This is a genomic window from Streptomyces sp. Tek67B01, assembly GCF_055231995.1.
On sequence record NZ_JBUYUY010000001.1, the window covers coordinates 5,291,368 to 5,348,010 of the forward strand.

Annotated in this window: 49 protein-coding genes, 1 tRNA gene and 1 pseudogene (2 of these 51 cut by a window edge); 23 read left to right on the forward strand and 28 right to left on the reverse strand. The window is 71.8% G+C overall.

What is annotated here, in order from left to right:
* Positions 1-120, forward strand: the 3' portion of a protein-coding gene (locus ACV7NM_RS23775) for a hypothetical protein (RefSeq protein ID WP_463412174.1). The gene continues 39 nt to the left of window position 1, outside the view; only the last 120 of its 159 coding nucleotides appear in the window; its start codon lies beyond the left edge, outside the window; it ends in the stop codon at positions 118-120.
* On the opposite strand, the gene ACV7NM_RS23780 is transcribed toward ACV7NM_RS23775, so the two are convergent.
* Together ACV7NM_RS23780 and ACV7NM_RS23785 are read right to left on the reverse strand one after the other, a co-directional pair.
* Positions 117-866: a helix-turn-helix domain-containing protein gene (locus ACV7NM_RS23780; RefSeq protein WP_463412175.1), complete on the reverse strand. Its 750-nt coding sequence runs from the start codon at positions 864-866 to the stop codon at positions 117-119. The genes ACV7NM_RS23775 and ACV7NM_RS23780 overlap by 4 nt on opposite strands.
* A 110-nt stretch (positions 867-976) precedes the next feature.
* A tRNA-Leu gene (locus tag ACV7NM_RS23785) sits at positions 977-1,051 on the reverse strand.
* A gap of 75 nt (positions 1,052-1,126) precedes the next feature.
* Here ACV7NM_RS23785 and ACV7NM_RS23790 point away from each other — a divergent pair.
* Positions 1,127-1,804, forward strand: a complete 678-nt coding sequence (locus tag ACV7NM_RS23790) for an ANTAR domain-containing response regulator (RefSeq protein WP_136217190.1) — start codon at positions 1,127-1,129, stop codon at positions 1,802-1,804.
* A gap of 73 nt (positions 1,805-1,877) precedes the next feature.
* Here the strand turns inward: ACV7NM_RS23790 and ACV7NM_RS23795 are convergent, their stop codons facing one another.
* The 9 genes from ACV7NM_RS23795 to ACV7NM_RS23835 form a co-directional block, all read right to left on the reverse strand.
* On the reverse strand, positions 1,878-2,594 hold the full coding sequence (locus ACV7NM_RS23795) for an ABC transporter ATP-binding protein (protein WP_329194392.1): 717 nt from the start codon (positions 2,592-2,594) through the stop codon (positions 1,878-1,880).
* Positions 2,591-3,631: an ABC transporter ATP-binding protein gene (locus ACV7NM_RS23800; RefSeq protein WP_463412176.1), complete on the reverse strand. Its 1,041-nt coding sequence runs from the start codon at positions 3,629-3,631 to the stop codon at positions 2,591-2,593. Before ACV7NM_RS23800 ends, ACV7NM_RS23795 begins: the two co-directional genes overlap by 4 nt.
* 3 nt (positions 3,632-3,634) lie before the next feature.
* The gene (locus tag ACV7NM_RS23805; protein WP_463412177.1) at positions 3,635-5,458 is read right to left on the reverse strand and encodes a branched-chain amino acid ABC transporter permease; all 1,824 of its coding nucleotides are present in this window, start codon (positions 5,456-5,458) and stop codon (positions 3,635-3,637) included.
* On the reverse strand, positions 5,455-6,384 hold the full coding sequence (locus tag ACV7NM_RS23810; RefSeq protein ID WP_401526303.1) for a branched-chain amino acid ABC transporter permease: 930 nt from the start codon (positions 6,382-6,384) through the stop codon (positions 5,455-5,457). Before ACV7NM_RS23810 ends, ACV7NM_RS23805 begins: the two co-directional genes overlap by 4 nt.
* Before the next feature lie 104 nt (positions 6,385-6,488).
* On the reverse strand, positions 6,489-7,721 hold the full coding sequence (locus ACV7NM_RS23815) for a branched-chain amino acid ABC transporter substrate-binding protein (RefSeq protein WP_463412178.1): 1,233 nt from the start codon (positions 7,719-7,721) through the stop codon (positions 6,489-6,491).
* Between the two features lie 300 nt (positions 7,722-8,021).
* The gene (locus tag ACV7NM_RS23820) at positions 8,022-8,702 is read right to left on the reverse strand and encodes a Tat pathway signal sequence domain protein (RefSeq protein ID WP_463412179.1); all 681 of its coding nucleotides are present in this window, start codon (positions 8,700-8,702) and stop codon (positions 8,022-8,024) included.
* A complete protein-coding gene (locus ACV7NM_RS23825) occupies positions 8,651-9,070 on the reverse strand; it encodes a hypothetical protein (RefSeq protein ID WP_463412180.1) in 420 nt (139 codons plus the stop codon). Before ACV7NM_RS23825 ends, ACV7NM_RS23820 begins: the two co-directional genes overlap by 52 nt.
* 57 nt (positions 9,071-9,127) lie before the next feature.
* Complete coding sequence (locus ACV7NM_RS23830; protein ID WP_463412181.1) at positions 9,128-9,586, reverse strand: PaaI family thioesterase; 459 nt, start codon at positions 9,584-9,586, stop codon at positions 9,128-9,130.
* Between the two features lie 58 nt (positions 9,587-9,644).
* Entirely contained in the window at positions 9,645-11,915 is a 2,271-nt protein-coding gene (locus tag ACV7NM_RS23835; protein ID WP_463412182.1) for an FdhF/YdeP family oxidoreductase, read from the reverse strand.
* 157 nt (positions 11,916-12,072) lie between these two features.
* On the opposite strand from ACV7NM_RS23835, the gene polA reads away from it, so the two are divergent.
* Positions 12,073-14,793, forward strand: a complete 2,721-nt coding sequence (gene polA / locus ACV7NM_RS23840; protein WP_463412183.1) for a DNA polymerase I — start codon at positions 12,073-12,075, stop codon at positions 14,791-14,793.
* A gap of 33 nt (positions 14,794-14,826) precedes the next feature.
* Here polA and ACV7NM_RS23845 read toward each other — a convergent pair whose 3' ends face one another.
* On the reverse strand, positions 14,827-15,753 hold the full coding sequence (locus ACV7NM_RS23845) for a DUF4184 family protein (RefSeq protein ID WP_463412184.1): 927 nt from the start codon (positions 15,751-15,753) through the stop codon (positions 14,827-14,829).
* A gap of 150 nt (positions 15,754-15,903) precedes the next feature.
* Between ACV7NM_RS23845 and ACV7NM_RS23850 the strand changes: the two genes are divergently transcribed.
* The 3 genes from ACV7NM_RS23850 to ACV7NM_RS23860 all read left to right on the forward strand — a co-directional run bounded on the left by ACV7NM_RS23850 (position 15,904) and on the right by ACV7NM_RS23860 (position 18,382).
* Positions 15,904-17,118 carry a lytic transglycosylase domain-containing protein gene (locus tag ACV7NM_RS23850; RefSeq protein ID WP_463412185.1) on the forward strand — a complete coding sequence of 405 codons (1,215 nt, stop codon included), beginning with the start codon at positions 15,904-15,906 and terminating at the stop codon, positions 17,116-17,118.
* Between the two features lie 77 nt (positions 17,119-17,195).
* Positions 17,196-17,336: an SPW_0924 family protein gene (locus ACV7NM_RS23855; RefSeq protein WP_463412186.1), complete on the forward strand. Its 141-nt coding sequence runs from the start codon at positions 17,196-17,198 to the stop codon at positions 17,334-17,336.
* A 14-nt stretch (positions 17,337-17,350) separates the two neighbouring features.
* Positions 17,351-18,382, forward strand: a complete 1,032-nt coding sequence (locus tag ACV7NM_RS23860) for a PorA family protein (protein ID WP_463412187.1) — start codon at positions 17,351-17,353, stop codon at positions 18,380-18,382.
* Positions 18,383-18,395: 13 nt separating this feature from the next.
* On the opposite strand, the gene hrpB is transcribed toward ACV7NM_RS23860, so the two are convergent.
* Entirely contained in the window at positions 18,396-21,053 is a 2,658-nt protein-coding gene (gene hrpB / locus ACV7NM_RS23865; RefSeq protein ID WP_463412188.1) for an ATP-dependent helicase HrpB, read from the reverse strand.
* Positions 20,957-21,841, reverse strand: coding sequence for a class I SAM-dependent methyltransferase (locus ACV7NM_RS23870; RefSeq protein WP_463412189.1), 885 nt, complete (start codon positions 21,839-21,841; stop codon positions 20,957-20,959). The genes hrpB and ACV7NM_RS23870 overlap by 97 nt, the downstream gene beginning before the upstream one ends.
* Before the next feature lie 343 nt (positions 21,842-22,184).
* Between ACV7NM_RS23870 and rpsA the strand changes: the two genes are divergently transcribed.
* The 4 genes from rpsA (at position 22,185) to ACV7NM_RS23890 (ending at position 26,056) form a co-directional block, all read left to right on the forward strand.
* Positions 22,185-23,702, forward strand: coding sequence for a 30S ribosomal protein S1 (rpsA, locus tag ACV7NM_RS23875; RefSeq protein WP_329194365.1), 1,518 nt, complete (start codon positions 22,185-22,187; stop codon positions 23,700-23,702).
* Between the two features lie 247 nt (positions 23,703-23,949).
* Entirely contained in the window at positions 23,950-24,888 is a 939-nt protein-coding gene (locus ACV7NM_RS23880) for a PAC2 family protein (RefSeq protein ID WP_136217145.1), read from the forward strand.
* A gap of 43 nt (positions 24,889-24,931) precedes the next feature.
* Positions 24,932-25,540: a dephospho-CoA kinase gene (gene coaE / locus ACV7NM_RS23885; RefSeq protein ID WP_463412190.1), complete on the forward strand. Its 609-nt coding sequence runs from the start codon at positions 24,932-24,934 to the stop codon at positions 25,538-25,540.
* A gap of 183 nt (positions 25,541-25,723) precedes the next feature.
* Positions 25,724-26,056, forward strand: coding sequence for a tetratricopeptide repeat protein (locus ACV7NM_RS23890; RefSeq protein WP_389663913.1), 333 nt, complete (start codon positions 25,724-25,726; stop codon positions 26,054-26,056).
* Positions 26,057-26,134: 78 nt separating this feature from the next.
* Here the strand turns inward: ACV7NM_RS23890 and ACV7NM_RS23895 are convergent, their stop codons facing one another.
* Both ACV7NM_RS23895 and ACV7NM_RS23900 read right to left on the reverse strand, forming a co-directional pair.
* Positions 26,135-26,395, reverse strand: a complete 261-nt coding sequence (locus ACV7NM_RS23895) for a DUF6343 family protein (RefSeq protein WP_463412191.1) — start codon at positions 26,393-26,395, stop codon at positions 26,135-26,137.
* A 93-nt stretch (positions 26,396-26,488) separates the two neighbouring features.
* A pseudogene (locus tag ACV7NM_RS23900) lies at positions 26,489-26,715 on the reverse strand (hypothetical protein); the annotation flags it as partial.
* A gap of 416 nt (positions 26,716-27,131) precedes the next feature.
* On the opposite strand from ACV7NM_RS23900, the gene ACV7NM_RS23905 reads away from it, so the two are divergent.
* From ACV7NM_RS23905 to ACV7NM_RS23915, 3 genes are all read left to right on the forward strand, one after another.
* The gene (locus ACV7NM_RS23905; protein WP_463414045.1) at positions 27,132-30,035 is read left to right on the forward strand and encodes a DEAD/DEAH box helicase; all 2,904 of its coding nucleotides are present in this window, start codon (positions 27,132-27,134) and stop codon (positions 30,033-30,035) included.
* Positions 30,032-31,237, forward strand: coding sequence for an SWIM zinc finger family protein (locus ACV7NM_RS23910; protein WP_463412192.1), 1,206 nt, complete (start codon positions 30,032-30,034; stop codon positions 31,235-31,237). Before ACV7NM_RS23905 ends, ACV7NM_RS23910 begins: the two co-directional genes overlap by 4 nt.
* A gap of 295 nt (positions 31,238-31,532) precedes the next feature.
* Positions 31,533-32,225, forward strand: coding sequence for a chaplin (locus tag ACV7NM_RS23915; protein ID WP_463412193.1), 693 nt, complete (start codon positions 31,533-31,535; stop codon positions 32,223-32,225).
* Positions 32,226-32,436: 211 nt separating this feature from the next.
* Here the strand turns inward: ACV7NM_RS23915 and ACV7NM_RS23920 are convergent, their stop codons facing one another.
* On the reverse strand, positions 32,437-33,129 hold the full coding sequence (locus ACV7NM_RS23920) for a DUF2293 domain-containing protein (RefSeq protein ID WP_463412194.1): 693 nt from the start codon (positions 33,127-33,129) through the stop codon (positions 32,437-32,439).
* Positions 33,130-33,268: 139 nt separating this feature from the next.
* Here ACV7NM_RS23920 and ACV7NM_RS23925 point away from each other — a divergent pair, with 139 nt between their 5' ends.
* Positions 33,269-33,637, forward strand: a complete 369-nt coding sequence (locus tag ACV7NM_RS23925; RefSeq protein ID WP_463412195.1) for a cupin domain-containing protein — start codon at positions 33,269-33,271, stop codon at positions 33,635-33,637.
* Between the two features lie 31 nt (positions 33,638-33,668).
* Here the strand turns inward: ACV7NM_RS23925 and ACV7NM_RS23930 are convergent, their stop codons facing one another.
* Positions 33,669-35,114, reverse strand: a complete 1,446-nt coding sequence (locus tag ACV7NM_RS23930) for a WGR domain-containing protein (protein WP_463412196.1) — start codon at positions 35,112-35,114, stop codon at positions 33,669-33,671.
* Positions 35,115-35,207: 93 nt separating this feature from the next.
* On the opposite strand from ACV7NM_RS23930, the gene ACV7NM_RS23935 reads away from it, so the two are divergent.
* Entirely contained in the window at positions 35,208-35,861 is a 654-nt protein-coding gene (locus tag ACV7NM_RS23935) for a nucleoside/nucleotide kinase family protein (RefSeq protein ID WP_463412197.1), read from the forward strand.
* Between the two features lie 422 nt (positions 35,862-36,283).
* Here the strand turns inward: ACV7NM_RS23935 and ACV7NM_RS23940 are convergent, their stop codons facing one another.
* The gene (locus ACV7NM_RS23940; RefSeq protein ID WP_463412198.1) at positions 36,284-37,240 is read right to left on the reverse strand and encodes a carbohydrate kinase family protein; all 957 of its coding nucleotides are present in this window, start codon (positions 37,238-37,240) and stop codon (positions 36,284-36,286) included.
* A complete protein-coding gene (locus ACV7NM_RS23945; RefSeq protein WP_463412199.1) occupies positions 37,237-38,181 on the reverse strand; it encodes a pseudouridine-5'-phosphate glycosidase in 945 nt (314 codons plus the stop codon). Before ACV7NM_RS23945 ends, ACV7NM_RS23940 begins: the two co-directional genes overlap by 4 nt.
* Before the next feature lie 148 nt (positions 38,182-38,329).
* On the opposite strand from ACV7NM_RS23945, the gene ACV7NM_RS23950 reads away from it, so the two are divergent.
* Positions 38,330-38,704 carry a cupin domain-containing protein gene (locus ACV7NM_RS23950; RefSeq protein ID WP_463412200.1) on the forward strand — a complete coding sequence of 125 codons (375 nt, stop codon included), beginning with the start codon at positions 38,330-38,332 and terminating at the stop codon, positions 38,702-38,704.
* A gap of 105 nt (positions 38,705-38,809) precedes the next feature.
* Here the strand turns inward: ACV7NM_RS23950 and ACV7NM_RS23955 are convergent, their stop codons facing one another.
* From ACV7NM_RS23955 to ACV7NM_RS23965, 3 genes are all read right to left on the reverse strand, one after another.
* Entirely contained in the window at positions 38,810-40,123 is a 1,314-nt protein-coding gene (locus ACV7NM_RS23955) for an MFS transporter (RefSeq protein WP_463412201.1), read from the reverse strand.
* 228 nt (positions 40,124-40,351) lie between these two features.
* Positions 40,352-40,915, reverse strand: coding sequence for a methylated-DNA--[protein]-cysteine S-methyltransferase (locus ACV7NM_RS23960; RefSeq protein ID WP_463412202.1), 564 nt, complete (start codon positions 40,913-40,915; stop codon positions 40,352-40,354).
* Between the two features lie 114 nt (positions 40,916-41,029).
* Positions 41,030-41,944, reverse strand: coding sequence for a glycerophosphodiester phosphodiesterase (locus tag ACV7NM_RS23965; RefSeq protein ID WP_463412203.1), 915 nt, complete (start codon positions 41,942-41,944; stop codon positions 41,030-41,032).
* A 68-nt stretch (positions 41,945-42,012) separates the two neighbouring features.
* Here ACV7NM_RS23965 and ACV7NM_RS23970 point away from each other — a divergent pair, with 68 nt between their 5' ends.
* The 5 genes from ACV7NM_RS23970 to ACV7NM_RS23990 all read left to right on the forward strand — a co-directional run bounded on the left by ACV7NM_RS23970 (position 42,013) and on the right by ACV7NM_RS23990 (position 48,365).
* Complete coding sequence (locus ACV7NM_RS23970) at positions 42,013-42,210, forward strand: hypothetical protein (protein ID WP_463412204.1); 198 nt, start codon at positions 42,013-42,015, stop codon at positions 42,208-42,210.
* Positions 42,211-42,247: 37 nt separating this feature from the next.
* The gene (uvrB, locus tag ACV7NM_RS23975; RefSeq protein ID WP_463412205.1) at positions 42,248-44,398 is read left to right on the forward strand and encodes an excinuclease ABC subunit UvrB; all 2,151 of its coding nucleotides are present in this window, start codon (positions 42,248-42,250) and stop codon (positions 44,396-44,398) included.
* A 91-nt stretch (positions 44,399-44,489) separates the two neighbouring features.
* Positions 44,490-45,068, forward strand: coding sequence for a TerD family protein (locus ACV7NM_RS23980; RefSeq protein ID WP_136217164.1), 579 nt, complete (start codon positions 44,490-44,492; stop codon positions 45,066-45,068).
* Positions 45,069-45,180: 112 nt separating this feature from the next.
* Positions 45,181-47,100 carry a TerD family protein gene (locus ACV7NM_RS23985; protein ID WP_463412206.1) on the forward strand — a complete coding sequence of 640 codons (1,920 nt, stop codon included), beginning with the start codon at positions 45,181-45,183 and terminating at the stop codon, positions 47,098-47,100.
* Positions 47,101-47,381: 281 nt separating this feature from the next.
* Positions 47,382-48,365 carry a TerC/Alx family metal homeostasis membrane protein gene (locus ACV7NM_RS23990; protein WP_463412207.1) on the forward strand — a complete coding sequence of 328 codons (984 nt, stop codon included), beginning with the start codon at positions 47,382-47,384 and terminating at the stop codon, positions 48,363-48,365.
* 10 nt (positions 48,366-48,375) lie between these two features.
* Here ACV7NM_RS23990 and ACV7NM_RS23995 read toward each other — a convergent pair whose 3' ends face one another.
* From ACV7NM_RS23995 to ACV7NM_RS24005, 3 genes are all read right to left on the reverse strand, one after another.
* Positions 48,376-49,692, reverse strand: a complete 1,317-nt coding sequence (locus ACV7NM_RS23995; protein ID WP_463414046.1) for an MFS transporter — start codon at positions 49,690-49,692, stop codon at positions 48,376-48,378.
* Between the two features lie 137 nt (positions 49,693-49,829).
* On the reverse strand, positions 49,830-50,486 hold the full coding sequence (locus tag ACV7NM_RS24000) for an MBL fold metallo-hydrolase (RefSeq protein ID WP_463412208.1): 657 nt from the start codon (positions 50,484-50,486) through the stop codon (positions 49,830-49,832).
* Positions 50,487-50,495: 9 nt separating this feature from the next.
* The gene (locus tag ACV7NM_RS24005) at positions 50,496-51,188 is read right to left on the reverse strand and encodes a maleylpyruvate isomerase family mycothiol-dependent enzyme (RefSeq protein WP_463412209.1); all 693 of its coding nucleotides are present in this window, start codon (positions 51,186-51,188) and stop codon (positions 50,496-50,498) included.
* Between the two features lie 186 nt (positions 51,189-51,374).
* On the opposite strand from ACV7NM_RS24005, the gene uvrA reads away from it, so the two are divergent.
* The gene (uvrA, locus tag ACV7NM_RS24010) at positions 51,375-54,359 is read left to right on the forward strand and encodes an excinuclease ABC subunit UvrA (protein ID WP_463412210.1); all 2,985 of its coding nucleotides are present in this window, start codon (positions 51,375-51,377) and stop codon (positions 54,357-54,359) included.
* A gap of 118 nt (positions 54,360-54,477) precedes the next feature.
* Here uvrA and ACV7NM_RS24015 read toward each other — a convergent pair whose 3' ends face one another.
* Positions 54,478-55,128 carry an NAD(P)-dependent oxidoreductase gene (locus ACV7NM_RS24015; protein ID WP_463412211.1) on the reverse strand — a complete coding sequence of 217 codons (651 nt, stop codon included), beginning with the start codon at positions 55,126-55,128 and terminating at the stop codon, positions 54,478-54,480.
* 69 nt (positions 55,129-55,197) lie between these two features.
* On the opposite strand from ACV7NM_RS24015, the gene ACV7NM_RS24020 reads away from it, so the two are divergent.
* On the forward strand, positions 55,198-55,803 hold the full coding sequence (locus tag ACV7NM_RS24020) for a TetR/AcrR family transcriptional regulator (protein ID WP_463412212.1): 606 nt from the start codon (positions 55,198-55,200) through the stop codon (positions 55,801-55,803).
* Here ACV7NM_RS24020 and ACV7NM_RS24025 read toward each other — a convergent pair.
* Positions 55,793-56,643: the 3' portion of a carbohydrate kinase family protein gene (locus ACV7NM_RS24025; RefSeq protein WP_463412213.1), read on the reverse strand. The gene runs 25 nt beyond the window's last position; the window shows 851 of its 876 coding nt (coding positions 26-876); the start codon falls outside the window, past its right edge; its stop codon occupies positions 55,793-55,795. The genes ACV7NM_RS24020 and ACV7NM_RS24025 overlap by 11 nt on opposite strands.

The window sequence follows — 56,643 nt, forward strand, 5'->3', positions numbered from 1 at the left end:
CAGGACTGGCTGGACTACGCGAAGGACGAGGAATCCGTCCTCGACGGCCCCTTGCGCGTCTGGCGCACCGCCGTCGAGAACGGCAAGGGCCTCTGCGGCCTGGCGGTCCACCTCGCCTAGTACTTGGCCCCGATGTGCGCGTCCATCAGGGCCACCGAGGCCTTGCGCGCGACGGACACGTTGAAGGGGTCACTGCCCCGGGCCAGGACGGTGTACCGCACGCCGACCTTGGTGAGGGTGTCCGTGCAGAGCCGCCGGATGTCATCGGACTTGTTGGTGAAGAAGTACCGGGGGTACTCGTACCGCTTGCCGTTCCGCACGGTCCAGTTGGTGACCCGGCACCCGTCGGAGTGGATCAGCCCCCGCAGGAACTCCCAGGGGTGGGCGTCGACGATCTCCTGCTGCCAACCTTCGAGGACGATCCGCCGCTCGTGCTTCTTGCCGGGGCCGTGCTGGGGGAACATGCACGTCCAGTGACGCCCGTAGCTCGTCACGGCCACGCATCCCTGTTTCTGCAACACGTAGACCTTGTCGTTGGGGCGTACGGCTGTGATCGCGTCCCGGCACTGCTCGATGAGGCCCGGCCACGCGTCCGCGCAGGCGATCCGGAGGTGGTGCCCGCCCCGGGGGTGGGGGCTGACGCACCCGTCACCGAGGTAGAGGCCGAGCAGATAGGCGTAGGCGGCGGTCTCGGTGGGGGCCGAGCAGGGCGCTGCCTGGTTGAGCAAGTGGGACCGGGGTTCGAGCCGGGTTTGCCAGGCCCGGATGGCCGACCGCGATATGCCGGTCTCTTTGCTGACGGAGTTCAGACTGCGTCCGTCGGCGAGCAGCCCGATCACGTGCTTGCGGATGAGCATGTCGTACACACGGCCGACGCTGGCGCGAATATTTCGTTCGCGTGGGCGATTCGGGTGAGCTTCGCTGGAACGAGTGAAGGTCACGCGATTCACGCGTGACCTTCAAAAATAAGGAAAAGTGCCCCGGGTCGGACTCGAACCGACACTGAATGGGTTTTGAATCCATCGCCTGCTGCCAATTGGGCTACCGGGGCCCAACGAATCGAAGGTTACCCCCGACCCGCTGCGAGACCACCTTACCGCAGCTCGGTAGGCTCATGGGAGTTTGAATGCCCCGCAACGAGGAGCCACCCGTGACCGCCGAGCACGAGTCGACGCCCACGCCCGACGCCGACCAGTCGCACGTTCCGCCGCTGACGACCCGCGTCGTCATCGCCGAGGACGAGGCGCTCATCCGTCTCGACCTGAAAGAGATGCTCGAAGAGGAGGGGTACTCCGTCGTCGGCGAGGCCGGGGACGGCCAGGCCGCCGTCGAGCTGGCCCGGGAGCACCGGCCCGACCTGGTGATCCTCGATGTGAAGATGCCCGTCCTCGACGGGATCTCCGCCGCCGAGAAGATCGCCGAGGAGTCCATCGCCCCGGTCCTGATGCTGACCGCGTTCTCGCAGCGCGACCTGGTGGAGCGGGCGCGGGACGCCGGGGCCATGGCGTACTTGGTGAAGCCGTTCAGCAAGAGCGATGTCGTCCCGGCCATCGAGATGGCCGTCTCGCGCTTCGCGGAGCTGAAGGCGCTGGAGAAGGAGGTCGCGGACCTCTCGCTGCGGCTGGAGACCCGCAAGCTGGTGGACCGGGCGAAGAGCATCCTGCAGACGCAGTACGGGCTGACGGAGCCGGCGGCGTTCCGGTGGATCCAGAAGACCTCCATGGACCGTCGTATGTCCATGCAGCAGGTCGCCGAGGCGGTCATCGAGGACGCCGAGGAGAAGAAGCAGAACGCCGCCCAGTAGGGGCGTGGAACGCGCGTGAGGCCCGTCACCGGATCGCGGTGACGGGCCTCACGTACGTGGGACGGCGGAGGGGTCAGTCCTCGCCGAGGTAGGCCTTGCGGACGTCCTCGTTGACGAGGAGTTCGCGGCCGGGGCCGGACAGGACGACCTTGCCGATCTCCATGACGTGGCCCTGGTCGGCGAGCGAGAGCGCCGCCTGGGCGTTCTGCTCGACGAGCAGGATGGTCGTGCCCTGGGACTTGAGTTCGGCGATGGTAGCCATGATCTTCTGCATCATGAGCGGCGAGAGGCCCATCGACGGCTCGTCGAGCATGAGCAGCTTCGGACGGGACATGAGCGCGCGGCCCATGGCGAGCATCTGCTGTTCGCCGCCCGAGAGGGTGCCGGCGGCCTGCTTGCGGCGCTCTCCCAGGATGGGGAAGAGGTCGTAGGCCCGCTGGACGTCCTTCTGGATGCCGTCCTTGTCGCTGCGCAGGAAGGCGCCGAGGAGGAGGTTGTCCTCGATCGTCATGCGCGGGAAGATGTGCCGCCCCTCGGGGGAGTGGGCGAGTCCGAGCGCGACGATGTCGTGCGCGGGGACCTTCTTGAGCGACTTGCCCTGGAACTTGATCTGGCCGCCGCGCGGTTTGATCAGGCCGGAGAGGGTGCGCAGGGTCGTGGTCTTGCCGGCGCCGTTGGTGCCGATGAGGGTGACGATCTCGCCCTCGTCGACGCTGAAGGAGATGCCTTTGACGGCTTCGATCTTGCCGTAGGCGACGCGGAGGTCCTCGACCTCGAGGAGTGCGGTCACTTGGCTTCTCCGTCCGTGCTGGTGGTGCTGTGCGCCTCGGTGGCCTCCGGGGTTTCGGCGGCTTCGGGGGCCGCGGGAGTGTCGGTGGCCTCGGTGGCTGCGGGTGCCTCCGGGGTATCGGCGGTTTCCGTGACCTCGGTGACCTCGGTGACCTCGGTGACCTCGGTGACCTCGGTGACCTCGGTGGTCTCCGCGGTTACGGGGGCCTCGGCGGCTTCGACTTCCGCGATCTCCTCGTCGCCGGGGGCGCCTTCGAAGGGTTCGCCGAGGTAGGCGGCGACGACGCGCTCGTCGCTCTGGACCTCGGTGGCGGTGCCTTCGATGAGCTTTTCGCCTTGGACGAGGCAGGCGACGCGGTCGCAGAGGTTGAAGATGAAGCGCATGTCGTGCTCGATGACGAGGACGGCGATGCCCTTGTCCCGGATGGCGAAGATGAGTTCTTCGGTGGTCCGGGTCTCCTGCGGGTTCATGCCGGCGGTGGGCTCGTCCAGGAGGATGAGGCCGGGGTCGCTGGCGAGGGCGCGGGCGATCTCCAGCTTGCGCTGTTCGCCGTAGGGAAGGTTGCGCGCGAGGTGTTCGGCCTTGTGGGCCAGACCGATGAACTCCAGGAGTTCCATGGCCTTCTCGCGGCTGGCTTCTTCGGCGCGGCCGAAGCTGGGCAGGCGCAGGAGGGCCGCCCAGAGGCCTTCCTTGGTGCGGGTGTGGCGGCCGACGAGGACGTTTTCCAGGACCGTCATGTTGTTGAAGAGACGGATGTTCTGGAAGGTGCGGGCGATTCCGGCCGCGGTGACCTTGTAGGACTTGGGTGGCAGGACCGTGCCCTTGTACCGGACTTCGCCCTCGGTGGGGATGTAGAGGCCGGTGAGGCAGTTGAAGAAGGTGGTCTTGCCGGCGCCGTTGGGGCCGATGAGGCCGACGATCTCGCCGCTGCGGACGGTGAGGTCGACGTTCTTGACGGCGGTGAGGCCGCCGAATCGCATGGTGACGCCGCGGGCGTCGAGGACGGTCTCGGCGGTTGCCGTGGTGGTCGTCGTCATGGGTCAGACCCCTGTCTTGCCGAGGACTGTGGGCGCTTCGAGGTCCGCGTGGAGTTCGAGCTGGTTGCGCCGGTTGGGGATGAGGCCTTCGGGGCGCAGGCGCATGAGGATGACGAGCGCGATGCCGAAGACGAGGAGCTGGTATTCGCCCAGGAACTGGAGCTTGTTGGGGATCATGAAGAGCAGGGCGCCGCCGACCAGGGGGCCGGAGATGGTGCCCATGCCGCCGAGGACGACCGCGGCGAGCAGGAATGCCGAGTTCGGGGGGACGGCGTTGGCGAAGACGTACTGGTCCGGGGTGACGGTGTAGTTCACGTGGGCCTGTACGGCTCCGGCGAGGCCGGCGAGGGTGGCGCCGAGGGCGAAGGCGACGAGCTTGACGCGGAAGCCGTTGATGCCCATGGCTTCGGCGGCGGTTTCGTCTTCGCGGATGGCGACCCAGGCGCGGCCGATGCGGGATTCCGCGCTGCGGCGGAAGACCATGATCACGATGAGGGTGACCAGGAGCATCAGCAGGAAGTAGTTGGCGAAGCGGCCGACGGTGAATCCGGCGATGGTGTGGTTGGCGCCGAAATCGAAGCCGAAGAGGTCGACGTTGGGGACGCCGGCGATGCCGTTGGGGCCGTTGGTGAGGTCGGGCCCGGAGACTCCGTCGAGGTTGTTCATGGAGATCCGGAAGATCTCTCCGAAGCCGAGGGTCACGATGGCGAGGTAGTCGCCGCGCAGGCGCAGGGTGGGGGCGCCGATGAGGACGCCGAAGACCATGGACGCGGCGGCGCCGAGGAGGATGGCGGCCCAGAAGGGGAGGTGTACTCCGAAGGGGGAGTTGGGCGAGCCGGAGACCAGGGCGGCGGTGTAGGCGCCGACGCCGAGGAAGGCGACGTAGCCGAGGTCGAGGAGCCCGGTGAGGCCGACGACGATGTTCAGGCCGAGTGCGACGGTGGCGAAGATGAGGATGTTGACGCCGAGGGTCGCGTACTGGTCGTCGGTCTGGGTGAGCGGGAAGGCCGCGGCGGCGGCGAAGGCGCCGACGAGTGCGACGTTGCGGTGCTTGGTGGTGAGGGCGGTGAAGCGGGCGAGCAGGCCGGCCTTGTTGAGGGCGGCGAAGCCGAAGCCGGCGGTGATGAGGAAGCCGATGAAGAGTTCCTGGTACGGCGTGGTGATCCCGTAGGTGAAGACTCCGAGGGTCACCGCCAGGACGGCCGCGATCAGCAGGATCTCGGCCCAGGCCGGGATGGCGCGGGCGGGGCGCGGCGCGTGGTTGGCCAGGGCGGCCTTGAAGGTCGTCCAGGTGTTGCCGAGGTGGTGCTTGCGCTGTTCCCAGGGGGTGTCGTCGGGGTCCGGGGCGTCCAGGACGGGGCGGGCGAAGGGCAGCGCGAGGGCGCCGATCAGGGTGAGGAGGGTGGCTGCGGCGACGACGTAGCCGCCGGGTTCGAGGTTGACGACGCCGCCGAGGGTGACGGTGATGGTGACGATCGTGTACCAGGCGGTGGCGAAGGCGGCGAGTGCGGCGAGTTTGACGGCCGCGTCGGCGCCTGCGGGGGTGAGCCAGCCGAGGCCCTTGATCCCGTAGGAGGCGAGTCCGAAGAGGGTGGTGAGGGCGCCGCCGATGAGGACGAGCCACTGGAGGCCGCCGGGGTAGCCGTAGACGGTGAGGTCTCCGGGGAAGGCTGCGGTCCAGGTCCAGGACAGGAAGCAGGAGATGACGGTGAGGACGCCGCCGCCGGTGGCGAGGAGGCGCGCCGTCTTCTCGGGGATCGCGATGAAGCCGGTGTCGGCTGCGGTGGTGTTCGCGGTGTCCGCGGTGATGGTCGTCATGGTTCTCACGCCCTGTCCGCCACGCGCTCGCCCAGCAGGCCTTGGGGCCTCAGGAGGAGCACGAGGATGAGGAGTACGAACGCCCAGGTGTTGCCCCAGGACTGGCCGCCGAGCTGGCTCATGCCGGGGACGTCGGCGATGTAGGCGGTGGTGAGGGTCTCGGCGAGGCCGAGGACCAGGCCGCCGATCATGGCGCCGTAGATGTTCCCGATGCCGCCGAGGACGGCGGCGGTGAACGCCTTGAGGCCGAGGATGAAGCCCATGCGGTAGTTGACTTCGCCGTACTTCAGGCCGTAGGCGACGGCTCCGACGGCGGCGAAGGCGGCGCCGAGGGCGAACGCGACCGTGATGATGCGGTCGGTGTTGATGCCCATGAGCTTCGCGGTGTCCGGGTCCTGGGCGGTGGCCTGCATGCCGCGGCCGGTGCGGGTCTTCTTCACGAAGAAGCCGAGGAAGGCCATGGAGATGGGGGCGGCGATCAGGAGGAACACGTCACCGGTCTGGATGGTGACGCTGCCGAGGTGGAAGGCGCCGCCGGGGATCTGCGGGAAGACTACGGAAGACTTCGCGTCGGGGTACCAGGCCCATACCGCCTGCTGGAGGACGATGGAGAGACCGATGGCGGTGATGAGCGGGGCGAGCCGGGGCGCGCTGCGCAGGGGCCGGTAGGCGAAGCGTTCGGCTCCGACGGCGATGGTGGTGGCGACGATGACCGCGCCTATGAGCATGAGCGGCAGCGCGATCCACATGGTGGTGCCGGTGGGGAGCATCAGCCAGACCGTGAGGGCTCCGAAGCCGCCGGTCATGAAGATCTCGCCATGCGCGAAGTTGATGAGCTGGACGATGCCATAGACCATCGTGTAGCCGATGGCGACGAGCCCGTACATGGATCCCAGTAGCAGGCCGTTGACCAGCTGTTGCGGCAGTTCGTGCACCGCAGGTCCTCCGAGTCTTTCGACGGATGTGACACCGCGCGGGGCGCTGTGCGCGCCCCGCGCGGCAATGAGGGGTGAGCTGCTAGCGAGCTAGCGGAGGGAGGTCAGCTGCCGAGGGTGCCGGACTCGACGGTCTTGAAGTCGTCGCCGTCGACCTTGTAGACGGTCAGCTGCTTGTTGGTGGCGTCACCGAACTCGTCGAAGGAGACCTTGCCGGTCACGCCGTCGAAGTTGACGCCCTGGACGGCTTCGAGGACCTTGGCGCGGGAGTCGGAGGGAAGCTTGCCGTTGTTGGCGTCGGCGACCTTCTTGACCGCTTCGATGATGGCCCAGGCGGAGTCGTACGAGTAGCCGCCGTAGGCGGAGTAGTCGTCCTTGTAGCCGGCCTTCTTGTAGTTGGCGATGAAGTCCTTGGCCGAGGGCAGGGTCTCGACGGGTGCGCCGACGGAGGTGCAGAGGTCGCCCTGGGCTTCGGCACCGGCGAGCTCGACGTACTTCTTGTCCTTCATGCCGTCGCCGCCGACGAGGGGGATGTTGGTGCCGGAGGCCTTGATCTGCTTGCTGAGGGGGCCGGCCGCCGGGTATTCGCCGCCGTAGTAGACGACGTCGGCGCCCGAGGACTTGACCTGGGTCACGATGGCGGAGAAGTCCTTGGACTCCGGGTCGATGTGGCCTTCGCCGACGACCTGGCCGCCGAGCTTGGTGAACTCGCCCTTGAAGGTTCCGGCGAGGCCGGCACCGTAGGTCTTCTTGTCATCGATGATGAAGACCTTCTTCTTGCCCGCCTTGTTGAAGAGGTACTGCGCGGCGAAGGGGCCCTGGATGGCGTCCGTGGTCGCGGTGCGGAAGTAGCTCTTGTAGGTGCGGACCTTCTGGCCCTCGGCCCACTTGGGGCCCTGGGTCAGGGAGGGGCTGGTGTTGGCCGGGGAGATCTGGGCCAGTTTGGCGTCGTCGAAGACCTTCTGCATCGACTCGGACACCGAGGAGTTCAGGGGGCCGACGACGCCGAGGACGTCCTTGTCGGCGGTGAGCTTGGTGGCGTTCTGCTGGCCGGAGGAGGCCTGGGCCTGGTCGTCGAGGGCCTGGATCTTGAAGGTGACGCCCTTGACGTACTTCTTCTCGTTGGCCTGCTTGGCGGCGAGGTCGGCGGAGTTCTTGATGCCGAGGCCGAGGGCGGAGAGGTCGCCCGTCAGCGGGGCGTCGACGCCTATGACGACCGTGGTGTTGCCACCGTCACCGGTGGAGCCGGCCGAGTCGTTGCGCGAACCACAGGCGGTGAGAGTGAGAGCGCCCGCGGCGAGGGCGGCCGTCACGGCGATGAGCTGACGATGACGCACGATCAGTCCTTTCCTGGCGCCGCGTCCCCCCTGGGACGCGTCGAGTCGAACGCGCGGAACCGAACTGAGTGAAATCCGGTGGTCGCGGTAACTGGCGGTGACTCTAGGCGGGACTTCGTACGTTATGGAGGGCTCAGGCCAATGATGTGACTCTCTTGTTATGCCACGGCGTAATACATACCGGACCCGTGCGGGTGGAACGGGGGAATTCCGGCCGGTTCGTGCAGTCCGCATCATGAGACGCGGCAGGACCGTGGGGCGGGTTCAGTCCTGTCTTTCCAGGACTCTGGGGCGTTTTGCTCATGACGGCGGTGAGGTGGAGACGTCTCGATCTTCGGGACAGGCCCTGGTCAGAGCGACGGAAAGATCCCTGGCATATCGGTCACCAGGGATGTAACTGTGGTCCTCATTCTGGATTCCATTACTGAGGGTTACTTCCAGGAATGGCAGTCCGGAATTCCGTGCCACATGCACGCAGTCGGTGACCCGAATGTCGATGACCAGCTCGCGGAGCTCCCCCTCGGCCACCACGACGGGCAGGGCCGGCCGGATCGCTACGCTCAGTGCCCGCGAGGGCTGTGTGATGCGCTCGATCGAGACGGGCAGCTCGGAACTGTTGCGCACACGCACAGTGAACGTGAAGGCGGTGCCGACGGCGCCGGGCTCGATCGGTTCGCCGTAGCCGAGGGAGATGTTCTGGGAGGGCGCCGTCGGTGTCCGTGGGGTGGGACGGGGGCGCGCGGCGTACCGGTGGACGCCGCCGACGGCCAGCCCCGTGGCACACACCAGGGCGGTGATCGTGAGGACGGCCCGGCGGTGGCGCACGTAGTGGGAGCGGAGCCGAGCGAGCGCGGGGGTACGGGCCTTCGTGTGCGAGACCTCATGGCGCGAGGTGCCCTCGCCGGGCTCGACGGGGCCGATGCCGCCGCTCACTGCCAGGGCCCGCCGGTCGGGGTGCCCGAGCGGTAGCGCTCCGCGCACCGGCGGGCCGCCTCGCGGCCGGCGAGTTCGCGGGCTGCCGCCGGTCCGCGGGCACGCCGCTCGGCGCGTGCGACCTCGACGACGGCGCGCAGGATGTCGTTCTGGCCGCCGGACAGGCCCATGGCCTGGTAGTCGAGGCGGACGGGGTCGCCGGCCCCGTCGCCGTCATCGTCGCCGTCGAGGATGACGGTGGCCCAGTGGGTGATCAGGGCGTCACACAGTTCCCGGGGCGAGGTCGTGTGCGGGGCGGGGGAGCCGCCGGGTGCGGCGGCCGGCGTGGCGGTGGTGCAGCCGAGCAGCGCGGCGCTCAGGACGGCGGTCGCCGCGCAGGCGGCGGTGGCGCGCCGCGGCGCCGGTCCGGATCCCATGCGGGGAACGCTAGACCGGCGCCGGGGGCAGCACAACGGCTCTCCGCGGAACGGCTGTTACGAGTTCGTGTCGCGCAGGAGGCAGGTGAGGCGGGCCGTGCAGACGCGCTTGTCCTGGTCGTCGGTGATGACGATCTCGAAGGTGGTGGTGGAGCGGCCCTTGTGGACGGGGGTGGCGACGCCGGTGACCAGGCCGGAGCGGACGCCGCGGTGGTGGGTGCAGTTCAGGTCGACGCCGACGGCGATCTTGTCGATGCCGCCGTGCATCATCGCGCCGACCGAGCCGAGGGTCTCGGCGAGGACGGCGGAGGCGCCGCCGTGCAGGAGTCCGTAGGGCTGGGTGTTGCCCTTGACGGGCATGGTGCCCACCACGCGGTCGGCCGAGGCCTCCAGGACGCGGATGTCCATGCGCTCGCCGAGGTCGCCCGCCGAGAACAGGGCGGGCAGGTCGATGCCCAGGGCCGCGTACTGGTCGAGGACCTCCTGCGGGAACTTCACTGCGTGCTGCTCGCCCATGGGCCTGCTCCGTTCGTGTGTCAACGTTCGTTAACCATCTTGTCCTGGGGTCGTTCTATCAGGCCGGTTCGAAGCGCACGACGACGGACTTGCTCGCGGGGGTGTTGCTGGTGTCGGCGGTGGAGTCCAACGGGACCAGCACATTGGTCTCGGGGTAGTACGCGGCGGCGCAGCCGCGGGCCGTGGGGTAGTGCACGACGCGGAAGCCGGGGGCGCGGCGCTCCACGCCGTCCGACCACTCGCCGACGATGTCGGTGTAGGCGCCGTCGGCCAGGCCCAGCTCGGCCGCGTCCTCGGGGTGGACCATGACGACGCGACGGCCGCCGGTGATGCCGCGGTAGCGGTCGTCGAGGCCGTAGATGGTGGTGTTGTACTGGTCGTGGCTGCGCAGGGTCTGGAGCAGCAGCCGGCCCGCCGGGAGCTTGGGGTACTCCACGGGCGCGGCGGTGAAGTTGGCCTTGCCGGTCGCGGTGGGGAAGTGGCGCTCGTCGCGCGGGGCGTGGGGGAGGCGGAATCCCTCGGGGCGGGCGGCGCGGGCGTTGAAGTCCTCGAAGCCGGGGACGACGCGGGAGATCCGGTCGCGGATGGCCGCGTAGTCGCGTTCGAACTCCTCCCACGGGGTGCGCGAGGCGTCGCCGAGTACGGCGCGGGCGAGGCGGGCGACGATGGCGGGCTCGGAGAGCAGGTGGGGGGAGGCGGGCGGGAGGTTGCCGCGCGAGGCGTGGACCATGCCCATGGAGTCCTCGACGGTGACGAACTGCTTGCCGGAGGCCTGCACGTCCTTGTCGGTGCGGCCGAGGGTGGGCAGGATCAGGGCGCGCTTGCCGGTGACCGCGTGGGAGCGGTTCAGCTTGGTGGAGACGTGGACGGTGAGGCAGGCGCGGCGGATCGCGGCCTCGGTGACCGCGGTGTCGGGGGTTGCCCCGACGAAGTTGCCGCCCATGGCGAAGAGCACCTTCGCCTCGCCGTCGCGCAGGGCCCCGATGGAGCGGACCACGTCGTAGCCGTGGTGGCGGGGCGAGGTGATGCCGAATTCCCGGTCGAGGGCGTCGAGGAAGGCGGCCGCGGGCCGTTCGAAGATGCCCATGGTGCGGTCGCCCTGGACGTTGGAGTGGCCGCGGACGGGGCAGACGCCCGCGCCGGGCCGGCCGATGTCGCCGCGCAGCAGGAGCAGGTTCACGACCTCGCGGATGGTGGCCACGGCGTGCTTGTGCTGGGTGAGCCCCATGGCCCAGCAGACGATGGTGCGCTCGGAGGCCAGGATCATGGCCAGGGCGCGCTCGATGTCGGGGCGGCTCAGGCCGGTGGCGGTGAGGGTCTCGGCCCAGTCGGCCTTCTTCGCGGTGGCGGCGAACTCCTCGTACCCGTGCGTGTGCTCGCGGATGAACGCCTCGTCGGTGGCGCCGTCGGTCTCGATGACGAGCTTGTTCAGGAGGCGGAAGAGGGCTTGGTCGCCGCCGATGCGGATCTGGAGGAACAGGTCGGTCAGCGCCGTGCCCTTGAGCATGCCGAGCGGCTTCTGCGGGTTCTTGAAGCGCTCCGTGCCGGCCTCGGGCAGCGGGTTCACCGAGATGATCTTCGCGCCGGCGGACTTGGCCTGTTCCAGGGCGGAGAGCATGCGCGGGTGGTTGGTGCCGGGGTTCTGCCCCGCGACGATGATCAGATCGGCCTGGTGGAGGTCTTCGAGGGAGACGCTGCCCTTGCCGATGCCGATGGTCTCGTTCAGCGCGGAGCCCGAGGACTCGTGGCACATGTTGGAGCAGTCCGGCAGGTTGTTGGTGCCGAACTCGCGGGCGAAGAGCTGGAAGAGGAAGGCCGCCTCGTTGCTGGTGCGGCCCGAGGTGTAGAAGAGGGCCTCGTCGGGGGAGTCGAGGGCGCGCAGTTCCTCCGCGATGATCTCGAAGGCCCGCTCCCAGGACACGGCCTCGTAGTGGTCGGAGCCTTCCGCCAGATACATGGGCTGCGTGATGCGGCCCTGCTGGCCGAGCCAGTACCCGCTGCGGGCGGCGAGTTCGGACACCGGGTGCTCGGCGAAGAACTCCGGGGTCACCCGGCGCAGCGTCGCCTCCTCGGCGACGGCCTTGGCGCCGTTCTCGCAGAACTCGGCGGTGTGGCGTTTGTCGCCCTCGGGCCACGCGCAGCCGGGGCAGTCGAAGCCGTCCTTCTGGTTGACCTTGAGGAGGGTGCGGGCGGTGCGCCGCAGGCCCATCTGCCGCTCGGCGATCTTGAGGGTGTGCACGATCGCCGGCAGGCCCGCCGCCGCGTGCTGAGGAGGCGCGACCTGCGGCGCGTCCTGTACGGGATCACCTGCGGGCGGCTTGCTGGCCATGTCGCTCCCCTTCGAGCACTCGGGCATCGCGCCGGCGGGGCCGCGCGTTCGCATATCGAAGCGATCCTGCCACGCCCCGCCGACATCCCGGGCGGTCGGCCTCGTCGTCGGGGTCGGCCGGCCCGGATTGTCACAGCGGACGCCTAGGATCGGAGGCGTGGCAGATTCAGCATCGAAGAAGACCGACCAGCCGACCGCAGCGGACCGCCCCCGCCTGATGCTCATGGACGGGCACTCCCTGGCGTACCGGGCGTTCTTCGCGCTGCCCGCGGAGAACTTCACGACCGCGACGGGCCAGCCGACCAATGCCATCTACGGGTTCGCGTCGATGCTGGCGAACACGCTGCGCGACGAGGCGCCCACGCACTTCGCGGTGGCCTTCGACGTGTCCCGCAAGACCTGGCGGGCGACGGAGTTCCCCGAGTACAAGGCGAACCGTTCCAAGACGCCCGACGAGTTCAAGGGGCAGGTCGAGCTGATCGGCGAGCTCCTGGACGCGATGAGGGTGCCGCGGTTCGCGATCGACGGCTTCGAGGCCGACGACGTCATCGCGACGCTGGCCACGCAGGCCGAGGCCGCGGGCTTCGAGGTGCTGATCGTCACGGGCGACCGGGACTCCTTCCAGCTGGTCTCCGAGCACACCACCGTGCTCTACCCGACGAAGGGCGTCTCCGAGCTGACCCGGTTCACGCCGGAGAAGGTCGAGGAGAAGTACGGGCTCACCCCGCAGCAGTACCCGGACTTCGCGGCGCTGCGCGGCGACCCGTCCGACAACCTGCCGGGCATCCCGGGCGTCGGCGAGAAGACCGCCGCCAAGTGGATCACCCAGTTCGGGTCGTTCAAGGAGCTGGTGGAACGCGCCGAGGAGGTCAAGGGCAAGGCCGGGCAGAACTTCCGCGACCACCTGGAGTCGGTGAAGCTCAACCGCGTCCTGACGGAGATGGTCAAGGACGTCGAGCTGGACAAGTCCCCCGCCGACCTGGCGCGCGTCCCCTACGACCGGTCCGCCGTCACCGGTGTGCTGGACGTGCTGGAGATCCGCAACGCCTCGCTGCGCGAGCGGCTGCTGGCGATGGACCCGGGCGCGGCCGAGGAGCAGGCCCCCGCCCCGGCGGCCGGGGTGGAGCTGGACGGATCGGTGCTGGGCGCAGGCGAGCTCGTCGCCTGGCTGGAGCGCCACGCGGGTGAGGCCCTCGGCGTCGCGACCGTCGACAGCTGGGGCCTGGGCCAGGGCAACGTCAGCGAGATCGCGCTGGCGTCGGCCGGCGGGCCCGCCGCCTGGTTCGAGCCGTCCGAGCTGGACGAGGCCGACGAACGGGCCTTCGCCGCCTGGGCGGCCGACCCGGCGAAGCCCAAGGTCGTCCACAACGCCAAGGGCCTGATGCGGGTCTTCCCCGAACACGGCTGGAGCCTGGCGGGCGTCACCATGGACACCGCGCTCGCCGCGTACCTGGTCAAGCCGGGCCGCCGCTCCTTCGCCCTGGACGCGCTGTCCAACGAGTACCTGCACCGTGAACTCGCCCCGGCCGCCGCCGACGGCCAGCTCGCCTTCGGCGCCGACGAGACCGCCGAGGCGGAGGCCCTGATGGCGCAGGCCCGCGCCGTCCTCGACCTGGGCGAGGCCTTCACCGGCAAGCTCGCCGAGGTCGGCGCCGTAGAACTGCTCCACGACATGGAGCTGCCGACCTCCGAGCTGTTGGCGCGGATGGAGCGGGCCGGCATCGCCGCCGACCGCGACCATCTCGAAGGCATGGAGCAGCAGTTCGCTGGCGCCGTGCAGCAGGCGGTGAAGGAGGCGCACGCCGCGGTCGGCCACGAGTTCAACCTCGGCTCGCCCAAGCAGCTCCAGGAAGTGTTCTTCGGCGAGCTGGACCTGCCGAAGACGAAGAAGACCAAGACCGGTTACACCACGGACGCGGACGCGCTGGCCTGGCTCGCGACGCAGACCGATCACGAACTGCCCGTGATCATGCTGCGGCACCGGGAGCAGGCCAAGCTGCGCGTCACCGTCGAGGGCCTTGTCAAGTCGATCGCGGCCGACGGCCGTGTGCACACCAGCTTCAGCCAGACCGTCGCCGCGACCGGACGGTTGTCCTCCACCGACCCGAACCTGCAGAACGTGCCGGTGCGCACCGACGAGGGCCGCGCCATCCGCCGCGGCTTCGTCGTCGGTGAGGGCTACGAATCCCTCATGACCGCCGACTACAGCCAGATCGAGCTGCGCGTCATGGCCCACCTGTCCGAGGACGCGGGCCTGATCGAGGCGTTCCTGTCCGGCGAGGACCTGCACACCACCGTCGCCTCCCAGGTGTTCGGCGTGGAGCGGTCCGCGGTCGACGCCGAGATGCGCCGCAAGATCAAGGCCATGTCCTACGGCCTCGCCTACGGGCTCTCCGCCTTCGGTCTCTCGCAGCAGCTGAACATCGAACCCGCCGAGGCGCGCGGACTGATGGAGACCTTCTTCGAGCGGTTCGGCGGCGTCCGCGACTACCTCCAGCGCGTCGTGGAGGAAGCCCGCGCCACCGGGTACACCGAGACCGTGCTGGGGCGCCGCCGCTACCTGCCCGACCTCAACAGCGACAACCGGTTGCGCCGCGAGGCCGCCGAGCGGATGGCGCTGAACGCGCCCATCCAGGGCACCGCCGCCGACATCGTCAAGGTCGCGATGCTGCGCGTCGACCGTGCCCTCACCGAGGCCGGGCTGACCTCGCGCATGCTGCTCCAGGTCCACGACGAAATCGTGCTGGAGATCGCGCCGGGCGAGCGGAAGAAGGTGGAGGAGCTGGTGCGCCGCGAGATGGGCGCCGCCGTCGATCTGCGCGCCCCGCTGGACGTGTCCGTGGGCGTCGGCCCGGACTGGGAGTCCGCCGCGCACTGACCCCGCCCCGCACCGCCGAGATGCCCGTCCCCGCTACGCCGTGGGGACGGGCGTCCGCGTTTCCTCGCCGCCTCGGTGGCGGTCGCCGTGCCGGTCGCTGTCGTGCCCGTCGTCGCCGTGCCCGTCGCTGTCGTGCCGGTCCTCGCCGTGCCGGTCGCCTCGGTGGCGCAGGCGGACCAGGGCCCCGTAGAGCAGCAGGGCCACCATGAGTCCGCCGCCCGCACCGAAACAGACGGTCGGGATGATGTCGAGAGGCGTACGGATGCGGTTGAAGAAGGTGAAGTAGCGCAGCACCCGCAGCGTGACCCCCGCCCCCACGCACACCACCGCCAACGCGACGGCGCACCAGACTTCCACCCGCCCCGCCGAGGGCACGGACGGTGGGACGGGCGACACGGGCAGGCGGCGCAGGCCCGTCACCGTGAACCACAGCAGTGCGCAGGCGGCCAGCGCCGAACTGCCGTACTGGAGAAATGAGTAGAGGGGCAGGCCGAAGGCGAGCGGTTCTCCCAGCGCGGGCAGCGCGTTGGTTCCCCACCGGTCGAGGTGGGTGAAGCTGTCCCACACCACGTGCGTCAGGGAGCCGAGCACCGCCGAGAGGTAGAACCGGAGCGCGAGAGCCGGCAGGCGACGATCGGCGCGCCAGTCCTCACCCCGTACGAAGGCATACGTCCTGCCCTGCCAGGCGCGCGGCAGCAAGGCGATCAACGGCTCGCGCAGGAGCAGCCAGCAGGCGGCCAGGGCGATGGTCAGCGCGGCGTCGGCCGTCACCGCGCCGAGGAGGGAATGGGTGAAATCGCCGTACCCCATCACGCCTTGCACGACCGCGTCCAGGAAGTAGAACGTGTCCGGGGCGAAGGAACCCAGCACCAGTGCGGACGCGATGAGCGGCCCGCGGGCCCGACCGGTCCGCCGGACGGCCGGAAGTACGGCTGCCGCGTGGCTGAGAGTGAACGGCATGTGGTGCCCCTTCCGGTCCCCGAACGGTCCGAACAGTATGCGGGAGCTGCGCAGGACGTGGGGAATTGGTGAAGTCCCCCCTGCTGTACGTGCCTTGTGCAGGCAGTTGACGTAGGGTCACGCGGACGTCGACGGGGAGGAGTCAGGCTCATGCGGGGACGAATATCGGCCCGGTTCGGTCGGCTGCGCAGGAGCGGCGCCGCCGCCTTGGTCTCCGCGCTGGTGGTGGCCGCGGTGACGGCCTCCCAGGGGCCCGCCTCGGGGACCGAGGACCGCACGCCCGCCGCCACCGGGGATGGCCGCGGCCCCTCCGCGACCGCGCCGCAGGGCGGGGACTCCGCCTACTCCACCGAACTGCCGCCGCCCGTCGAGACACAGCCGTCCGAGGGCCCGACGCCGTCACCCGCGCCCACGCGAACGGCCGGGGCGTCACCCACCGAGCCGGTGGCCCTGGACGGGGCACAGGGCGCGCGGGGGATACCGGCGAGCGTACTGGCGGCGTACCGGCGTGCCGAGCGGAAGATCGCGGACACCGACCCCGGATGCGGACTGCCCTGGCAACTGCTCGCGGCGATCGGCAAGGTCGAGTCGGGGCAGGCCGGGGGCGGCCAAGTGGACGCCGCGGGCACCACGCTGCGGCCGATCCTCGGTCCCGTCCTCGACGGCAACGGCTTCGCGAGCATCGGCGACACCGACGGGGGGGCGTACGACGGCGACGCCCGCTACGACCGGGCCGTCGGGCCGATGCAGTTCATCCCGTCCACTTGGGCGGCCTGGGGTCAGGACGGCAACGGAGACGGCCGTCGGGACCCGAACAACGTGTACGACGCGGCGCTGGCCGCCGGGCGCTACCTGTGTGCGGGGAGCCGCGACCTGCGGGTGGGAGCCGACCTCGACCGTGCGGTGCTGTCGTACAACCAGTCCGGGGAGTACCTGAGGACGGTCCGGTCCTGGTTCGCGTACTACCTGTCCGGGACGCGCGAGGTCCCCGACGAAGGCGGCACGGGCGCCGCCGGGACGCCCGGACCCAAGCCGACGCCCACTCCCACGCCGACGCCCACCCCCACGCCGACGCCCACTCCCACGCCGACACCTTCTCCGACCCCCACGCCGACTCCGACGCCCACGCCGTCCCCCAGCACCACCCCGAAGCCGTCCCCGACGCCGACGCCCACCCCGAAGCCGACCCCCACTCCCACGCCGACCCCGAGCACCACTCCGAAGCCCACCCCCACCCCGACCCCGAAGCCCACCCCCACCCCGAGCGCCACCCCGAAGCCGTCTCCCACGCCCACCGCGAAGACCACCCCGGCGCCCGGCCGCACGCCCTCCCCGGGCGGTTCGCGGCCGTCCGAAACCCCGTAGACGAACGGTTCTCATCTCCGCCCCGCGTTGCTACGGTGCCCCCTCTCTGACACCCCATCAGATACGGAGGGCCCCGCATGCGCGCACTCGTCGCCGCCGCCATCGGGCTGGCCGCCGCGCTGGCCCTCGTCCTCGCCGTCACGGCGCTCGGGGCGCCCGAAGGCAAGACCTCGCCCAAGCCCCTGCTCACCACCGCGCCCGCCGCGCCCGGAAAGTAGAGGAGGGCCCGGCCGTGCGACGCAGAGCGAGCCTCGTCCTGCTTGCCGTAGCCGTGTTCTGCGCAGCCCTCGCACCGCTGCTGCGCTGGTACGCGTACCCCCGTCTCGCCAAGATCCCGCCGAACCAGTACCAGGAGATGGTCCTGGAGGCGAAGGACGCGACCCTCCTGGACTACACGGCCGGCATGCGGCCGAAGAAGGTCGACAAGGTCACGATCGTCCAGACGCTCAAGGGCAACGTCGAGGCGTCGAAGGAGATCGAGGCGAGCGCCGGCAAGGACGTCGTCGTCTGGGACACGCTGTCCTACATCATGGGCCCGGACGGCAAGATGGTCTCCCGGATCCCCGAGCGGTACGTCTTCGACGCGCACACCCAGGACCCGGTGCACGCCACCGGCGAGATGGTCGACGGGGACCCGGTCAGGCGCGAGGGCATCGAGTTCAAGTGGCCGTTCTTCACCGAGCCGCGCGACTACCTCTACTTCGACGCCCAGACGCGCAGTTCCTCACCGATCCACTACGTCGGCCCGCGCACCTTCAAAGGCATGGACGTCTACTACTTCGAGCAGACCGTGCCCTGGACGAAGGTCCCCCTGCCGAAGAAGATGCCGATCGAGGGCATCGACCCCAAGACGTTCGAGGAGAGCACCGGAACCAGCCTCTGGTACACGGTCAAAGCGATGTTCTGGGTCGACCCGGTGACCGGAGCGCCCGTCAACGCCGAGCAGCAGATCCGGCAGGAGATGCGCGGCGGCATCGCCGCCGGTGCGCCCGACGGAAGGCTGACGGTCTTCGCCGGGGACGTGAAGATACGCCCGGACTACTCCGCCTACACCGTGGACCTCGTGCGGTCGAACCGGGTGAAGGTCCTCGCCCTGCACACGTACGCCCCCCTGGGCCTGACGGTCGGCGCGCTCGCCTTCCTCGCGCTCGCCCTGTGGCTGGAGGCGCGCGGCCGGCGCCGCGACACGGAACCCACGGCGGAACCCGCCGGCCGGGCGGACGCCGGACCCGCCGGACGGGCCGACTCGGCGCCTCCCGGCTGAGCGGACGCGGACCTCACCGCCCGAGCCGGGCGTTGGTGTGCCGGGTCGGCCGGGCGGTCGCGGGGTCCTCCGGCCAGGGGTGTTTGGGGTAGCGGCCGCGCAGCTCGGCGCGGACGGCGCGGTAGCCGCCCTGCCAGAAGGAGGCGAGATCGGCCGTGACGGCGGCGGGCCGCCCGGCGGGCGACAACAGGTGGACGAGGACGGGGACCCCCGCCACCCGCGGGGTCTGCGCGAGCCCGAACAGCTCCTGCAACTTCACCGCGAGCACGGGCTGCTCTCCCGTGTAGTCCACCCGGATACGGGAACCGCTGGGCACCTCGATCCGCTCGGGGGCGAGCTCGTCGAGCCGGGCCGCCTCACCGGTCGCCCAAGGCAGCAGTCGGTTCAGCGCCTGACCGGCGTCGATCCGTGCGAGGTCGGCGCGGCGTCGGGCGCGCGACAGCTCGGGCTCCAGCCAGTCGTCGGCGCGCTCCAGCAGCGCGGCGTCATCCGCCACGTCGGGCCAGCCGCCGCCCAGCGTGCGGTGCAGGAAGCCCAGCCGGGCCCGCAACGCCCGCGCGTCCGCGGACCAGCGCAGCAGGCCGAGCCCCTCGGTGCGCAGCCCGTCGAGGAGGGCGTCCCGGACCAGCCCGGGGTCGGGGTCGCGAAGGGGCCGGGTGACCAGCTCGACCGCCCCGAGCCGCTCCACCGCCCGGGCCGCCACGTCCCCGTTCTCCCAGCGCACCTCCTCCCCCGAGGTCAGCAGGTGCGCGGCGGCGGCCCGGGCCGCGTCCTCGTCGAGGACCGCGGCCAGCCGGACCCGCGCGGAAGCCGAGTGCGGGGCCCGGTCGGCGACGGCCACGGCCAGCCAGGGCGCGGTGCGCAGCGGGGACCCCTCGCCGAGTTCGGCCCCCGTCCCGGAGGCCATGAGGAAGGCTCCGCCGCCCTTGGCCTTCGCCACGCGCTCGGGGAAGGCGAGGGCGGCGATCAGTCCGGCGGCGAGGTCGTCGGGGAGAGAGCCGGGGCTCCGGTGCGAGGCCCCGCTCTCGGTGAGGGCCGGGGTGGGGGAGGGCCCCGCGGCGTCGCCCACCGCGCGTTCGAGGCGGCGGGTCTCCGCGCGCCAGCGCCCCGCGTAGGAGTCGCCGCCGTGCCCGGCCGCGCGCCACGCGGCGGCCAGGTCGTCGCCGTACCCGCGCGGCGGCTCCTCGCTGAGCAGTGCCACCAGCTGCGCGGCCCGACGCGCGCCCAGCGCCGCCGCGCCGTCCAGCAGTGCCCGCGCCAGCCGCGGGTGCAGCCCCAGCCGGGCCATCCGCAGCCCGCGCGGGGTCGGCCGCCCGGCGTCGTCCACCGCGCCGACCGCCCGCAGTACCTCCCGCGCGGCGGCCATCGCCCCGGCGGGCGGCGCGTCCGGCAGGGCGAGTCCCGACGCGTCGGGGTCGCCCCAGCAGGCCGCCTGTAGCGCGAACGCCGCCAGGTCGGCCATCCGGATCTCCGGCGAGGGATATGCCGTCAGTCGCGTGTCCTCGGCCTCGGACCAGCAGCGGTAGACCGTCCCCGGCGCCTCGCGTCCGGCCCGTCCGGCCCGCTGCCGGCCCGCCGCGCGGGACGCCCGTACGGTCGCCAGGGCGCCCAGGCCCCGCGCGTGGTCCACCCGGGGCTCGCGGGCCAGTCCCGAGTCCACGACCACCCGTACGCCCGGCACGGTCAGGCTCGACTCCGCGACGGCCGTCGCCAGGATCACCCGGCGGTGCGCGGCCGGAGTCAGCGCCGCCTCCTGGACGGACGCCGGTGCCCGGCCGTGGAGCTGGAGCACCTCGGCGTCCACGCCGTCCAGCTGCCCGGCGACCCGGGCGAGCTCGCCGACGCCGGGCAGGAAGCACAGGACATCACCGGAACGTTCCGCCAGCGCCCGCCGCACCACCGAGGCCACGTGCGTCAGCTGCGCCGGATCCACCCGCATCCCGTGCGGCGGCCGCACCGGCCGGGCCGGGGGAGCCCACACCGCTTCCACCGGGTACGAGACGCCCCGGGCCTCCACCACCGGCGCGTCCCCCAGCAGCCGGGCCCAGCCGGCCGAGTCGGTCGTCGCCGACGCGGTGACCAGGCGCAGCTCCGGGCGCAGGGTCGCGCGTACGTCCAGGAGGAAGGCGGCGGCCGTGTCGGCGTCCAGGTGTCGCTCGTGGCACTCGTCCAGCACGACCACGTCGACGCCGGTCAGCTCCTGGTCCCGTTGGAGTCGCTGGAGCAGCACGCCGGTGGTCATCACCTCCACCGTCGTGCGCGGGCCGACCGTCCGTTCCCCGCGCACCGTGAAGCCGACCGACTCCCCGACGTCCTCGCCCAGCAGCCACGCCATCCGCCGCACCGCCGCCCGGACGGCGATCCGCCGCGGCTCGGCCACCACGACCCGGCGCCGCGCGCCGCCCCCCACCAGTCCCGCCAGCACCAGCGGCACCAGCGTGGTCTTGCCGGTCCCGGGCGGTGCGCACAGCACGCCGGCGCCGTGCGCCTCCAGCGCCGAGACGAGGGCGGGCACGGCCTCCCGTACCGGGAGGGCGTCGAGGTCGGCGGTGCGGACCTGGCGGTTCAACGGGGTCAGTCCCTCTCGCAGACGAAGATCGCGGTGCCGGGGATCAGGTTGCCGCGCAGCGGGGACCAGCCGCCCCACTCCTGGTGGTTCCAGGCGGGCCATTCCGGCTCGACCAGGTCCACCAGGCGGAACCCGCCCGTGACGACGTCCCGCACCCGGTCGCCGATCGTGCGGTGGTGCTCCACGTAGACCGCGCGGCCCTGCTCGTCCTCCTCGACGTACGGCGTCCGGTCGAAGTAGGAGGCCGCGACGGACAGCCCCTCCGGGCCGGGCTCGTCGGGGAAGGCCCAACGGATGGGGTGGGTCACCGAGAAGACCCAGCGCCCGCCGGGGCGCAGCACGCGGTGGACCTCGCGCATCACGTTCACCGGGTCGGAGACGAAGGGGACGGCGCCGTAGGCGGAGCACGCCAGGTCGAAGGAGGCGTCGCGGAAGGGCAGCCGGCCGGCGTCGGCCTCCACGAGACGGACCCCCGGCCCGTCGCCGTCGCCGATGCGCAGGGCGTGCTGGAGCTGGCGGTGCGAGAGGTCGAGGGCCACCGGGCGGGCGCCCTGGGCGGCCAGCCAGCGCGAACACTGGGCGGCGCCGGCGCCGATCTCCAGTACGTCCTTGCCCCTGAGCGAGTCGGCCGGGCCCAGCAGGGCGGCCTGTGCCTCGTCCAGGCCCTCCGGCCCCCAGACGAAGCGGTCGTCGCCGAGGAAGGAGCCGTGCTCGCTCTGGTACTCGTCGGCGTTGCGGTCCCACCAGCCCCGGCTCGCCCGACTGCTCTCGGCTTCGTCCGTCTCGCGGCGGGTGGCCTCGGCGTCGTCTTCGACGTCGTCACCGGCGTCCGCCGCGCCCGCGACGGCGATTTCGAACGCGTCTTCGGGAAGGTAGTCCTCTTTGTTCATGGGGCCCGTCGTCGTAGTCTGCGAAAAATGAGGGCGGCGGCCATCGGGCCCTCCCCGCCGGCGATTTGTGCCGGTAATGCGGCGATCCGCCCGGGGTGTGCGCCTTCGCGCATTGACCCTGTCCGGCTGCCCCCGTATGCTACAAGTTGCGCTGCGAGCCTGTGCTCCTCAGACCTAGCAGGCTGCGCTTGCTTCTGTTGATGTCCCCTCGGTTTTCGAGGCCCTACCGCTGCTTCTGCGGATGCGGGGCTTCCTTGGCTGTCCGGCTTCGGCAGTTGCCGATAAGGGCTCCCGGCGTAGCAGTACCTACGACTTTCTGTCCGTAACCGGAGCCCTTTCCCACATGACGAGCAGCACCGAGACCACCGCCACCACCCCTCCGCAGGTAGCGGTCAACGACATCGGCGACGCGGACGCGTTCCTCGCGGCGATCGACGAGACGATCAAGTACTTCAACGACGGCGACATCGTCGACGGCGTCATCGTCAAGGTGGACCGGGACGAGGTTCTCCTCGACATCGGTTACAAGACGGAAGGCGTGATCCCCAGCCGCGAGCTCTCGATCAAGCACGACGTCGACCCGAACGAGGTCGTCAAGGTCGGCGACGAGATCGAGGCCCTGGTTCTCCAGAAGGAGGACAAGGAAGGCCGTCTGATCCTGTCCAAGAAGCGCGCTCAGTACGAGCGTGCCTGGGGCACGATCGAGAAGATCAAGGAAGAAGACGGCATCGTCACCGGTACCGTCATCGAGGTCGTCAAGGGTGGTCTCATCCTCGACATCGGCCTCCGCGGCTTCCTGCCGGCCTCTCTCGTCGAGATGCGTCGCGTCCGCGACCTCCAGCCCTACGTGGGCAAGGAGCTCGAGGCGAAGATCATCGAGCTGGACAAGAACCGCAACAACGTGGTCCTGTCCCGTCGCGCCTGGCTCGAGCAGACCCAGTCCGAGGTTCGCCAGACGTTCCTCACCACCCTGCAGAAGGGTCAGGTCCGCTCCGGCGTCGTTTCCTCGATCGTCAACTTCGGTGCCTTCGTGGACCTGGGTGGCGTCGACGGTCTCGTGCACGTCTCCGAGCTGTCCTGGAAGCACATCGACCACCCCTCCGAGGTTGTCGAGGTCGGCCAGGAGGTCACCGTCGAGGTTCTCGACGTCGACATGGACCGCGAGCGTGTCTCCCTGTCGCTGAAGGCGACGCAGGAGGACCCGTGGCAGCAGTTCGCCCGGACCCACCAGATCGGTCAGGTCGTCCCGGGTAAGGTCACCAAGCTGGTTCCGTTCGGTGCGTTCGTCCGCGTGGACGAGGGCATCGAGGGTCTGGTCCACATCTCCGAGCTGGCCGAGCGCCACGTGGAGATCCCGGAGCAGGTCGTCCAGGTCAACGACGAGATCTTCGTCAAGGTCATCGACATCGACCTGGAGCGTCGCCGGATCTCGCTGTCCCTCAAGCAGGCCAACGAGTCCTTCGGTGCCGACCCGGCGTCGGTCGAGTTCGACCCGACCCTGTACGGCATGGCCGCGTCCTACGACGACCAGGGCAACTACATCTACCCCGAGGGCTTCGACCCCGAGACCAACGACTGGCTCGAGGGCTACGAGACCCAGCGCGAGACGTGGGAGCGCCAGTACGCCGAGGCGCAGGTCCGCTTCGAGCAGCACCAGGCGCAGGTCATCAAGAGCCGCGAGGCCGACGAGGCCGCTGCCGCCGAGGGCGCTGCCGCCCCGGCCGCCGGTGGCAACGCCGGTGCGGGCAACATCTCGGGTGGCTCCTACTCCTCCGAGGGCTCGGACGAGACCTCCGGCGCCCTGGCGTCGGACGAGGCCCTCGCCGCGCTCCGCGAGAAGCTGGCCGGCGGCCAGAGCTGATCGAGGCAACGCGTCACGCCTCGCACCCCGGTGCGAGAGTGAGTTGAGCCGAACGGTAAGGCCCGTCCCCTTCGGGGGGCGGGCCTTACCGCGTTTCGCACCCCGTGCCGACCCCGGGCCGATCCTGGCCCCCCGGACCCACCTCGGACCCACCCCGGGTCGAATCCTCGGGAAAGCGGCCAACTGGGGAATGGTGACGCCTCCTTGGGCGTTCTTGCAGAGAACGCGGCGAGGAGGAGTGGTGGCGGTGCTTGATCCACAAGGTTTGTACGAATGGGACGCCAAGGGCCTGGCGGTGGCCGACCTGGCGCTCGCCCAGGACTCGGCCGGGCTGGTCATGCTCTACCACTTGGAGGGGTACATCGACGCGGGGGAGGCCGGTGAACAGATCGTCGAGCGTCTCCTGGACACGCTGCCCCACCAGGTCGTGGCGCGCTTCGACGCCGACCGGCTCGTCGACTACCGGGCCCGGCGCCCGCTGCTGACGTTCCAGCGCGACCACTGGACGGACTTCGAGGAGCCCAAGCTGGAGGTGCGCCTCGTGCAGGACGCCACCGGCGCCCCGTTCCTGCTGCTGTCCGGCCCCGAGCCGGACGTGGAATGGGAGCGTTTCGCGGTCGCCGTACGGCAGATCGTCGAGCGCCTGGGCGTGCGCCTGTCCGTCAACTTCCATGGCATCCCGATGGGCGTCCCGCACACCCGACCCGTGGGCATCACCCCGCACGGCAACCGCACCGACCTGATGCCCGGGCACCGAAGCCCGTTCGACGAGGCGCAGGTGCCGGGAAGCGCGGAGTCCCTGGTCGAGTTCCGGCTGGGCCAGGCCGGGCACGACGTGCTCGGCGTCGCGGCCCACGTACCGCACTACGTGGCCCGTTCCCCGTACCCGGACGCGGCGCTGACGGTCCTGGAGGCGATCACCGCGGCGACGGGGCTCGTGCTCCCGGCCGTGGCGCACGCCCTGCGCACCGAGGCCCACCGCACCCAGACGGAGATCGACCGGCAGATCCGGGAGGGCGACGAGGAACTGGTCGCCCTGGTCCAAGGGCTGGAGCACCAGTACGACGCGGCGGCCGGTGCCGAGAGCCGCGGCAACATGATCGCGGAGCCCGCCGAGATCCCCTCGGCGGAGGAACTCGGGCGCGAGTTCGAACGGTTCCTGGCGGAGCGCGAGGGCGAGGGCTGATCCGCCGATGTCCGCGGCGGCCCGTGCGTCTAGGCTGCCGGGCATGCTGAAAGTGGGCCTGACGGGCGGAATCGGAGCCGGCAAGAGCGAAGTGTCGCGGCTGCTGGCGGGGTACGGGGCGGTCATCGTGGACGCCGACCGCATCGCGCGGGAGGTCGTGGAACCCGGGACGCCCGGGCTCGCGGCCGTCGTGGAGGCGTTCGGGGAGTCCGTACTGACCGCGCAGGGGGCGCTGGACCGGCCGAAGCTGGGGGCGATCGTCTTCTCCGACCCGCAGAAGCTGCGGACGCTCAACGCCATCGTGCACCCCCTGGTCGGGGCCCGGTCCGCGGAATTGGAGGGCGCGGCGGGCGCCGACGCGATCGTGGTGCACGACGTACCGCTGCTCGCGGAGAACGGCCTGGCACCGCTGTACGACCTGGTCGTGGTGGTGGACGCGACGCCGCAGACCCAGCTGGCGCGGCTGACGGGACTGCGCGGCATGGCCGAGGAAGAGGCGCGGGCCCGGATGGCGGCGCAGGCCACGCGGGAGCAGCGAATGGCGGTGGCGACCCTCGTGATCGACAACGACGGGCCGCTGGAGGCCTTGGAACCGCAGGTCCGGAAGGTCTGGGAGACGCTGACCGAGCGGGCGGCCACCACAGGAGCCTGACGTGGGCCGGAGCGGGCCGCGCGGGCGGGGAAGCGGCGCGTGAAGGCGCCCGCAGAGGGAAGGTAAGACAACGTGTCCGACACCACGCCTCCCTCGCAGCCGCCCTCGTCCGGGTCCTCCGGCCCACCTGGCTCGTCCGGCTCGTGGGGTGCTTCCGGCGCCGCCAGTCCCGAGACGCACGTCATCGACTTCCGGGCCGCCGAGCGGCTCCTGGCCGCCCGTGACCCACGGGGCGCCGTCAAACTGCTCGACTCGGTGATAGCGGCCCACCCCGAGAACACGGCGGCCCGGCTGTTGCGCGCCCGGGCCTTCTTCGCCGCCGCGCAACTACGCCCGGCAGCGTTGGAGTTCGAGCTGGTGCTGGAGCGCGAACCGGACAACGCGTACGCCCACTTCGCGCTCGCCCGGACCCATGAGCGGTCCGGGCGGCGCGCTCAGGCCCGCAAGCACTTCCGGCTGGCCGCCGCGCTCGACCCGCAGCCCGAGTACCTGGCCGCCGCGCGCTTCGAGGACTAGGTCCTACAGGTCCTACAGGTTCTACCTCCGCCGGACGTCGACACGGCCTCCGCCGGGGGAGCGCGGCCGAGCGGGGCTTCAGCGGGGGTGCGGCGGCTCGTACGGGGGCACGTCGCGGCCGGGCTGGTAGTGCGGGCCCTGACGGATGTGGTGGGTGACCACGATCAGGTCCACCGCCGCGAGGACGGCGAGCGCCGCACAGGCGGCCGCCCACCCGGGCCGGCCGGCCAGCGCGAAGAGAGCCGCCCCACCCGCGGCCCACAACAGCCCCCACAGGCTGAGCCACAACCGCAGCCGCAGCGGACTGCGGGCGGTCACCGGCTCGTTTCCGCTACGCATGACCATCGCCTCGGATCGCCTCGGATCACCGTAGTCCTCGCTTCCATGGTCCCACCGGCGGGGAGGCGAAAGGGAAGGCGAAGGGGGCGGCCGTCACGGGTCGAGTTTGTTCACGGCCGTGGTAGTCGTCTTCTTGAAGGCCGCCACGGGCGCGTCGGCGAGCGTGCCCATCTGCCCCCGCTTCACGACGGTCACGGTGGCGCCGTCCCGGCCGATGCCTAGAGGTGCACGCCGGGCTCGGAGTCGGGGATCGACGTGTGGACCCCGTAGACATGGGCGCCCTCCTCGACGGGAAGCGTGCCGTAGTCCTGCCACGAGGCCGTGCCGCCCGCCGAGCAGGAGCGCGGCGGTCGCGGTGGCGGTGGCCGCGAGGACGGTGGTGAAGCGTCGGAGCATGGTTGGCTGGTCCCCGGTTCCGGTCGGCGGCGGTAGGGGGTTACTACCCCGACGGGGGCGGTGCGGGCGGTGGTGCGCGGATCGGGACGGAATCGGGACAAGGAAGGCAGGCGGGCCTGCGCCACGGCCTGACCGGATTGATAAAGGCGCAGGTCAGGGGGCGTTGTCGGTGGGGCCGCCTAGACTCGGCGGCAGAGAAGAACCACCCGACCACCGAACCATCCGACGACCCGGAGGGAGGATCACTGTGGGCACTACCGCGACATCGGCGTCCCGGGCGTACGCGCGGACGCGGGAGCCGGCGCCGGAACCGGCGCCGGCTGCGTCACCGCCGTTGGCGATGCTGCGGCATGCCGCCGTGTTCCTTCCCGCGGCCGTCCCCCGTCAGGGGCGGGTGGCGTTCTGGTGCCCGGAGGGGGACGCGCTTCCCGAGGGCGCGCTCAACGACGACCCGTGCGACGCGGACGGGCTTGACGAGGGCGCGAGGGCGGCCCCGCTCGCCGTCGTCCGGCCGCACGGCGAAGGCGTCCGTACCCGTACGGTCCCCTCCGTCAGCCTGTCGGTCAGTGCCGCGCTGCCGTTGCTGGTCCGGGCTGCCCGCAGCCGCGCCGCCCACCCAGCCACCCGTGCCTGGGGCACCGCCGCCGTGCAGGCGCTCGCGCTCGTCGCGCGCGGGCGGCTCCTCCCGGGTCTCACCCCCGACGGCATCGACGCCTGGCGCGCCGGGCCGCTCGACGCGCAGGACGTGGCCCATTTGCGCGCCATCGCCGCCGCGCTGCCCCACGAGGGGTACGCCACCCCGCTCGCCGGTCGTCGCCCGCTCCGACTGCCGGAACCGGAGGCGCTGGTCCGGGCCTTCCTCGACTCCGTCGCGGACAGCCTGCCGCGCACCCCCGCCGCCCCCGTGGCGGCCGGGCGGCCCTTCGCGGCTCTGGAACCACAGCGGGTGCCGGGGATGGAGGAATGGGCCGCCCAGGTGGCGGCCGGGGCGGACACGGGCGTGGGGATCTCCCTGCGACTGGACCTGTCCTCGTTCCGACTCTTCGACGAGGACGAGCCGGACGACACCCGCCGCGCGGGGGCCGCCGTGGTCCAGGTGCACAGCCTCGCCGATCCGACGCTGGTCACGGACGCGGAACAGCTCTGGGCGGGAACGGCCGCCGCCGGGTTCGGCCCGCGCGCCCGTATCGACGCCGTACTCGCGCTGCGCCGGGCGGCGCGGGTGTGGCCGCCGCTCCTGCGCCTGCTGGACCAGCCGGTCCCCGATGTGTTGGCCCTCTCCGATCCGGAGCTGGACGAGCTGCTGGGTGCGGCCGCGACCCGGCTGGCGGAGGCGGGGGTCACGGTCCACTGGCCGCGCGAATTGGCTCGTACGCTGTCGGCGACCGCCGTCGTGCGCTCGGCGGCGCCCGGGTCCGCCATCGAGGGCACCGCCTTCTTCGACGCGCGGAACCTCTTCACCTTCTCCTGGGAGCTGGCGCTGGGCGGTGACCGGCTCACCCCGGGGGAGATGGACGCGCTGGCGCAGGCGCACCGGCCCGTGGTGCGGCTGCGCGACCAGTGGGTGCGCGTCGACCCGGACCTGGTGCGCAAGGCCCGCAAGCGCCAATTGGGGCTGTTGGACCCGGTGGACGCGCTGGCCACCGTACTGACCGGGACGGCCGAGGTCGGCGGAGAGCGCGTGGAAGCGGTTCCCGTCGGCGCGCTGGCCGCACTGCGGGAGCGACTGACGGGCGAGCCGGTGCTCCTGCCGCAACCCGCCGGGTTGAAGGCGACCTTGCGCGACTACCAGGCCCGGGGACTGGCCTGGCTGGACCTGATGACCTCGCTCGGCCTCGGTGCCTGTCTCGCCGACGACATGGGCCTGGGTAAGACCGTCACGCTGATCGCCCTGCACCTGCACCGGGACCGGGACGAGCCGACGCTGGTCGTGTGTCCGGCGTCGCTGCTGGGCAACTGGCAGCGTGAGATCGAGAAGTTCGCGCCGGGGACCCCGGTGCGCCGGTTCCACGGGAGCAGCCGCAACCTGGAGGCCCTGCCGGGCGGGTTCGTCCTCACCACGTACGGGACCATGCGGGCCAGTGCCGCCAAGCTGGCGGAGCGGAGCTGGGGCATGGTCGTCGCGGACGAGGCGCAGCACGTCAAGAACCCACACTCGGCGACGGCGAAGGCGCTGCGCACCATTCCGGCCCCGGCCCGGGTGGCGTTGACCGGCACCCCGGTGGAGAACAACCTGTCCGAGCTGTGGGCGCTGCTCGACTGGACGACGCCCGGTCTGCTGGGCCCGCTGACCACGTTCCGGGCCCGCCATGCCCGTCCGGTGGAGCACCAGACGGAGGAGGACGGGGGCAACGAGGAGGCTGTCGCCCGACTGGCGGCCCTGGTCCGGCCGTTCCTGCTGCGCCGGAAGAAGTCCGATCCGGGGATCGCCCCGGAGCTTCCGCCGAAGACGGAGACCGACCATCCGGTGTCCCTCACCCGGGAGCAGGCCTCGCTGTACCAAGCGGCGGTGGACGAGGCGATGGCCGTCATCGAGTCGAGCGAGGGCATCGCACGACGCGGCATGATCATGAAACTGCTGACCTCGCTCAAGCAGATCTGCAACCACCCCGCACAGTTCTTGGGCGGCCACGGCTTGGGCGGCCACGGCTTGGGCGGGAACCTGCACAGTCCGGGCGAGCGCGCCCTCGGGGAAGGACAACCCCGCGTCGCGCACCGTTCCGGCAAGCTGGCCCTGCTGGACGAACTGCTCGACACGATCTTGGCCGAGGGCGGCTCGGCGCTGGTGTTCACGCAGTACGTGACGATGGCCCGCATCATCGAACGGCACCTCGCCGCCCGGGGGGTTCCCCACCAGCTCCTGCACGGGGGTACTCCCATCGCGACCCGGGAACGGCTGGTCGACCGCTTCCAGGCCGGTGAAGTCCCCGTGTTCCTGCTGTCGTTGAAGGCGGCGGGCACCGGGCTGAACCTGACCCGGGCCGGGCACGTCATCCACTTCGACCGCTGGTGGAATCCGGCCGTCGAGGAGCAGGCGACCGACCGGGCCTATCGAATCGGGCAGACCCAGCCCGTGCAGGTCCACCGGATCATCGCGGAGGGCACCGTCGAGGACCGGATCGCCGAGATGCTGGAGGCGAAGCGGGCTCTGGCCGACGCCGTTCTCGGCTCGGGCGAGGCGGCGCTGACGGAGCTGACCGACCGCGAGCTGGCCGACCTCGTCTCGCTGCGCAGGCCCGCGTGATCACCGCCCGGGACGACCGCCGTCGTACCTTCGAGACCGTGCCGCCCGGCGTCGAAGCGAAGACCTGGTGGGGGCGGGCCTGGGTGGCCGCCCTGGAGGAGCGCTCGCACGACACGGCCCGGCTGGCGCGCGGGCGGGCGTACGCGGAGGAGGGCCATGTCGACGCGGTGACGATCACCCCGGGGCGGATCGTGGCGTACGTCCGGGGCAGCCGGGCCCGCCCCTACCGCACGGAGCTGGCGCTGGCGGCCTTCGCGGACGCCGAGTGGGGTGACGTACTGGAGGCCGTCGCGGCCGATCCGGCGGCGCTGGCCGGGCTGCTGGAGGGGGAGGTTCCGAGGTCCCTCGCGGATACGGTGCTGCCGGGCGCGGGGGAGCTCGTCCCGCGCTGCTCCTGCCCGGACGTGGGCCGTCCGCCCTGCAAGCACGCCGCGGCGCTGTGCTACCGGGCGGCCCGGCTCCTGGACGAGGACCCGTTCGTGCTGCTGCTCCTGCGCGGACGCGGGGAGCGGGAGCTGCTGGCGGAGCTGGCCCGGCGCAACGCCGCCCACGCCGCGCGCGAACGGCCCGACGCGGAGCCCGCGTTCCCCGGGGTCCCGGCCCGCGAGGCGCTGGCCCGGACCGGTCTGCCCCCGCTGCCGGCCCCGTGGGGGGTGCCCGGTGCCGTGGGGCTGCCGCCCGCGTACCCGTCGGACGCCGCCGCGCCGGACCCGCTGGCGCTGGACCAGCTCGCGTCGGACGCCGCCGCCCGGGCGTTGGCGCTGCTGCGGACCGGCGAGGACACCATCGCGGGACTCACGCTGTGGCAGGACGCCGTCCGGCTGGCCTCCGCGCACCCCACGGCCGGGCTCACCGGCCCCGCCCGCACCCTCTACCGGGACCTGGCCCGCGCCACCGGCCGCACCACGACCGACCTCGCTCGGGGCGCGGCGGCCTGGCGCCAGGGGGGGCTTGCCGCCCTGACCGTCCTGGAGGAGCCCTGGGACCCCCCGGCGGGCCCCTTCGACCGGGCCCGGCCCGCCCTCCTCGCAGCGGGCCAAGGTCCCTTCCGGCCCGACCGCAACCGGCTCAGCGCCCGCAGCCGGCAGCTCCGGCTGGGCCGCGGGGGCCTGTGGTACGCGTACGAGTCCCGGTCGGACGAGGAGGACTGGTGGCCCACGGGCACGCCGTCCGCGGACCCGGTCGCCGCGTTGCGGGGATGAGCCGTTCGGCGCGCGAGCGGTTCGCCATCAGGAACCGTCGGGCGTCGCCGCTCTGGCCGGCGCGTCTTTCGCCATCCCGCCTTTGGCCGTCGAACTGTTGGTCTTCGAACCGCCGGTCGCCGAACCCGTCGCCGCCCGCGGCCTGCGGTCATGAAGTCATGCGGTCATTCAGTAGGGGTTACCCAGCACACGATGGAGTGAAATACGTACCGGCTCTATAACCCATATGGGTCTGCGGCGTTGTCTCCGGTGCGGGCGGCTTGCCCGTGAACTCCTCCGGAAGGCAGGGAATCTGATGCGTCACAGTCGTCGGAACGGCTTGATCGCGGCGGTGGTCGCGGGAGGTGGCGTGGCGGTCGCGGGGGTGAGCGGCTTCGCCTACGCCGATGCGGGCGCGGGCGGTGCCGCCGTGCAATCGCCGGGGCTGCTCTCCGGAAACCTGGTGCAGCTGCCCGTGCACACGCCGGTGAACGTGTGCGGCAACACGGTGAGCGTCGTCGGGGTGCTCAACCCGGCCGCCGGGAACCGCTGCGTCAACGACGCGCCCGGGGGAGGAGGCGGCCATCCGGCACCGGGACCATCGCAGCCCGGCGGGTCTGCGCACCCTTCGAAACCCGGGTCCGGCCACGGTTCGGGAGCCGTGGCCCAAGGGAGCGGAAAGGATTCGCCGGGGGTGCTGTCCGGCAACGGCATCCAGCTGCCCGTCGACCTGCCGCTGAACATCAGCGGCAACTCGGTGGGCGTCGTCGCAGTCGGCAACGGAGCCGTCGGGAACACCTCCGTCAACGGCGCGGGCCCCGACAAGCCGGTTCCGCCGCCGGCCCCACAGCAGTCCGTCGCCCCCCGGCCGATCACGGCACCGGCCTCGCAGCAGCCCGCGGGCGCGCTGGCCCACACCGGCGCCGACGCCGTCGGCTACCTGCTGCCCGGCGGCGGGGCGCTCCTCCTCGGCGGAGTCCTGCTCTACCGCCGCTTCCGCCTCGGCTAGAGCGTGTCGCGCGCCTATTGGGCGTAAGCGGGCGCTGTGACAACGGTGGGGGCACCTCCCAGCGGTAGCTGGGGGAGGGACTTGCGCACGCCCTGGGAGCTGTCGTCGAAGTGGCGCCGCCGAGGGCCCGGGGCGTGCGGAGGGGACGCCGGCGGGCCGCGTCCTTCGGGCGCTCCGGGCCACTTCCGCGACCCGCGCCGGGGTCCGGCGCTCAGCCGGCCCGGTCCGAGAGGACCGGCCCTGCCGCGGCTTCGGGCCGGTCGCGCCAGCCGTTCAGGATCGCGTCGATCCGAGGCGCCAGCCGGGCCCGCGCCGCGAAGCGGGGGATCCCCGCCATCAGGAGCGCGTCGTACTCGGTGTCCAGGTGGCGCACGGCGGCCCGGACCGCCACCGACACCGCCTGCTCGTCGAGGGCCCGGCCGGCCGCCGTGCGGCCCACTCGGCCGCTGCCCCGCAGCGACGCGTGGGCGGCGATGGCCTGCGCGCGGTCGGCGGGGCACCCGGGGAACAGCCGCAGGATCTCGGCGGCGAAGGCCGCGGTGAACCGGGTGTCCTCGGCCGCGCGGCGCAGGCGGTCCCGTGCCCGGCGACGGGCCCGCGCTTCGGCGTCGGCGAGGCAGGCCCGTTCCGCGCGCGCCAGTGCCTCCTCCTCCACGAGCAGCCCCTGCCGTTCGTAGCGGTGGCGCCGCTTGTGGAGGCGGACCACGACGGCGGACAGTGAACTCGCCTCCCGGGCCCGCCGGGTGAGCGCCGCGTCGCCACGCGGCAGGTACACCAGGTGCCCGAGGTCGACGCAGTCGAGACAACGGGGTACACCGGCCTCGCGGGCGACGAGCCTGAGCGGCCCCCGCCGGCACTCGGCGCAATGGATGTGCTTCAGCGACTCGAAGACGACGAGACTCATGACGGAGTGATACCGCCGTTCGGTGCTTATATCACCTTGCGGATATGGGTTGTTGGCTTTTCATCAATTCACACTGGACGGCGTCACGTCCGCCTACCGTCACTTGGATGGGCCATCTTTCGGCCATGGAGGAGGACACATGGGTGGATGGCAGGCGACGGCTCGGCGTCCCCGAGCGACCGATGCCTCGGACCTCATCGGCCGGGAGATCGTCATAGCGCCCGGGGAGTGCACCGGATGGCACTACCACGACGTCCCGCTGATGGCGGTGGTCAAGTGCGGGACGCTCACCCGCGTCCTGCACGATGACACGGTGGAGGTGCACCCGGCCGGGACCACCTTCGTGGAGCCCCCGGGGATCGACCACATCCACCTCGGCCGCAACCTCGGCACCGATCCGGTCGTGCTCCAGGTGACCTGTTCCCTCGCCGAGGACGCCCCCTGGTCGGTACCGACCCCTGCCCCGGCCACCGCCACGTCCTGCGGTTGCCCCGGCCACGCCGGGTGAGGAAGCCCGCCGCGCCCGCCCGCCACAGGGCTCAGACCAGCCGGCGTATCTCCCCCCGCACCCGGTAGAAGCCCCCCGGCGCGGCGTGCAGCCCGTCCACCACGTACCGGGCGCCGGCCTCCCGTATCCCGCGCGGGAACTGCACGTTCCACGAGGGTTCGAAGCCGCCGGAGACCACCTGGACCCGCACCCGGCCCCCTTGCCGCACGCACTCCACCACCACACCGTCCGCAGACGCGGCGCCCACCGAGACCGTCGCCACCGCCGCGGGTGACGCGGGCGGGGTGAACACGGGCAGCGCCGCCGCCGACTTCACGTCAACCGCGGCCGGGACCGAGCCCTGCCGGGCCGCCGTGACCGCCGCCTCGCTCGCGTCCACGCACACCAGCGAACCGTCGGTGGTCACCAGGTACAGCCGCTCGTCCAGGTACTGCATGGACAGCGCCGCACCGCTGCCCGTACCCAGCTTCCACAGTCTCCGCCCCGACGCGTCGAAGCAGTACACGGAGGAGGCGAGGTCTCCGGCGAACACGTGCCGGCCGTCCGGGGAGGTCGCGCACGAGTACACCGCCGCGTCGCACCGGTAGGAGGCCTCCACTACGCCCGTCGCCTTCGACAGCCGCTGCACGGTGTTGCGGCCGGTGCCCGCGTACACCGCGGTGTCCTCCTGCCAGCCGAACAGCACCGATCCGTCGGTGGGGGTGTGCCACAACTCCCGCCCGCCGTCCGGCGCGTAGGCGGTGACGCCGCCGCTGTGACCGTGGTAGACCGCCCGCTCATCCGCCCGGACCATCCAGGCGTTGGACCCGGCCGACCGGCGCGACCACTGGAACTCGTCCTCGTGGTCGATGACGGTCAACCCGCCGCTGCGGTCCGAGACGTTGAGCACGCCCTCGCGGATGTCCAGCCAGAAGATGTCCACATCCGCGGCTATGTCGTACGCCCCGAACGGCACCTTCGACGACAGGTCGTACACCGTGCCGTCATCGCATCCCGCGTATATCCAGAACTCGTCCGCCACCAGGCACTTCACCCCGTCCGGCAGGGAATACCGGGCCAGTACCTCGCCGCCGTGGCTGAGCGTGTAGACGTCCCCCGCCTGATTGCCCACCCAGCAGCGGTCCTCGTCCACATGAATGCCGAACGCGGAGGAACCCGTACGGAAGCGCCACAGCACCGGGGCCACCGCGCGCGCCGTCGACGGCGCCGAGGTCACCTGCCGGCGGGTAACCGACCGCGCCGCGCGGGCCCCGCGCACCGCCGGCGCGTACCCCTTGCGGACCTTCTCACCGATCTTCTTCGCGGCCGCCGCCCGGGCCTTCTCCGCCGTGGGGAACGAGGAGTTCTGGAGTTGGCCGTCGGCCCCGATGCGCCCGTACCGCACGGAGACGGCCGTGCCGTCCACGGTCACCTCGTAGAACTTGTGCGCCCCTCCGTCGTCCTGCGACAGCTCCAGGTACGTCGTCTCCCGCGTCATGACAGACCCCTCCCCAAGGCCGGGCCGACGACTTCGATTCGCGTCGGTGATCCCTCGTGAAAAACGCTACGGGCGACCACTGACAATGGGCTCGTGCAGTTGGAACCGATCACCTGGCAGCGGCTGGCCGAGCGGCTCGCCGATCATCTCGACGAACACCAACCGGCCGGGCACGAGGCGGGTCGGCAACGGGTCGGCATCGACGGCGCGCCCGCCGCCGACACCGGGTCGGTGGCGGACCACCTCGCCGACGCCCTGCGCTCGCGCGGCCGCCCGGTCCTCGTGGTGGCGGCCGACGGCTTCCTGCGCCCTGCCTCCCTGCGCTTCGAGTACGGCCGGGAGGACGTGGACACGTACCTCGGCGGCTGGTACGACACGGCCGCCCTGTGGCGCGAGGTGTTCGGTCCGACCGACCCGGGCGGTACCGGGCGGGTACTGCCCGACCTGTGGGACCCCGTGACCGATCGGGCCACGCGCAGCCCGTACTTCGAACTGCCGCCCGGCGGCGTGCTGATCGTGCACGGGCCGCTGCTGTTGGGCCACTGGTTCCCCTTCGACCTCAGCGTCCACATCCGCCTCTCCGCGGGGGCACTGGCCCGTCGCACGGAGGAGTCCGCGCGCTGGACCCTCCCGGCCTTCGCCCGCTACGAGGCCGAGACCGATCCGGCTTCCACAGCGGACGCGCTGGTGAGGGCCGACGACCCCCGCCACCCGGCGTGGACCGGTATTCGCGGGACGACCGGCTGACGCGATCGGCCCGGGGCCCTGCCGCACCGTCACGGACGTCCCCCTCCGCGACAGCCCCTTCCCCGCCCGGTGACGAACCGGATCAGGCCATCGTGGTGGCCGACGAATGCCGGCTACGTTGATGGGGACGCTTCAACGGCTCCCGCCACGCGGCGTTTCGGCGGAGGGGGACCGCAATGAGCAGAGGCCCGACGGCGGTGGCCCTGGCCTCGCTGACCCTGTGCGCGAGCCTGGCCCTGACCGCCTGCGACGGTGACACGGAGGCGGGAGCCGCCGGCTCGACGCCCGGCAGCGCCCGCTCCCGCTCCCGCCCCCGCTCCCGCCCTCGGCCCTGGTCGGCGGTGGGCCGCCCTCAGGCCGGTCACCCTCCACGAGCTCGGCGAATGGCGCATCGCCCACCCGGACAAGGGCCCGGTGTTCCCCTACGACGTGGGCGAGTCGGGAGCCATCGAGACGCTCGGCCAGGAGGAGTACACGACGTGAGCGCCGGGCCGGCCGCCCGGCCGGGTGACCGCCTCGGCGGCGGCGCGGCACCCCGCGCGGGCGGCCTCCGCCGGGCCGGCGCCCGCGAGGCGGGCCGTCAGGAAGCCTCCGGTGAAGGCGTCCCCGGCGCCCGTGGAGTCCACCGCCTCGACCGCCTCCGCCCCCACCTCGGCGGTGACCCGACCCGCCTCGGCGACCAGCGCCCCCGCCGCTCCCCGGGTGACCACCACCAGGGGTATCCGCCGACTCAGTTCCGCCGCCGCGAGCGCCACCCCGGCCGGCTCCGGCAGGCCGGCCAGCAGTCTGGCCTCGTCCTCGTTGGGCAGGAGTACGTCCACCCCCGCCACGGCCGCCAGGAAACGCTCCGGACCCAGCGTGGCGAGGAAGCCCGCCGAGGCCGGGTCCACGCTCACCGGAATCCCCCGGGAGCGTGCCGCCCGCAGGGCCACCATGGCCAGCTCCCGGCTGGAGTCGGCGAAGAACAGGTACCCCGACAAGTGCAGGTGCGCGGCCCCGTCCAGCAGCGCGGGGGCCCAGTCGGCGGGGGACAGGCGCAGCGAGGCCCCGCTGTCGGTCAAGAACGTGCGCTCCGCGTCCTTGCCGACGAGCGCCACCACCGTCCCCGTCGGCTCCTCGGGGTCGATCACCAGCTTCGGCCGCACCCCCGCGTCGGCCAGGGCCCGCTCGTGCCAACGTGCCGACTCCGCGCCCACCCGCGCGAGGAGGCGTACCTCAGCCGTGCCCGTGCGGGCCGCCCAACAGGCCGCGTTGGCCCCCGCTCCGCCGGGCAGGGTCCGGATGCGCGCCGCCGTGTCCGTGGCCGGGGCCAGCGGCCCCGTATGTACCGCGACCACGTCCGTCACCACGTCCCCCACGACCAGTAACGCCCCGGTCATGCCCGCGCCGCCCACGCCCGTGCGATCCGCGCGCCGAGCCGCACGTTGCCCCGGACCGCCGCCAGGTTCGCCTCCAGCGATGCCCCACCCGTCTCCCGCACCAGGAACCCCAGCAGGAACGGGGTCACCGCCTGCCCCGTGAGTCCCCGCTTCCGGCACTCCGCGAGGGCCTCGGTCAGCACGCGGTCGTGCAGTTCCGGATCCAACTGGTCCGCCTCCGCGACCGGATTGGCCACCAGCAGCGCGGACTCCGGACCACCGAGGGTGTCTTGGGCGGCCATCACCTGGGCCACCTCTTCCGGGCTGTGCACCGTCCAGTCCACCGGCTCCCCGGAACTGGACAGGTAGAAACCGGGGAAACGGTCCGTCCCGTACCCGAGCACCCCGACGCCCAGGGTCTCCAACCGCTCCAAGGTGGCGGGGACGTCCAGGATCGACTTCACCCCCGCGCACACCACCGTCAGACGCGTGCGCGCCAGCAACGACAGGTCCGCCGACTCGTCCTGGCTGCGCGTCCAGTCCCGGTGTACGCCTCCCAGCCCGCCCGTGGCGAAGACCCGCAGCCCCGCCCGCGCGGCCAGGAAGGCCGTCGCGGACACGGTCGTCGCCCCCGTCGAGCCCGTCGCCAGAGCGGGCGCCAGGTCCCGGTGGCCGAGCTTGCGCACGCCGTCGCCGCTCGCGATCCGCTCCAGGGCGGCCTTGTCGAGGCCCGCGTACGCCACTCCGTCCAGGACCGCGACCGTCGCCGGGACGGCGCCCTCCGCGCGCACCAATGCCTCCAGCTCCATGCCCACCGCCAGATTGCGCGGGCGGGGCAGGCCGTGGGCGATGATCGTCGACTCCAGTGCGACGACGGGCCGCCCCGCGACCAGCGCCTCGCGCACCTCTTCGGACAGGACCGGTACCCCGGACGGGGATGCAGCTGCTCTGTGCTGTGACATGTCCCCATCCATGGCACGGGATCACCGCCCCCAAACGCCGGGCCCGCGCCCGCGCCGTCGGCCTGGACAGGATGACGCGTTCCGCACGCCCCCGCTGGACGCTCTGGCCACCCCGCGGGCGCGGACGCCGGCCTTACGCTTGCGCCCCATGAGCACCAGTGAACGCGCCCGCCCCGCCTCTTTCGCCGTCTCCGTACCGGACTTCCCGGACGTCGAACTGGAGGTCGAGGAGCTGGATCCGGCCCAGATCGTCTCGGGCGAACCGGTCGTGACCGGCAAGGTGCTGTGGGAGGCCGATGACGGCTCGCAGATCCGCGGGATCTGGCAGATCACCCCCGGAGTGGTCACCGACACGGAGGCCGACGAGCTGTTCGTGGTCGTCAGTGGCCGCGCCACCATCGAGATCGAGGGCGGGGCGACCCTGGAGGTGGGCCCCGGCTCCGCCTGCGTGCTCCGCGAGGGTGACAAGACGACCTGGACCGTCCACGAGACGCTGCGCAAGGCCTACCACATGAACTGCTGAGCCCCCGGCGCGCGCAACGGCCCCGCTGCACGCAACAGTCCTACCGTGGCCGCCCCCGCTCCCTGCCACCGGCCGCCGCGCACCGCCACCCGTCCCGCGCAGGACCTACGCGTCCGCCACCGCCCCCGCCTTCACCGCCCCGGGGTACCGGCGGGCGGTGAACAGCGCGAGCGCCGCCATCGGCAGCAGCAGCGCGGCGCCGATCGCGTTCAGCCAGCCGTAGCCGGCCTGCGACATGACCAGACCGGCCGCGGCGCCGCCCACGCCCGCGGCGGCGTTCATCGTGAGGTCGCTCAGGCCCTGTACGGCGGCCCGCGCGCCCTGCGGCACCGAATCGGTCAGCAGCGCAGAGCCGGACACCATCCCGGCGGACCAGCCCAGCCCGAGCAGGAACAGCCCGAGCGCGCTCTGGCCGTGCCGATCGCCCGCCGTCCCCGCGACCAGCGCGGCGAGCGACAGCAGCCCGGCCCCGAGGCCGATGACGGACAGCCGCCCGAGCCGGTCCGAGAGCCACCCCATGATCGGGGAGAAGGCGAACATCCCGGCGATGTGGCCGCTGATGACCAGGCCCACCAGTTTCAGGCCGGCGCCGTGGTGTCCGAGGTCCATCGGGGTCATCACCATGATCGACACCATGGTGGTGTGGGACACCGCGACGGTGAGGAGGGCCAGACGGGCCCGCGGCGAGGCCTTCACGGCGGCGAACCCGGCGCGCAGCGAGCGACCAGCCGCGGGCTGCGCCGCGGGCGCCGACAGCGCACGCGCCGTCAGCAACGGATCCGGCCGCAGGAAGACGGCGAGCAGCGTGCCGGTGAGGACGAAGACGACGGCGGCCCACAGGAAGGGGCCCGCCGTCCGGGGTATGGAGGTGCCGGCGAAGCCGGCGGCGGCCGGGGCGGAGAGGTTCGGCCCGGCGACCGCCCCGATCGTGGAGGCCCAGACGACCACGGAGATCGCCCGCGCGCGGCGGTCGGGCGCCGCGAGGTCCGCGGCGGCGAAGCGGGCCTGGAGGTTGGCGGAGGAGGCCGCGCCGAAGCAGGCCATGCCCAGCATCAGCAGCGGGAAGTTCCCGACAGAGGCGGCCAGCACCACGAGGAGGGCCCCGCAGGCGCCGATCCCGTAGGCCAGGACCAGCCCGGCCCGGCGCCCCCGCGCCGTCATGAAGGCGGCGAGCGGCAGCGAGACCAGGGCGGTGCCGATCACGGAGGCGGTGGAGGCGAAGCCGGACAGGGACTCCGTACCGCTGACCTCGGTGGCCAAAACCGGGGCCAGGGCGATGCTGATGGGCACGCCCAGGCCGCCCAGCATCTGACTGGCGATCAGGACCCCGGTGATCCGCCGCCGCAACCGGGGCAGCTCCGCGGCCGTGACCGGCGCGACGGGGCGCCGCGTACCGGTGGACGCCGTCACGCCCGGCACCCCGCTCGGGGGAGCGGCACGCGGGCGGAGGAGGTGAGGCGACCGCGCGCGGCGGCAGAAGTAGTCACCGCGGCAGTTTCCCACCCCTTACCGCCCGGCGGAAGCCGGTAGGAGGCGGTGTGAGCCGGCCCCGCGCGCACCCCTGTCAGCGGCAGCGCCCCCGTGTGCCGCGCCCGCACGCCCCACCGCGCCGCGGGCTCCCGTACGCCCCTCCGCGCCGCGCGCTCCTCAGAACAGCGGTTCGGGCAGCACCCCCTCCAGCGCGAGCAGGACGCGCTTGGCCTCCACCCCGCCCCCGAAGCCGCCGATACCACCGTCGTTCTCCACGACCCGGTGGCAGGGGACCACCACGGGCAGCGGATTGGACCCCATGGCGTTGCCCACCGCCTGGGCCGCGCCCGGCTGTCCGACCCGGGCGGCCAGCTCCCCGTACCCGACGACCTGCCCGTAGGGCACCGAGCGGTCGAGCTCCAGCAGCACCTGGCGGTTGAAGCCGGAGCTGAGCCGCCAGTCCAGCGGCAGCTCGAAGCGCCGCAGCGAGCCGGCGAAGTACGCCTTCACCTGGCGTATCGGCTCGGCGAGCAGCACCTCGCGGCCCGCTTCCGGCCGCCAGGCGTCCGCGCCGAGCCGGGAGACCAGCGAGCCGATCATCCGGTCGACCCGATCCGGCCCGGCATGGAACCCGACCCGGACCAGGCCTTCCGGGGTCGCGGCAAGGAGGAGGGGTCCGACGCCGCCGTCGACGACGGACCATTCGAGATGCGGCCCGCGGGGCCGCTCGGAGCTGTCCACGCGTCCACCGTACGGCCCGCCACCGACAGCCCGGCCCGGCGCCCGGATCGGCGTCGGACCATCCCCAGCGGATCGGTGTGCGCGAATCGGGCCGCCCGGATCGGGCCGCCCGGATCAGAACCAGCCCACCGCGTCCCGCACCACGTCGGGCGCGTTGGTGATGATCCCGTCCACTCCCATGCCCTGGACCTTGCGGGCCGTCGCCGCGTCGTCCACGATCCAGGTGTCCACCTCCATGGCCTTGCCGTGGGCGCCGCGGAGCCGGTGCACGGCCGCGACCCAGTCGGCCGAGATCGTCGTGTGCCACGGGTTGATCCGGTCGGTGAACGCGGCGTAGCGCGGCAGGTCGGCGACCTTGGGGGTGCCCAGGAAGGCCGTCACGATGTCGGGACGCAGTTCGTGCACGATCCGGATGGAGTCGCCGCTGAAGCTCTGCACCACCAGTCGGCGGTCCACGTGCGCCTCGTCCAGCCAGCCGAGCCCCCCCAGCAGGTCGAGGGTCTGCCGCTCGATCCCCGGGTAGAGCTCCGGCCTCTTGATCTCCAGCAGCAGCCGCTGCCGGTTGCGCTGGACCCGGTTCATGTAGTTCCGCAGGGTCGGCACGCGGGCGCCCGTGTACTCCTCGCTGAACCAGCTCCCCGCGTCCAGCCGGGCGATCTCCGCCGCCGTGAAGTCCTTGACGAGCCACGGCTTGCGATCAGGGAACACCTGCTCGACATCGGTGGTGCGGGCCAGACTGTCGTCGTGGACGACCACGAGTTCGCCGTCCTTGGTGCGCTGGACGTCGTTCTCGACCCAGGTGGCGCCGAGCCGCATGGCGAGGTCGATCGACTCCAGGGTGTTCTCCGGGGCGTACGCCGAAGCCCCCCGGTGGGCGTACACGACGGGCGCGGACGAGCCGAGCGGGCCCTTGCCCGAGGCGGGACGGCCCGCGGGGCCGGCGGCGGACGAGACCGTCGTGCCGAGCACGGTGAGGGTCAGGCCCAGGAAGGCGGCCGCGGCCGCGGCGGCGGGTCGGACGACGTACATGCGTTCTCCTCGGGTCGTGAGCCCCTGCCCCTGCCTCAAACAGGCGCGAAGCGGCAGACGTTGCGGCGATGCACTTCACGGCTATGCAGTTGACGGCGATGCACTTCACGGAGATCTGCCCCATGGAGATCCGCTGTATGGCGATCATGGGTGTGAAGATCACCGGGCCGCCACCGAACTACGACAAACGGACCATGCCGACACCTACCGGACGAGTACGGCGGACGTCCGGGGGCGCCGTCGCCCGACCCCGCCGACCGGCGTGAGTGCGTGAGTGTCAGTGGAGGGTCGTACGGTGGAGACATGCGGCCCGTATCGAAGATCGAACGCACGGTGGCGCCTTTCGAGGTCGTCAGCCCCTACCAGCCCAGCGGCGACCAGCCGGCGGCCATCGCCGAGCTGGAGAAGCGCATCCGTGCGGGTGAGAAGGACGTCGTGCTCCTGGGTGCGACCGGCACCGGCAAGTCGGCGACCACCGCTTGGATGATCGAGCGGCTCCAGCGCCCCACCCTGGTGATGGCCCCGAACAAGACCCTCGCCGCCCAGCTGGCGAACGAGTTCCGCGAGCTGCTGCCGAACAACGCCGTCGAGTACTTCGTCTCGTACTACGACTACTACCAGCCCGAGGCGTACGTACCGCAGTCGGACACCTACATCGAGAAGGACTCCTCGATCAACGAGGAGGTGGAGCGGCTGCGCCACTCCGCGACCAACTCGCTGCTGACCAGACGCGACGTCATCGTCGTCGCGTCCGTGTCCTGCATCTACGGCCTCGGCACGCCGCAGGAGTACGTCGACCGGATGGTCGTCCTCAAGGTCGGCGAGGAGATCGACCGGGACCAGCTGCTGCGCCGTTTCGTCGACATCCAGTACACCCGCAACGACCTCGCCTTCACCCGCGGCACCTTCAGGGTGCGCGGCGACACCATCGAGATCTTCCCGGTGTACGAGGAACTCGCGGTCCGCATCGAAATGTTCGGCGACGAGATCGAGGCGCTGTCCACCCTGCACCCGCTGACCGGCGAGGTCATCAGCGAGGACCGCGAGCTGTACGTCTTCCCCGCCAGCCACTACGTCGCCGGCCCCGAGCGCATGGAGAAGGCGATCGTCGGCATCGAGGCCGAGCTGACGGAGCGGCTCGCCGAGCTGGAGAAGCAGGGCAAGCTGCTGGAGGCGCAGCGGCTGCGCATGCGCACCACCTACGACCTGGAGATGATGCGCCAGATCGGCTCCTGCTCCGGGATCGAGAACTACTCGCTCCACATGGACGACCGCCCGCCCGGCTCCGCCCCCAACACCCTCATCGACTACTTCCCCGAGGACTTCCTCCTCGTCATCGACGAGTCCCACGTCACCGTGCCCCAGATCGGCGCGATGTACGAGGGGGACGCCTCGCGCAAGCGGACGCTGGTGGACCACGGCTTCCGACTGCCGTCGGCGCTGGACAACCGGCCGTTGAAGTGGGAGGAGTTCCAGAAGCGGATCGGCCAGACGGTGTACCTGTCGGCGACCCCCGGCAAGTACGAGCTCTCGCGCGGCGACGGCTTCGTCGAGCAGATCATCCGCCCCACCGGCCTCATCGACCCCGAAGTGGTGGTCAAGCCGACGGAGGGCCAGATCGACGACCTGGTACACGAGATCCGTCAGCGGACGGAGAAGGACGAACGCGTCCTGGTCACCACCCTCACCAAGAAGATGGCCGAGGACCTGACCGACTACTTCCTGGAGCTCGGCATCCAGGTCCGCTACCTGCACAGCGACGTCGACACGCTGCGCCGCATCGAGCTGCTGCGCGAGCTGCGCGCGGGCGAGTACGACGTGCTGGTCGGCATCAACCTGCTGCGCGAGGGCCTCGACCTGCCCGAGGTGTCGCTGGTCGCGATCCTCGACGCCGACAAGGAGGGCTTCCTCCGCTCCGGCACCTCCCTGATCCAGACCATCGGACGCGCGGCGCGCAACGTCTCCGGTCAGGTCCACATGTACGCGGACAAGATGACCCCGGCCATGGAGAAGGCCATCGAGGAGACGAACCGGCGCCGCGAGAAGCAGATCGCCTACAACACGGCGAACGGCATCGACCCGCAGCCGCTGCGCAAGAAGATCAACGACATCGTCGCCACCATCGCGCGCGAGGAGCTGGACACCGAACAGTTGCTCGGCACCGGCTACCGCCAGGCGCGGGACGGCAAGGGCGCGAAGACGCCGGTCCCGGCCCTGGGCGCGGCAGCGGCCGGTGGCAAGGCGGCCAAGACGAAGGGCGCCAAGGGGGCCAAGACGGCGGAGCCGCTGACCGACCGTCCGGCCGCGGAACTGGCCGAGCTCATCGAGGAGATGACGCAGCGGATGAGGGCGGCGGCGGCCGAGCTCCAGTTCGAGGTCGCGGCCCGGATCCGGGACGAGGTGGGCGAGCTGAAGAAGGAGCTTCGCCAGATGAGGGAAGCGGGCCTCGCCTGACCCGGGGCAGGTCAGTAGGGTGGGCCACGGGCAGCCGTGGGTACGTGCCGCGGGCCCTCATCGGGGTGGGTAGAGGAGAAGGGGACAGCGCGTGACGGTCAACATGACCAAGGGTCAGGCCATCAGTCTGCAAAAGCAGGACGGGGGCACCCTGACGGCGGTCCGGATGGGCCTCGGCTGGCAGGCGGCCAAGCGCCGCGGACTGTTCGGCTCGCGGACCCGCGAGATCGACCTGGACGCGTCGGCGGTGCTCTTCGCCGACAAGCAGCCGGTGGACGTGGTGTTCTTCCGGCACCTGCAGAGCGACGACGGTTCCGTGCGGCACACCGGTGACAACCTCGTCGGCGGTGTGGGCCAGGGAGGGGACGACGAGGCGATCCTGGTCGACCTCCAGCGCGTGCCCGTGCACATCGACCAGATCGTCTTCACGGTGAACTCCTTCACCGGGCAGACCTTCCAGGAGGTGCAGAACGCCTTCTGCCGAATCGTCGACGAGACCAACGGTCAGGAACTGGCCCGTTACACCCTCGACGGCGGTGGCGCGTACACGGCGCAGATCATGGCGAAGGTGTCGCGCGTCGGCGCCGGCTGGCAGATGACGGCCCTGGGGACCCCGGCGAACGGCCGGACCTTCCAGGACCTGATGCCGGCGATCTTGCCGCACCTGTAGTCGCGCTTACCTGTAGTCGCACTTGTAGGCGCCGGTGGCCACACCGGTAGGGAACGGTGCCCGGCGGGCGCGGTCGGCCAACAGCACAGAGGGCACGGGGGAGGGCTGCACGATGACGGCCGAACTGGTCCGGGGGCAGAACCACCCCCTGTCCCGGCATCAGGTGGAGATCGGGGTCACGGCGGGTACGCCCGTACTGGCCCTGGTCTCGACCGGTGACGACGAGGGTCGGCTGTCCGGCCCCGAGGCGTTGGCGCACCCGGGCGCCCGCACCCTGCCCGGGCTGGAGGTGCCGGGGGCGGCGGCCGACCGGCACCGGTTCCCCCTGGACCTCGACGCCGTCGGAGCCGCCGTCCACCGGGTCCGTCTGGTGCTCGCGCTGCCGCGCGGCGGACCGGTGCGCTTCGGCGCGGTCCCGGCGACGCGCGTGGTGGTGGCCGGCCCCGACGGCGCCGAAGTCGCCGCCTACACGATGACCGGGCTGGACTCCGAGACCGCCGTGGTGGCCCTGGAGCTGTACCGCAGGCAGGGCGCCTGGAAGGTCCGAGCCGTCGGCCAGGGCTATGCCGACGGGCTCGGAGCGCTGCTCGCCGACGCCGGACTGGCCGGTGCGACCGCCACCGCGCTTGCCACGGCGGCCCTGGGGGAGGACCCCCGCGGTGAGGACGAGGCCCTCTCGGTCGCCGTGACGGCGGCGTCGGTCACCGCCGGGCGCCGCCTGCCCGGGGAAAGCCCGTCGGACGAAAGCCTGTCGAGCGAAGCCCAGCCCGCCGAAGCCCCGGCCGACGCCCCCGGGCCGACGACCATCGACTACGCCCACCCGCGTCGCCGCCGCACCACCACCGAGCCGCCGGAGCCCGGGCCCGCCCCCGAGCCGCCCCCGGAGCCCGGGACACCGCCGCGCCCCGTCGCGGGGGACGCGAGCGGCTGGTCGATGGAGGAGCGGCTCTACAACCAGGTCTGGGGCATGTTCGAGGACCTGGCCCGCACGGTGGCCGCCTATCGCGGCGCCGTCGACTTCGCCGACTCCCGACTCGACCGGGAACTCGACGAGGCCCTGGCCGACCCCCGCGCCCGCCTCGCCGGCCCCGGCGACGCGGCGCGCGACGCCGCCCGCGCCCGCCGCGACGAACTCGTCGCCCGTGCCCAGGCCGTCCTCGACCGGGACCTCGCCCAACTGCGCGCCGAATCCGAGGTCGTCGAACCCGCGCTGCCGGCCGCGTACGCCCGCTGGGACAACCCCGTCTGGCACGGCGCGGGCGTCCCCCACGAAGGCCCGCTCGCGCTGCGCCTCGGTGACCTGAGCCTGCCCGAGGCGCCGGGCCTGCGCGTGCCGATGCTGATGCGGCTCCCGCTGGAGCGCGGCCTGTGGATCGACAACGGCCGCACCGGCTCCGAAGCCGCCATGACCATGGACACCGACCGGCTGCGCCGCCTCGCGATGGACATGGCCGTGGCACACGCGGTACGGCTGCTCGCCGTCCACCCGGGCGGCCGGTACTCCGTTCAGGTCATCGACGCGGCCGGGGCCGGGGCTGCCGCGCTGGCGCCCCTCGTACGCTCGGGCGTTCTGGCCGCCCCGCCCGCCGCGGGGGCGCAGGGCGTCACCGCGACCCTGGAGCGGCTGACCCGACGGGTGGACCTCGTACAGATGGCGGTGCGCGCCGGTGCCCCCGAGGAACTGCCCCCGGACGTGGACCCGGCCGACCAACTGCTGATCGTCCACGACTTCCCGCACGGCTTCGACGACCGCGCCGTCACCCGGCTGCGCTACCTGGCCGACGAGGGGCCTGCGGTCGGCGTCCACCTGCTGATGGTGGCCGACCGGGACGAGGCCTCGGCGTACGGGCCGCTGCTCGATCCGCTGTGGCGGGCGCTGATGCGCCTGTCGCCCGTACCCGACCACCACCTGGCCGACCCCTGGGTGCACCACGCCTGGACCTTCGAACCGGACCTGCCCCCGCAGCACAGCGCGGTGCTCGACCGGGCGCTGGAGCGGATCGCGGAGGTCCGTCGCAGCGCCCGGCCGTGACGCCGCCCGGTGTCCCCATGACCTCCGAGTGACCTTCCTCTGACCTCTTCTTGGGCTTCCCTTTACCTTCGCCCCTTCCGGCGGCTACTCTGAGGAACGCGGAGGGGAGTATTCCTGCTTTCCTGCTACGGCGTGCCCGTCAATACGGACCCGACTCGGTCATCCGACCGCGGTCGGTCCCGGGGCGCCGGCCCCCGGCCTCCAGGCCGCCCGGGCGGAAGAGACCTCCGGCAGCGATGACGCTGACACAGTGCTGAGCCATCCGCCGGAGGCGTGGATACATGGACGTTTCATTGACCCTCTGGGTGCTGACCATCGTCGGTCTGGGCATCCTCATCGGCGCCGATTTCCTGATCGGCCGCAAACCCCACGACGTGTCGATCAAGGAGGCCGGCGTCTGGACGGTCGTCTGGATCGTCCTCGCCGTGCTCTTCGGCCTGGGCCTGCTGCTCTTCGGCGACGGCCAGGCCTCACAGGAGTTCTTCGCGGGCTTCGTCACCGAGAAGTCCCTGAGCGTCGACAACCTCTTCGTCTTCGTCCTGATCATGGCGAAGTTCGCCGTACCGTCCCACCTCCAGCAGCGCGTCCTGCTGGTCGGCGTGCTGATCGCCCTGGTGCTCCGCGCGATCTTCATCGCGGCGGGCGCGGCGATCATCGCGAGCTTCTCGTGGGTGTTCTTCCTCTTCGGCGCCTTCCTGATCTACACCGCCTGGAAGCTGATCCAGGAGGCCCGCAAGGACGAAGAGGAGGAGGAGTTCGAGGAGAACCGTCTCCTCAAGTCCGTCGAGAAGAAGTTCGGCGTCGCCGACAGGTACCACGGCACCAAGCTCTTCATCCGCGTCAACGGCAAGCGCGTCCTGACCCCCTTGATGGTCGTCATGCTCGCCATCGGCACCACGGACGTGCTGTTCGCCCTGGACTCGATCCCCGCGATCTTCGGCCTCACCCAGGACCCGTACATCGTCTTCACCGCCAACGCCTTCGCCCTGATGGGTCTGCGCCAGCTGTACTTCCTCATCGGTGGCCTGCTCAAGAAGCTGGTCCACCTCAGCTACGGCCTGTCGGTCATCCTCGGCTTCATCGGCGTCAAGCTCGTCCTGCACGCGCTGCACGAGACGGGGGTGCACGTCCCGCAGATCTCCATCCCGGTCTCCCTGGGCGTCATCTGCGCCGTCCTGATCGTCACGACCGTCACCAGCCTGGTGGCGTCCGGGAAGCGGGCGGCCGCCGAGGAGGCCGACCGCCCGCAGAGCATCGACGCCTGATCCCCGCCGGTCATACGGGGGCGGCCGCTTCGGCCGCCCCCTTCTCCGTACCCGCGCCCGGGCCGGCCCCGGGTCCCGCGAGGCCGGGGTTCGTCTCCGGCAGGAGCGCGAAGCAGACCAGGCTGAGCAGGGCCATACCGCTGAGGTAAAGGGCCACGCCCCACGGCGGACCGGCGCCGTCCGCGAGCGCGGTCGCCACGATCGGGGTCAGGGCCCCGCCCAGCACGCCGCCCAGGTTGTAGCCGACGGCCGCCCCGGTGCACCGCACGCGCGGGGCGTACAGCTCGGGCAGGTACGCCCCCACCACCGCGAAGGTGGTCACCATGCCCACCAGACCCCCCAGGAACCCCAACGTCATCAGCAGTGGATCGGTGGTGCACAGCAGCGCGACGAAGGGCGGCATCCACACCGCGCAGATCGCGCAGCCCGTCAGGCACAGCGGCTTGCGGCCGTAGCGGTCACCCAGTACCGCGAGCAAGGGGGTCAGCGCGCCCTTGAGCACGACGGCCGTCATGATGCAGGCGAGCGTCACCGTGCGGTCCACGCCGAGATGCCTCGTCGCGTACGCCAGGGACCAGGTGGTGGTCGCGTAGAAGACGGCGTATCCCGAGGCCAGGGCCCCGCCGGTCAGCAGGAGCAACCGCCAGTGGCCGCGCACCACATCGGTGAGCGGGGCCCGCGAGCGGCGCCCGGTCTCGGCGAGCGCCCGGAAGTGCGGGGTCTCCTCCACCGACCGGCGCAGCCACAGCCCGGCCAGCGCCAGCAGTCCGGCGGCCCAGAACGGCACCCGCCAACCCCAGGACGCGAACTGTGCCTCCGTCAGGGCGGCCGACAACACCAGGATCAGCCCGTTGGCCAGTACGAACCCCACCGGCGGCCCCATCTGCGGAAAGCTCGACCACAGACCGCGCCGGTCCTCGGGTGCGTGCTCGGCGGTCAGCAGGACCGCGCCGCCCCACTCGCCGCCCAGGCCGAGCCCTTGCAGGAAGCGCAGCAGGAGGAGCAGGACGGGCGCGGCCGTGCCGATCGTGGCGTAGGAGGGCACGCAGCCGACCGCCACCGTGGCCAGCCCGGTGAGCAGGAGCGAGCCGAGCAGCACCGGACGGCGCCCGTGGCGGTCGCCGATGTGGCCGAAGACGGCGGAGCCGAGGGGGCGGGCGAGGAAGCCGATGCCGAAGGTGCCGAAGGCGGCGAGCGTCCCGGCGAGGGGCGAGAAGGAGGGGAAGAAGAGCGGGCCGAGCACCAGTGCGGCGGCCGTGCCGTAGACGAAGAAGTCGTAGAACTCGATGGCGGTCCCGGCGAGCGAGGCCAGGGCGAGGCGCGGCATCGAGGGGGAGTGGCCCGGGGAGGGGTCTTGTTGCATGGTGCAGCAAGTACCCCGCCCCGGGACCTCAGGGCGTGCGTTCGGTCATGATCGACCGGAAGGAGTGTCCGCGCGCGCCCTGTTGACCGGCGTCGCCGGTGCTACCAGCCGCGCTCGCGCCACTCGGCCAGGTGCGGCCGCTCGGCGCCGAGCGAGGTGTCGTTGCCGTGCCCCGGGTAGACCCAGGTCTCGTCCGGCAGCCGCGCGAAGAGCTTCTCCTCCACGTCGTCGAGCAGCCGGGCGAAGGCCTTCGGGTCGCCCCAGGTGTTGCCGACGCCGCCCGGGAAGAGGCAGTCGCCGGTGAACACGTGCGGGTGACCGTGCGGGTCGTCGTAGATCAGGGCGATCGAGCCGGGGGTGTGGCCGACCAGGTGGCGGGCGGTCAGCGTGACCCGACCCACCGTGACCGTGTCGCCGTCCCCGACCAGGACGTCGGTGGGGACCGGAATCCCCTCGGCGTCGTGCTCGCCCGCGTACGTCCGCGCGCCCGTCGCCTCGACCACGGCCTGGAGCGCGCCCCAGTGGTCGCCGTGGCGGTGGGTGGTGAGGACGGAGGCGATGCCGTCGTCACCGATCAGGTGCAGCAGCGTGTCCGCCTCGGCGGCCGCGTCGATCAGCAGCTGCTCGCCGGTGGCCCGGCAGCGCAGCAGGTAGGCGTTGTTGTTCATCTCGCCCACCGCGACCTTGGAAATCATCAGGTCCGCGAGTTCGTGCACGTCGGCAGGACCGCCGACCTTGACCGCTCCGCTGTACGTCATGTCCCGATCCTAGAGCGGGGGGAGGGCGGGCAGGGCCCCGCCGTCGACGGTCAGGCCGGCGCCCTTGGATTCCCGGCCCGCGAGCCAGGCCAGGAGTTCGGCCGGCGGCCCGGTCAGGGTCACGGGATCGCCCTCGGCGGACCCGGTGTGCCAGACGCTGTCGTCGTCGTGCGCCCTGAGGGTGACCGGCGGCACCTCCGGGCGGCCCGCCCAGCGGTCGGCGAGGAAGACGATCTCGCGGCGCGCGAACTCCCCGGGCAGGTCGGCGAGGCCGTAGCCGACGTTCAGGTCCACGTGGTGCAGCTCCACCTCCACGAGCCGGCGGAACGGCACGTTGGCTGCGATGTCGGTCACGCCGCCCCGGAGCTCGACGGTCCGCGACCAGTCCTGCGCGGACTCCCCGACGGCCTCGAAGCGGTCCGCGGAATTACGGACGTCCTCCAGCTGTTCCACCAGAGGCCGGACGGAATCACGCTCGATGTCCGCGTCGCGGGCCTCGGCGCTCAGGTACATCGGTCGCCCTTCGAGGACGTTGACGAGTGCGTCGGCGTTGCGGGCGAGGTGGGCCAGGACGTGGCCGCGGCTCCAGCCCGGCAGGTGTGACTCCTCGGCGAGGGCGGCGTTGTCCAGTTTCTCGACCGCGGTCAGCAGCCGTTCGGTGGCTGCACGTACAGATCGCAGGTCGTGCACATGATCAGTCATAAGGTCGAGCCTAGTGCGCGCCAGGCGTCGGCCACACGATCGGGTGAAGCCGTCTTACCCGTGCCATAAATCGAATGCGCGTGCTATACGCTCGGAAGTCAAGCACCACTCCATCGCTAACGCGCCCCCCATACCCTGGGACGGGGGCCCGTGCCCCCCGCTCTCTCAAGAAAGGTGCGGACCGGCGTGACCGACCGTCTCATCGTTCGTGGCGCTCGCGAGCACAACCTGAAGAACGTCTCGCTCGACCTGCCCCGCGACTCCCTCATCGTCTTCACCGGACTCTCGGGCTCGGGCAAGTCCTCCCTGGCCTTCGACACGATCTTCGCCGAGGGGCAGCGCCGCTACGTCGAGTCGCTCTCCTCGTACGCCCGCCAGTTCCTCGGGCAGATGGACAAGCCCGACGTCGACTTCATCGAGGGCCTCTCCCCGGCCGTCTCCATCGACCAGAAGTCCACCTCGCGCAACCCGCGCTCGACCGTCGGCACGATCACCGAGGTCTACGACTACCTGCGCCTGCTGTTCGCCCGCATCGGCAAGCCGCACTGCCCCGAGTGCCACCGGCCGATCTCGCGCCAGTCGCCGCAGGCGATCGTCGACAAGGTGCTCGCGCTGCCCGAGGGCAGCCGCTTCCAGGTGCTCTCGCCGCTGGTGCGCGAGCGCAAGGGCGAGTTCGTCGACCTCTTCGCCGACCTCCAGACCAAGGGCTACAGCCGGGCCCGGGTGGACGGGACGACGATCCAGCTCTCCGAGCCGCCCACGCTCAAGAAACAGGAGAAGCACACCATCGAGGTGGTCATCGACCGCCTCACCGTCAAGGACTCCGCCAAGCGCCGGCTCACGGACTCCGTGGAGACGGCCCTCGGCCTGTCCGGCGGCATGGTGATCCTGGACTTCGTCGACCTCGCCGAGGACGACCCCGAGCGCGAGCGGATGTTCTCCGAGCACCTCTACTGCCCGTACGACGACCTGTCCTTCGAGGAGTTGGAGCCGCGTTCCTTCTCCTTCAACTCGCCGTTCGGCGCCTGCCCCGAGTGCACGGGCATCGGCACGCGCATGGAGGTGGACCCGGACCTGATCGTCCCGGATGAGGACAAGTCCCTGGACGAGGGTGCGGTCTCCCCGTGGTCGCTCGGTCACACCAAGGACTACTTCCAGCGGCTGATCGGCGCGCTCGCGGGCGAGCTGGGCTTCCGTACGGACATCCCGTGGGCCGGGCTGCCGCAGCGCGCCAAGAAGGCCCTGCTCTACGGCCACCGCACCCAGATCGAGGTCCGCTACCGCAACCGGTACGGGCGCGAGCGGGCGTACACGACCGCCTTCGAGGGCGCCGTGCCGTTCGTCAAGCGGCGGCACGCGGAGTCCGAGAGCGACGCGAGCCGCGAGCGCTTCGAGGGCTACATGCGCGAGGTGCCCTGTCCGACCTGTGAGGGCACCCGGCTCAAGCCGATCGTGCTCGCGGTGACGGTGATGGAGAAGTCCATCGCCGACGTCGCCGCGATGTCGATCAGCGAGTGCGCCGACTTCCTGGGGCAGCTGCGGCTCGACGCCCGCGACAAGAAGATCGCCGAGCGGGTCCTCAAGGAGGTCAACGAGCGGCTCCGCTTCCTCGTGGACGTGGGCTTGGACTACCTCTCGCTGAACCGCGCCGCGGGCACCCTCTCCGGTGGCGAGGCCCAGCGCATCCGGCTGGCCACCCAGATCGGCTCCGGTCTGGTCGGCGTGCTGTACGTGCTGGACGAGCCCTCCATCGGCCTGCACCAGCGGGACAACCACCGCCTGATCGAGACCCTCGTGCGGCTGCGGGACATGGGCAACACCCTGATCGTGGTCGAGCACGACGAGGACACCATCAAGGTGGCCGACTGGGTCGTGGACATCGGTCCGGGCGCGGGAGAGCACGGCGGCAAGGTGGTGCACAGCGGCTCGCTCAAGGACCTGTTGAAGAACAGTGAGTCGATGACGGGGCAGTACCTGTCGGGCAAGCGGTCCATCCCGCTGCCGGACGTGCGCCGTCCCGTGAACGGGGAGCGGAAGCTGACCGTCCACGGCGCCAAGGAGAACAACCTGCGGGACATCGACGTGTCCTTCCCGCTGGGCGTGCTCACGGCCGTGACCGGTGTCTCCGGCTCCGGCAAGTCGACGCTGGTCAACGACATCCTGTACACGCACCTGGCGCGCGAGCTGAACGGCGCCCGGTCGGTGCCGGGCCGGCACACCCGCGTGGAGGGCGACGACCTGGTCGACAAGGTCGTGCATGTCGACCAGTCGCCGATCGGGCGGACGCCGCGGTCCAACCCCGCGACGTACACGGGTGTCTTTGACCACGTGCGCAGGCTGTTCGCGGAGACGATGGAGGCGAAGGTGCGCGGCTACCTGCCTGGCCGCTTCTCCTTCAACGTCAAGGGCGGCCGGTGCGAGAACTGCTCCGGCGACGGCACGATCAAGATCGAGATGAACTTCCTGCCGGACGTGTACGTCCCGTGCGAGGTGTGCCACGGCGCCCGGTACAACCGGGAGACGCTGGAGGTCCACTACAAGGGCAAGTCCATCGCCGAGGTCCTGAACATGCCGATCGAGGAGGCGCTGGAGTTCTTCGAGGCGGTGCCGACGATCGCGCGGCACCTGCGGACGCTGAACGAGGTGGGTCTCGGGTACGTCCGGCTCGGCCAGTCGGCCCCGACACTGTCGGGTGGCGAGGCGCAGCGCGTGAAGCTGGCGTCGGAGCTGCAGAAGAGGTCGACGGGTCGGACGGTGTACGTGCTGGACGAGCCGACGACCGGACTGCACTTCGAGGACATCTCGAAGCTCATCAAGGTGCTGTCGGGGCTGGTGGACAAGGGCAACTCGGTGATCGTCATCGAGCACAACCTCGATGTCATCAAGACCGCCGACTGGGTCGTCGACATGGGCCCCGAGGGCGGTTACGGCGGCGGTCTCGTCGTCGCCGAGGGGACGCCGGAGCAGGTCGCCTCGGTCGGGGCCAGCCACACGGGCAAGTTCCTGCGGGACATCCTGGGAGCGGACCGCATCTCGGACGCGGCCCCGGCCGCCGCGCCGGTCCGCAAGCGGGCCGCGGCGAAGAAGACGGCCGCGGCCAAGGCCCCGGCCAAGACCGCGGCCAAGACCGCCGCCGCGCCGAAGAAGGCGGTACGGGCCCGCAAGGCCTGACGCAGGGGGCGGGCGGGGGCTCGCCCCCCGCCCGCCCTCGCCCCCCGCCCGCCCACGGCGCGCCCCCGCGAGGGCGTAGCCGCCTCCGGGCGGGGGTGGCCACGCCGCCCCGGCGGGGTCAGTTCGCCACGCCCACCGGTTGGTCGAAGGTGGACGGGTCGGTCAGACAGGCCAGGAGGGCGTCCGCGACATCGGCGCGGGCGATCACCCGGGCCCCCGGCACATTGGCCCCGATCACCCGGCGGTAGCGCCCCGTACCCGCCCGGTTCAGCAGGCGCGGCGGGCGGATCACCGTCCACCGGATGCCGCTCGAACGGATCGTCGCCTCCATCACCGCCAGGTCCGCGTACACGTCCCGCAGCGCCCGGCGCAGCAGGGGGAGGAAAACTTTCCGGGTCAGCACCCCGTCCTCCGGTACGTCCGGTCCGATCGGCACCGCGCTGACCGCCGCGAGACGGCTCACCCCCGCCTTGTCCATGGCCGCCACGATGGCCCGCACCGCCGGCCCGGTGACCGGGGCCAGCCGCGCCTGCTTGTTGCTCGCGGAGCCCAGCGTCGAGATCACCGCGGACTGCCCCGTCAGGACGGGCACCAGCGCGCTCTCGTCCGTCAGATCGCGCACCACCGCCACCCGAAGCCGCTCGTGCGCCGGCACCGGCAGCCGTGCCGGGTCGCGGACCACCGCCGTCACCTCGTGACCGGCATCGAGTGCCTGCCGGACGACCTCGCGGCCGACGCCGCCCGTCGCTCCGAACACCGTGAGTTTCATGCCTGGCTCCCGCCTCCACGTTGGGTGGGTGAGTATTCACTCACCCTGCCACACCCTTAGAGTGAGTGAATGCTCACCTCGAAGTCAAGCCGTCCCACCCCCGAGCGGCTGCTCGACGCGGCGGAGACGCTGATGCGTACCGTCGGCCTGGCCAACACCACCACCAAGGCCATCGCCCGTGAGGCGGGCTGCTCGGAGGCCGCCCTCTACAAGCACTACGCCAACAAGGAGGCGCTGTTCGTCCGCGTCCTCATGGAGCGCACCCCCAACGCCGGACCGCTCATGGCCGAGCTCGGCGCGGAGCACGACGGGCGCCCGGTCGAGGAGGGCCTCGTCTCCATCGCCCGCCACGCCTCGCTCTTCTACGCCGACGCCATGCCCATGGCCGCCTCGCTCTTCGCCGAGCCCGCACTGCTGACCCGCCACCGTGAGGGCGTCCAGCAGATCGGCACCGGGCCCCACGTCGTCCGTGACGCCCTGGCCGGACACCTGCGCCGCGAGCGCGAGCGCGGGCGGCTGCGTCCGGACGCCGATCCGGAGGCCGCCGCCGCCCTGCTGCTCGGCGCCTGCTTCCAACGGGCCTTCTTCCTGCACTTCTCGGGCGAGGAAGTGGTGCGGCCGGTCGAGGAGTTCGCCTCCGCCGTGGCCGGCACCCTGTGGGCGGCTATCCGCTGAGCTCCGCCGCGTACGGGGGTTCCGCGCCCGCCCGGGTACAGGTCAGCGCCGCCGCGCGGGCGGCGTAGGCCAGTGCGTCCGGCCAGTCCACCGGGCCGCCCGCGCCCACCAGGCGGTGCAGCAGCGCCGCGTTGACGGTGTCGCCCGCGCCGATGGTGTCGACCACGGCCACGGGGCGGGCCGCCACCGTGTGCTCCGCGCCCTCCCGCGTCCGTACCGTCAGCCCTGCGGCGCCCCGGGTCAGCACCACCGCCGAGGGGCCGGCCGCCAGCCAGTCGTCGACCCGGCCGCCGAGCCAGGCCGCGTCCTCCTCCGACAGCTTCAACACGGACACGTACGGCAGCCGGCGCAAGAAGCGCTTCCGGTAGGCGTCCGGGTCCGCGATCAGGGCCGGGCGGATGTTGGGATCCAGCAGGGTCGTCAACCCGCGCCCGGATTCCCGGCGCAGCAGGGCCTCGTACGCGCTCGCCCCCGGCTCCAGCACCAGTGAACAGGTCCCGAGCGCCAAAGCCCGTGCGCCGGAGGGGAGCGCCGGCGGCAGGGCGAACAGCCGGTCGGCGGTGCCCTCGACGTAGAAGCGGTACTCCGCCGAGCCGTCCGCAGTCAGGGAGGGCACGGCCAGCGTGGTCGGCTCCGGCCCGCGCTGGACCAGCGAGAGGTCGACCCCGGCGGCCCGCAGCCCTGCCAGCAGGCTCTCGCCGAAGCCGTCGGTCGAGACCCTGGAGCAGAAGGCGACCCGCTCCCCGAGCCGTCCGAGCGCCAGCGCGGTGTTGTACGGCCCGCCGCCGGGCCGGGGCACGAGGGCTCCCGGCGGCTCCGCGAGGGGCACCAGGTCGATCA

What these genes read in the sequence shown, in the direction of transcription:
- ACV7NM_RS24020 (WP_463412212.1), top strand. Translation starts at nt 55,198, where the DNA reads ATGCTCACCTCGAAGTCAAGCCGTCCCACCCCCGAGCGGCTGCTCGAC.
- ACV7NM_RS23940 (WP_463412198.1), bottom strand. Translation starts at nt 37,240, where the DNA reads ATGACCGGGGCGTTACTGGTCGTGGGGGACGTGGTGACGGACGTGGTC.
- ACV7NM_RS23945 (WP_463412199.1), bottom strand. Translation starts at nt 38,181, where the DNA reads ATGTCACAGCACAGAGCAGCTGCATCCCCGTCCGGGGTACCGGTCCTG.
- ACV7NM_RS23835 (WP_463412182.1), bottom strand. Translation starts at nt 11,915, where the DNA reads ATGGCCAGCAAGCCGCCCGCAGGTGATCCCGTACAGGACGCGCCGCAG.
- ACV7NM_RS23995 (WP_463414046.1), bottom strand. Translation starts at nt 49,692, where the DNA reads ATGCCGCGCCTCGCCCTGGCCTCGCTCGCCGGGACCGCCATCGAGTTC.
- ACV7NM_RS23855 (WP_463412186.1), top strand. Translation starts at nt 17,196, where the DNA reads ATGCGCGCACTCGTCGCCGCCGCCATCGGGCTGGCCGCCGCGCTGGCC.
- ACV7NM_RS23870 (WP_463412189.1), bottom strand. Translation starts at nt 21,841, where the DNA reads ATGAACAAAGAGGACTACCTTCCCGAAGACGCGTTCGAAATCGCCGTC.
- ACV7NM_RS23800 (WP_463412176.1), bottom strand. Translation starts at nt 3,631, where the DNA reads ATGACGACGACCACCACGGCAACCGCCGAGACCGTCCTCGACGCCCGC.
- ACV7NM_RS23965 (WP_463412203.1), bottom strand. Translation starts at nt 41,944, where the DNA reads ATGTACGTCGTCCGACCCGCCGCCGCGGCCGCGGCCGCCTTCCTGGGC.
- ACV7NM_RS23790 (WP_136217190.1), top strand. Translation starts at nt 1,127, where the DNA reads ATGCCCCGCAACGAGGAGCCACCCGTGACCGCCGAGCACGAGTCGACG.
- ACV7NM_RS24000 (WP_463412208.1), bottom strand. Translation starts at nt 50,486, where the DNA reads ATGACGTACAGCGGAGCGGTCAAGGTCGGCGGTCCTGCCGACGTGCAC.
- ACV7NM_RS23845 (WP_463412184.1), bottom strand. Translation starts at nt 15,753, where the DNA reads ATGCCGTTCACTCTCAGCCACGCGGCAGCCGTACTTCCGGCCGTCCGG.
- ACV7NM_RS23830 (WP_463412181.1), bottom strand. Translation starts at nt 9,586, where the DNA reads ATGGGCGAGCAGCACGCAGTGAAGTTCCCGCAGGAGGTCCTCGACCAG.
- ACV7NM_RS23970 (WP_463412204.1), top strand. Translation starts at nt 42,013, where the DNA reads ATGCACTTCACGGCTATGCAGTTGACGGCGATGCACTTCACGGAGATC.
- ACV7NM_RS23915 (WP_463412193.1), top strand. Translation starts at nt 31,533, where the DNA reads ATGCGTCACAGTCGTCGGAACGGCTTGATCGCGGCGGTGGTCGCGGGA.
- rpsA (WP_329194365.1), top strand. Translation starts at nt 22,185, where the DNA reads ATGACGAGCAGCACCGAGACCACCGCCACCACCCCTCCGCAGGTAGCG.
- ACV7NM_RS23985 (WP_463412206.1), top strand. Translation starts at nt 45,181, where the DNA reads ATGACGGCCGAACTGGTCCGGGGGCAGAACCACCCCCTGTCCCGGCAT.
- hrpB (WP_463412188.1), bottom strand. Translation starts at nt 21,053, where the DNA reads ATGGCCCGCCTGGAACCACCAGGAGTGGGGCGGCTGGTCCCCGCTGCG.
- ACV7NM_RS23850 (WP_463412185.1), top strand. Translation starts at nt 15,904, where the DNA reads ATGCGGGGACGAATATCGGCCCGGTTCGGTCGGCTGCGCAGGAGCGGC.
- coaE (WP_463412190.1), top strand. Translation starts at nt 24,932, where the DNA reads ATGCTGAAAGTGGGCCTGACGGGCGGAATCGGAGCCGGCAAGAGCGAA.
- ACV7NM_RS23925 (WP_463412195.1), top strand. Translation starts at nt 33,269, where the DNA reads ATGGGTGGATGGCAGGCGACGGCTCGGCGTCCCCGAGCGACCGATGCC.
- ACV7NM_RS23920 (WP_463412194.1), bottom strand. Translation starts at nt 33,129, where the DNA reads ATGAGTCTCGTCGTCTTCGAGTCGCTGAAGCACATCCATTGCGCCGAG.
- ACV7NM_RS24015 (WP_463412211.1), bottom strand. Translation starts at nt 55,128, where the DNA reads ATGAAACTCACGGTGTTCGGAGCGACGGGCGGCGTCGGCCGCGAGGTC.
- ACV7NM_RS23950 (WP_463412200.1), top strand. Translation starts at nt 38,330, where the DNA reads ATGAGCACCAGTGAACGCGCCCGCCCCGCCTCTTTCGCCGTCTCCGTA.
- ACV7NM_RS23825 (WP_463412180.1), bottom strand. Translation starts at nt 9,070, where the DNA reads ATGGGATCCGGACCGGCGCCGCGGCGCGCCACCGCCGCCTGCGCGGCG.
- ACV7NM_RS23895 (WP_463412191.1), bottom strand. Translation starts at nt 26,395, where the DNA reads ATGCGTAGCGGAAACGAGCCGGTGACCGCCCGCAGTCCGCTGCGGCTG.
- ACV7NM_RS23905 (WP_463414045.1), top strand. Translation starts at nt 27,132, where the DNA reads ATGCTGCGGCATGCCGCCGTGTTCCTTCCCGCGGCCGTCCCCCGTCAG.
- uvrB (WP_463412205.1), top strand. Translation starts at nt 42,248, where the DNA reads ATGCGGCCCGTATCGAAGATCGAACGCACGGTGGCGCCTTTCGAGGTC.
- ACV7NM_RS23930 (WP_463412196.1), bottom strand. Translation starts at nt 35,114, where the DNA reads ATGACGCGGGAGACGACGTACCTGGAGCTGTCGCAGGACGACGGAGGG.
- ACV7NM_RS23990 (WP_463412207.1), top strand. Translation starts at nt 47,382, where the DNA reads ATGGACGTTTCATTGACCCTCTGGGTGCTGACCATCGTCGGTCTGGGC.
- ACV7NM_RS24005 (WP_463412209.1), bottom strand. Translation starts at nt 51,188, where the DNA reads ATGACTGATCATGTGCACGACCTGCGATCTGTACGTGCAGCCACCGAA.